This is a genomic window from Streptomyces populi, from assembly GCF_002911015.1.
Classification (GTDB): Bacteria; Actinomycetota; Actinomycetes; order Streptomycetales; family Streptomycetaceae; genus Streptomyces; species Streptomyces populi.
This window is the reverse complement of sequence record NZ_KZ626848.1, coordinates 1-57671: the sequence shown is the minus strand read 5'-3', so window position 1 is coordinate 57671 and position 57671 is coordinate 1. Positions and strand designations below refer to the sequence as shown.

The following is a 57671-nucleotide window of genomic DNA, read 5'->3' as shown; positions in this document are numbered from 1 at the left end:
CGGCTTGCGGCCCTCGGGCTCGGTCCTCACCGTACGGTCGACGTCGGTGCCGACCAGCTTGAGCAGTTCCTCGCGGAGCAGGCCGCGCAGCTCCGCCGGGGTACGGGTGCCGAGCACCTTCACCCGTCCGCGCAGACTGTCGACCAGTTCCTGGGTGGGCTGCACACCGACGTCGGCGACGAGCAGCGTGTCCTCGATCTCCTCCCAGGTCTCGTCGTCGAGGTGCTCGCGCGAGAGCAGCGTGAGCAGTCCCTTGCCGAGCGCGTTCTGCGAGCGGGAGAGCCGGGTGCGCAGGCGCACCAGACGGCCGGCGGTCGGTTCCGGGATCTCGATCTGGGGAGCGGCCGGGGGTTCCTCGACGACGACCGACGGGCCGGCCGAGCCGTCGGGGAGGTCCACCTCCTCCAGAGTGCGGCGCGGTTCTTCGCGCGGCGTCTCGGCCTCGTCGCCGACGTGCGGTTCGGCCGGGGGGGCGGTGATGTCGGGGGCGGCGGGGGGCGGCGGGGGCAGCTGCTTCCGCTTGCGACTGCCGACGACGAGCCCACCGAGCGCGGCGATCACCACTACGGCGATGACTACAGCAAGGATGATGGTTTCCATAACGGGTCCAGTATGCGTGACCTCACGTCTGGCCAGCCGCTGTCCGCGCGAGGGCCGCGCGCCCCGTCGGCCGGGCCGGTCCGGCACTCGGCCGGCCGCCGGCAGGAAGCCTCGGGGCGGAGCCGCGGCACCTCTCAGGACCGCCCCCGCGGGCAGGACTGAGCGGGCGCGCGTGGTGTCATCCCGCACCCGTACGGCCGGGTGCCGCCGAGCGCGCGGCACCATCCGGCCGTACGGGTGCGGGGGGCCTCCGGGTGGGGCGCCACTCGGCCGTACGGGTGCGGAGGGACCTCCGGGGGCGGGCACCACCCGGCCGTACGGGAAGCAGGGCACCTCCGAGGGCGGGCGCCGCCCGGCGCGGGTCACGGTCCGCGCGGCGGACCGGGGCACGGTTGCCGTCACCGTCGTCCCCGCGCCGCTCCGGCCCTGCGCCGCCCCTGTCGCGCGTGTGCGGTGCGGATGCCGCACGCACGTGGTGTCCGGGCCCGTCGTGGCGCGGCCGGCGCGCCCCCGCGAAGGGCCCGCGCCCCTGACCCGGCCCCGCGGAAGGGGACCGTCCCGTGCCGCGGCTTCGCGGTGGTCCCGCACCTATGGCCGTCTGACGCTCCGTCAGCTACCGTCCTCCTCCACACACGAAGGGGGGCTCCCCATGCCCGTGACGGTCGTGCGCTTCAACCTCGTCGAACCCGACGCCACCCCCGCCTCGCTCGGCGCCCGCTACCGAGCCGCCGTCGAGATGGCCGCGTACGCCGACGACCGCGGAATCACCACGGTGCAGACCGAGGAACACCACGGGGTGGCGAACAACTGGCTGCCCTCGCCCTTCGCCTTCGCGGCCGCCGTCTTCGGGGCGACCCGGCGCATCGCGGTCACCGTCTCCGCGGTCATCGGCCCGCTGCACGACCCGCTGCGTCTCGCCGAGGACATCGCCGTGCTCGACCTGCTCAGCGGCGGCCGGCTGGTGACCGTGGCCGGCATCGGCTACCGGCCCGAGGAGTACGCGCAGTTCGACGTCGACTGGAAACGGCGCGGCAAGCTCCAGGACGAGCTCCTGGAGACGGTGCTGAAGGCGTGGACCGGCGAGGAGTTCACCTACCGGGGCCGCACGGTACGGGTCACCCCTCGTCCGTTCTCGGACCCGCACCCCCTGCTGCTGGTGGGCGGCTCCTCCAGGGCCGCGGCCCGGCGCGCCGCCCGGCTCGGGCTGCCGTTCTTCCCGAGCGCGCACCTGCCGGAGCTGGAGGCCTATTACAAGGAGCGGCTCATCGAGTACGGCACCGAGGGCTGGACCATGATGCCCGGCGCCGAGACGCCGCTGCTGCACATCGCCGAGGACCCGGACCGGGCGTGGGCCGAGTACGGCCGCCACTTCCTGCACGAGGCGCGGACGTACGCCTCCTGGCAGTCCGGCGAGATCCGCTCGGCGGTGCGGTCGGCGGCCACGACGGTCGAGGAGCTGCGCGCCGAGGGCGTCTACCGCGTCCTCACGCCCGACCAGTGCGTGGAGCAGGGCCTGGACAACCTCGTCCTGCATCCGCTGGCCGGCGGGATGCCCGTGGACGAGGGCCGGCGGAGCCTACAGCTGTTCTGCGAGAGCGTGCTGCCCCGGCTCGCGTGACCTGACGGCCCGGGCCGGGGCGGCACACCCTCTTCACCAGTACGGGGAGAAGGGCAGCGGGGACTTGGCCCTTCTCCCCGGGTCGGGGGAGTCACCGGCGGCCGTGGGGGGACGCCGGTGACGTGGCGGCCGCGGGAAGCCGCCGGCGACACGGGCGGCCGTGGGGAGCCGCCGGTGACACGGATGGTCAGCCCATCTCCTCCAGGGCCTTGCCCTTCGTCTCCTTGACGAACTTCAGGACGAAGGGGATGGAGAGCACGGCGAAGCACGTGTAGATCACGTAGGTGGCCGAGAGGTTCCAGTCGGCCAGCGACGGGAAGCTCGCGGTGATGGCCCAGTTGGCGATCCACTGCGCGGAGGCGGCGACGCCGAGCGCGGCGGCGCGGATCCGGTTGGGGAACATCTCGCCGAGGAACACCCAGACCACGACACCCCAGGAGAGGGCGAAGAAGAGGACGAAGACGTGGGCGGCGATCAGGGCGACCCAGCCCTGGGTGGCCGGCAGCTTGCCGTCGACCAGGTCGTAGGAGAAGGCCCAGGCCTCCAGGCCGAGACCGATGGCCATACCCACCGAGCCGATGAGGGCGAGCGGCTTGCGGCCGATGCGGTCCACGAAGATCATGGCGATCACGGTGCCGATGATGTTGATGATCGACGTGGTGAACGAGTAGAAGAACGAGTCCGTCGGGTCGACACCGACCGACTGCCACAGCGTCGAGGAGTAGTAGAACGCGACGTTGATGCCGACGAACTGCTGGAAGACCGAGAGCCCGATGCCGATCCAGACGATCGGCAGGAAGAGGAAGCTGCCGCCGAGCAGGTCCTTGAAGGTGGACTTGGTCTCGCGCCTCATGGCCGCCTCGATCTCGGCGACCCGGGCGTCCAGGTCGATCTTGTCGCCCTCGACCTCCTCGAGCACCTCCCGCGCGCGGTCCCTGCGGCCCACCTCGAGCAGGAAGCGCGGGGACTCGGGGATGACGAAGGAGAGCAGCCCGTACAGGACGGCCGGGATGACCATGACGCCGAGCATGACCTGCCAGGCCTCCACGCCCAGCAGCTGACCGCGCTGGTCGCCGTCGGCGGCGTTCAGGATGGCGTAGTTGACGAGCTGCGAGATGGCGATGCCGACGACGATCGCGGCCTGCTGGAACGAACCGAGCCGTCCGCGGTACGCGGGCGGGGAGACCTCGGCGATGTAGGCGGGGCCGATGACGGAGGCCATGCCGATGGCGAATCCGCCGATGATCCGCCAGAAGGCGAGGTCCCACAGCGCGAAGGGCAGCGCCGAGCCGATCGCGCTGACGGTGAAGAGGGTCGCGGAGATCTGCATGCAGCGGATGCGCCCGATGCGGTCGGCCATGCGGCCGGCGGCCGCCGCGCCGACGGCGCAGCCGATCAGGGCGATGGCGATGACCTGGGCCAGCGCCGCGGAGCCGATGTCGTACCGGTCCCGGATGGCCTCGACCGCGCCATTGATCACGGCGCTGTCGTAGCCGAACAGGAAGCCGCCCATCGCGGCCGCCGCCGCGATGAAGATGACATGCCCGAGGTGCTCGGGATGAGCCGGCGTGGCTCCTGGCACAGGTGCCTGTGATGCGCTGGTCACGTAAGACTCCTCGGGCCACCGGCCTCGCTGCCGGGGGTGGGGGGCGAAAGCCTTCGCTGGTGGTTACCAGTGGCGCACAGGTTCATGCGGGCCACCACCTGAAGGTAAAAACAACGTCGGAGAGAATATGCCTTCAAGTTTCGAAGTCAAACTCGAGGCAGTCCTGAACTTCAGGCGACGATCCAGCGTCATTGCGTTCAATAATTGAACATCAAGTACCCGGATGGTTCAGCAGAGCCCCCATGGCACACCCGGCTACCCCTCGTCCCACCGGGGAAACCCGGCCCCGTTCACGTTGCCCATGAGGGACCGAGCGACGAGGATCCGGGCATGCCGCACACCACGGTCGTCAATCTCAAGGGTCACCGCGACGATCCCGCGTACGCCGATGTGGTGTACGTCGGCCGCGCCATGCACCGGGGCGGCTGGCACCTGACCGGCTCCCCGCTGGCGAGCCCGTTCCGCCCGGGCCACGACGGCACCCGGGAGGAGGTCGTCGAGCTGTACCGCGCCTATCTGCTGGCACGGCCGGACCTGCTGGCACGGCTCCCCGCCCTGCGCGGCCACCGCCTCGGCTGCTGGTGCGTCCCCGAGCGCTGCCACGCGGAGGTGCTCGCCGAACTTGCCGACGAGGGCGTGGGCGAGGACCTTCCGGAGCCGGACGGGCAGCCGTAGGCGCCGGCCCGGCCGTCGGCCGGCGGGCTCCCGGACCGGACGTGCCGTGAGGATCAGCGCAGCCGCTGGCTGATGACCTTCGAGACGCCGTCACCCTGCATGGAGACGCCGTACAGCGCGTCGGCGACCTCCATCGTGCGCTTCTGGTGCGTGATCACGATGAGCTGGGAGGCCTCCTGGAGCTCCTGCATGATCCTGATCAGCCGCTGGAGGTTGGTGTCGTCCAGTGCCGCCTCGACCTCGTCCATCACGTAGAACGGGCTGGGGCGCGCCTTGAAGATCGACACCAGGAGCGCGACGGCGGTCAGCGACCGCTCGCCGCCGGAGAGGAGGCTGAGCCGCTTGACCTTCTTGCCCGGCGGCCGGGCCTCCACGTCGACACCCGTGGTGAGCATGTTGTCGGGATCGGTCAGGATCAGCCGCCCGTCCCCGCCCGGGAACAGCCGGCTGAAGACGCCCTCGAACTCCCGGGCGGTGTCCCGGTAGGCCTCGGTGAAGACCTGCTCGACGCGCTCGTCGACCTCCTTCACCACCTGCAGGAGGTCGGCGCGCGTCTTCTTGAGGTCCTCCAGCTGCTCGCTGAGGAACTTGTGGCGCTCCTCCAGCGCCGCGAACTCCTCCAGGGCCAGCGGATTGATCTTGCCGAGCTGCTGGTACGCCCGTTCGGCCGACTTGAGCCGCTTCTCCTGCTCGGCGCGGTGGAACGGCCGGGGCTGGTTGCGCGGGTGCTCGGGGTCCTCGGGCAGTTCCTCGCCCTCGGCGGGCAGTGACGGGGGTACGAGCTGGTCGGGACCGTAGTCCGCGACGAGCCCCGCCGGCTCGACGCCGAGTTCGTCCAGCGCCTTCGCCTCCAGCTGCTCCATGCGCATCCGCTTCTCGGCGCCGAGCACCTCGCCCCGGTGCACCGAGTCGGTGAGCTTGTCGAGCTCCGCCTTGAGATCACGGCCCTGGCCCCGCGCGGCCACGAGCTCCTGCTCGCGGCGGGCCTTCGCGCCGTCGGCGGCGTCCCGCTCCTCCTCGGCACGGGCGAGCGAGACCTCGACGTGCGCGAGCAGCTGCCGCGCTCCGGAGGCGACGGCCCCGGCGACGGACGCCTCGTGGCGCAGCCGCGCACGGCGCTGTTCGGCACGCGCGCGTGCCTCGCGTTCGGCGCGGGCGGCCCGGTCCAGCGAGTCGGCCCGGCCGGCGAGTCCCTTGACCCGCTCCTCGTGCGTACGCACCTGGAGCCGGGCCTCCATCTCCGTCTGCCGGGCGTTGGCACCGTCCGCGGCGAGCCGGTCCCGTACCGAGGTGTCGGGTTCCTCCTCGACCGGCATCTCCTCGGCCACGGCGAGCCGTTCGGCCAGTTCCTCCGCCTCGGCCACGGCCCGGTCGAGCGCCTCCTGAGCGCGGGCGGCCGCGGCGGTGCCGCGCTCCGCCTCGCCCGCGGCACCCCGTGCCTGCCCCGCGAGCCGTCCGAGCTGCTGCGCGACGGCCGACTTCTCCCGTTCGGCGGCCCGCCGCCGCTCCCCCAACTCCTCGACGAGTGCGGCTCGCCGCCCTCGCAGCTCGGTCGCCAGGCGCTGCTCCTCGGTCAGTTCCTCGCAGCGCACGGCCAGTTCCTCGATCTCGGCCGTCGCCTCGTCCACGGAGGCCTGCACCTCGAGCAGGCTGGGCGCCCCGGCGGACCCGCCGTGCGCGAAGTGCGTCCCGAGCAGATCGCCCTCGGCGGTCACCGCGGTGAGCCCGGGCAGCGCGTGGACCAGTTCCTCGGCCTCCTCCAGGGTCCCGACGACGACGATCCCGCGCAGCAGCCTCCGCACGGCGGGCATCAGCTCGGCGGGGCCCCGGACGAGGTCGGCGGCGTACGGCGGCCCGTCGCCCCGTTCCCCGCCCTCGTCCTGGTCCTGGTCCTGGTCCTGGCCCTGGAGGAGTACGCCCGTGGGGGCGCCGTTCGCCGGTGCGGTGCCGACGTGGGGTTCCCCGGGGGCTCCGGCGAGCAGCAGGGCCGCGCGGCCCGCGTCCTGCTTGCGCAGCAGACGGATGGCCTCCGCCGCCGAGGCGGGGGTGGTGACCGCGACGGCGTCGGCCGCCGCGCCGAAGGCGGCGGCGAGCGCGACCTCGAAACCGGGGGTGACCGACAGCAGTCCGGCGGCAGGGCCGAGCACCCCGGTGAGCCGGTCGGTGGCGCCGAGCAGCACCCCCGTGCCGTCCTTGCGCCGCAGGCCGAGGGCGAGGGCGTCACGGCGGGCCCGGGTGGCGGCCCGCTCGCGTTCGGCCGCCGTGGCGGACTCGCGGGCCACGCTCAGCGCGGCCTCCGCGTCGGACAGGTCCCGCCTGGCCGCCTCGTGCCGCTCGGCGAGGTCGGCGTCGCCCGCGTCGAGACCGTCGACCTCGGCCTTCAGCTGCTCGTACTCCTCCTGGGCCGTGACCGCGCGCTCCTGGGCCTCGTCGCGCGCGGCGGCGAGCCGGTCGATCTCGGCCTGCGCGGAGGCGGCGCGCGAACGGGCGGCGTTGACCTGGCCGCCCAGGCGGGCGAGGCCCTCGCGGCGGTCGGCGATGGCCCGGGCCACGTCCTTGAGGCGGCGCTCCTCGACCGTCAGTTCCCGCTCCAGCTCGGCGCGGTGCGCGACGGTGTCCTCCAGCGCCCGCTCGGCCGCCTCCAGGGCCGCTTCGAGCTCGGCCTCCTGCTCGCGGACGCGGACGGCCTCGCGCTCCATGTCGTCCGGGTCGCGCCCGCGCCGCTCCTCCGTGGGCGCCGAGGTGGCGCTCTTCACCCGCGCGTCGGCCAGCGAGACGGTGCCGCGCACCCGCTCCGCGAGCTGGGAGAGTTCGTACCAGGTCTGCTGCGCGCGCTGGAGACGCGGCGTCAGCTGCCGCACCTCGTCCTCCAGCAGCGCCTCCCGCTGGAGCGCCTTCCTGAGTTCGGTCTCGGCGGACTCCTTGCGCTGCTTGAGCGCGGCCTCGTCGGCGATCTCGGACTGGAGCGCCCCCCGCAGCCGTACGAGGTCGTCGGCGAGCAGGCGCAGCCGGGCGTCGCGCAGGTCGGCCTGGATGACGGCGGCGCGGCGGGCGACGGCCGCCTGCCGGCCGAGCGGCTTCAACTGGCGCCGCAGTTCGTCGGTGAGGTCCTGGACACGGGCCAGGTTCGCCTTCATGGCGTCCAGTTTCCGCAGCGCCTTCTCCTTGCGCTTGCGGTGCTTGAGAACGCCCGCCGCCTCCTCGATGAAGGCGCGGCGGCCCATCGGGTCGGCGTGCAGGACGGAGTCGAGCTGGCCCTGTCCGACGATGACGTGCATCTCGCGGCCGATGCCGGAGTCGGACAACAGCTCCTGGATGTCCAGCAGTCGGCAGGTGTCGCCGTTGATCTGGTACTCGCTGCCGCCGTTGCGGAACATGATCCGCGTGATGGTGACCTCGGCGTACTCGATGGGCAGCGCCCCGTCGGAGTTGTCGATGGTCAGGGAGACCTCGGCGCGGCCGAGCGGGGGACGCCCGGTGGTGCCGGCGAAGATGACGTCCTCCATCTTGCCGCCGCGCAGGGACTTGGCCCCCTGCTCGCCCATGACCCAGCTGAGCGCGTCCACGACGTTGGACTTGCCGGAGCCGTTGGGGCCCACGACGCAGGTGATGCCCGGCTCGAACCGCAACGTGGTCGCGGAGGCGAACGACTTGAACCCTCGCAGGGTCAGGGCCTTGAGGTGCACGCCGCCGGACTCTACCTTTCGGGCCGGTCTCACTCCATGAACACGCGGTTTCACCCGTGAACGCGCAGGGCAGACCAGACGTTAAAGAGGGGGAACGATGCTCGGGGGAAAGAAAGAAGGGACGCCGGACGGCGTCCCTTGCAAATCTGACAACTTAGCGGTTGATTCGGGCTGCCCAACCACTGCTGTCATGGTGCAGTGCAGTGGTCAGGTGAGCGCAGGCTCCGCCTGGGGTACGTCGATGCTCTCGAGAAGCGAGTCGTGAGAAGCGGCAGCCGCGAGCGCGTCGTTCTCGGCCTGGATCCGTACGAGCTCGGATTCGAGGTCCTGGACGCGCTGCTGGAGCCGTCGCATCTCGGCAATGAGTCGCGGGTCGGAACCGCCGACGTAACCGAGAAGCGCCTTTGCCATGATGGATGGTCCTCCACACTGAGTGACCGACCGAAGCGGTGTGGGTCGTGAGGGAATCGCACCCGCGATGCTTGACACTGCTGATGTCGTGCTGCCGTTCCACATGCCAAACAGCTAAGGTGCGCGGGGCTTTCAGCGTCTCACCAAAAAGTTTGACGGTCAACACGATCACGCCCCGCATCGGCGGGCAACCCACTGTCGCGCGGCTTCTGGAACGGCGGCGCGACGACTCCGGCGGGGCCCCAGGGCGTCTGGATCATCGTTACCTCGGGAGCCTGCCACTTCGAGGCGTTCTTGGCAACCACCAGGCCGTTTCCACTACTGAGGGGTGCCGGTGGCATACGCCACGCCACCTCCGCGGGGGCCTCGGGGCCGTCCCCGTCACCGGATGGCGAAGCCGTCGTAGACCCCCCGGGGCGTGTCCCAGATCTCAGTGACTCCGTCCACCCGGCCGGGCGTGTCGTCCCCCTGGAGCCAGTCGAGCAGGCTCTGGCAGCCGGCCCGAGGGCCCTCCGCGACCACCTGGACGCGTCCGTCGTCGAGATTGAGAGCAAAACCACTCAGCCCGCCGATCTCCAGCGCCCTGGCCCGCGTGAACCAGCGGAAACCCACACCTTGGACCCGTCCGCGGACCCAGACCACCAGCCGTGAAACCTCGTTCATGGCTGCACGCTAACCGGACAATGTCCCCTGGAGCACATCCTTCCCTTGCGCCATGCGGTACCGTCCCGACCCAATGAGTCTCACTAGAAACTCACTCTTTGGGGTGAGGTTCGGGTGGGGATCGCTGACTCAAGATCGAGGAAGGCCCAAAGGATGGGACGCCACCGACGCTCCGACGCCGGCCGCGCCGCCACAGGGCGCGCCACCGGAGTCACGGATACGAGCGGGACCTCCACGGAGAGCTACGGCCCGGAGAACCTCTACGGCTACGCGGCCATCGCCGATCTCCCGTCGGCCTCCGCCGCCCGCTCGCACCGCAAGCGGAAGGGTCCGAGCCCGGTCAAGACCGGACTGCTCGGCGTCTCGGCAGCCGTGGCCCTCGGCACCGTGGCCGTCGCGGCCGGTGTCGTGCCCGGCGCCGACAACTACGCGCTCGGCGGTGGCAGCACCAACTCCGACAGCGTCCAGGCCGCGGGCTCGCCCTCCAACGTGGACGCCCCGCAGGGCGGCACCTCGGGCAGCGCGGACGCCCGCGAGGGCACGTCGGCGAGCCGTGGCTCCGGACGCGCGACCCCGACCGCCCCCTCGACCACCGCCCCCTCGGCCTCCGCGACGCCGTCGGCCCCGCCGACCACGACGGAGCCGTCGAAGGAGAAGGACAACCAGGGCAAGGGGGCCGGAGCCTCCAAGGAGAAGGAGAAGGAGACGAAGGAGCCCAAGGCTCCGGCGGAACCTTCCAAGAAGGAGACCAAGGCGCCGGTCGCCAAGTCCCCGGTGAACGTGTCCGCGGAGGCCGCCGCCGAGGCCGAGGTGCTCAAGCTCGTCAACGACGAGCGCGCCAAGGTCGGTTGCAGCCCGGTGGCCGCGAACAGCTCCCTGACGGACCTGGCCCAGGCCTTCAGCGAGGACATGGCGGCGCAGGACTTCTTCGACCACACCGACCCGGGCGGGCTCACCCCCTGGGACCGCGCGGCGAAGGCCGGCATAACCAGCCTCGGCGGCGAGAACATAGCCCGCGGCCAGGCCGACGCGGCCGCCGTGATGGAAGCCTGGATGAACAGCCCCGGCCACAAGGCCAACATCCTGAACTGCGACTTCAAGACGCTCGGCGTCGGAGTCCACTTCGCCGAGGGCGGCCCTTGGTGGACGCAGGACTTCGGCTACTGAGCCAACCGCAGGTCAGAGGGCCAAGAACCCTCCTGGACCGTGTCCGGCCGTCGTGCGGGGGATCTTCTCGGCCGAGCTGTCGGAACTGACCCGACGGGCCGACGCCCTCTCACGGACGTGACGGGGACACAACTGGCCCGACGGGCCGACGCCCTTGTACGGGCGTGACGGGACACCTGGGGGTTCGGCCTGCCCGGCACGTGACCGGCATCGGCCGAAGAGGTCGCCTCGGCCCGGCCAGGCGGCCTCTTCCACTTTCCCTACGGGGCCGGCGTCCGCAGAGGGCGCGCGCCGGAAGGGGTGCGGGAAGCCCGGCGGGACGCCGCCCTCCTCGACTCTCCGGCGAGAGGGGAAGGGACGCTCTCCAGAGGGGCGCGGTACGCATGACCGCCCCCGGCCCGAAGAGCCCTGGCGAGCCGCACGGAGCCGGGGGGACCGGCAACGTCCGCCCCTCCTCGGAAGGCCCCGGGACGGCAAGAGGAGCACCCGCCCGAGAGGGGATCTCTCGCGGCGTCCGCGGTCGGCCGGGCAGCCCGTACGACGCGGAAGGCCTTGCCGTTGACCACTTGCGCGTCGACAGGGAAGCGTCCGCGCCGGTCACCGCAGTCACGCGGTGACGGTGAGCGGAACCGGCACGGTGCCGCCGACGCCGAGCCGCACCGGCTCGCCACCGTTGACGACGATGTGCCTCATGCCCGTGACGGGCGTGGCGTGAGCCGTCCGGGCGCCGAGGACGGACAGGGCCGAATTCCCGAGAACGCACCGCGGACGACGCGCGTGCGCACGTGCGCATGAACCCTCCCGGGGCAGCCCGGCCCATCACGTGACAGGGACTCGACCAGCGCGACGACCCCGCCCCGGATGTGAAGAAGGCGTGAACACCCTTCACGATTCCTTGATCACATCTGCCCTCCACGGGGCCCTCGCGCACCCGTCGAGCCACGGCGCCACCCGCGGGGCGGCCCCACGGTGGACGACGCGGAAGACATGACCGCAGGTCAGACGCAAGCCGTCCGCCCCGCGAGCGCGGCACTCTTCGCCGGTGCGGCACCTCCGTCTTGATCTTGGAGTCGGTTCGGTGATACACACACTGATCACGTGATCTTCACAGATGACACACGCCACTTGGAGTGCGCATGAAGCTCCGCGCCGTCTCGGCCGGATCGCCGGTCGGGGCCCAACCCGGGGGCCCCCCCCCCCCCCCCCGCGGGCGCGCCCCGACCGGGACTGACGTAGCCGACGGCATCCATCCCGTCCCGTGCGTCCGCGGGCCGGCCTCCGGCAGCACGTGCCGCGGCGCGCTCGGAATCAGCGCCGCTCCGCCAGTCGACTCATGCCTGTTCGAACTCCGCAGTGTGGCGGTCCCCTCCGTCACGACCTCTCGCAAGGAGCCCGATGCACAAGCGTCGCCCCCTCGGCACGGCCGCGATCACCGCGGCCGCCGCGGTCCTCCCGATAACCCTGGCCGCCCCCGCCGGTGCCGCCACCTACAAGACCGTCACGGCCAAGGCGTACAGCTGCACTTCCGGGAGCTACACCCCCAAGAAGGGCTTCTCCTGCACTTATCGCTACTACAAGACCGTCACCGCACGCGTCTACACCAGCGGGTCGGTGTACATGAAGAACACCGCCGGAAAATGGGTCGCGGCCAACTACCGCTACAGCGCCACCTCCAAGGCCCTGTACATGAAGGCCCCCACCCCCACCAAGGCCGCGACCACCAACACGGGCCGCGCGACCTCCTACGAGTACTTGGCCTCCGGGTCCAACAAGGTCTTCGCCTACTGGGACAAGTGCACCCCGATCACCTGGAAGGTCGACTTCACCGCCCTGAACAAGCGCAGCGGCAAGGCGACCACCGAGCTGACCCGCCTCAAGTCGGCGTTCACGGCCCTGTCGGCCGCGAGCGGCTACCGGTTCACCTACAAGGGCACCACCGTCGCCTCGAACGGAGAGGACAAGAACGGCTCCCCCGCAGGCAACGGCCCGTCCCGCATGTTCAAGGCCCCGACCGGAGCGGACATCACCGTCTCCTACTCCTCGACCCACGTGACCGGCTACAACTGGAGGGAGACGGCCAACACCTACGCGATCGGCCTCGGCGGCAACTCCTGGATCGGGCCGTACTCCACCGTCACCGACGATCGCTTCGCTTTCAGGCACTTCGACGGCTTCGCGCTCTTCGACGCCGACTTCGTGCACGCCAACGAGGTCGCGCCCGACCCGTTCCGGTCCAAGGGCGTCGACCAGATCAAGGCCACCTACCTGCACGAACTCGGTCACGCCCTCGGCCTGGGCCACACCACCGACCGCTACCAGATCATGTATCCCAGCGTGCAGAGGGACGTGCCGACGCGTTTCGGAGCCGGCGACATCGCCGGGCTGAAGAAGCTCGCCGCCCAACCGTGCTTCGCCCCGGACAGCGACGAGGGCCCGGCCGCACAGCCTCTTCGTGCGACCCGCCCGACCGACACCGCCCCGGTGCCGGGCCCCGGGAAGGAGCGGAGCCTCCCTCGCACCGGCTCGCTCCGGTGATCGAGCCGTACATGCCGGCCGGACACGGCTCCCGCGGTGACGAAGCGCGCCGAGGGCGATCCGTCTCTCTGCCGGGCTCTGGCGTCAAGGGGCTTCATCCGTCATGATGTCAGGCGCCCTCCGGACCGTCCGAAGGTGCTCGACGACGACCGACGTCGGCAGCCGTCGACGGCCGAGTCGCAGGTCGCAGCGTCGATCGGTCGCAGGGGGGCAGGCCAAAGACCCGGCCCCGCACTTCTTCGGCCGCTGACGCAGCCGCGGATCACATGGCCGACCCGCTCGGGGGGTCGGCCATGTGCCGTTTCTCCGGGCGGATCCGGGTCGGCGGCCGGTCCCCCGAGCGGGCGCGGTCCGGCATGCCGGACGGGTGGACGCCGCGCATGAGTACGTCCGCCCGCACCTGCTCGGAAGGGAGGGCCGGGCGCCGGTCCGCCGCACTGACCAGGAGTTAGCGCAATCTGTCGGGTGGCGCTGTGGCTGAGTATGCTGGCGGTATGGAATCGTCCGCGCGGATCACGGAGCGCGCCGGGAGCGACGAGGGCACCGCCGGCGGCAAGGACCTCGCGTACGACGTGTTCGCCCGCGGCTGCCCTTCCCGGGGCACGCTGGAGCACGTCACCGGCCGCTGGGGCTCCCTCACGCTGGGAGCGCTGCACGACGGCACGTTCCGGTTCAACGAACTCCGCCGCCGGGTCGACGGCGTCAGCGAGAAGATGCTCTCCCAGACCCTGCACGCGCTGGAGCGCGACGGTCTGGTGCACCGGGACGCGCGGCCCACGAACCCGCCGCGCGTCGACTACACCCTCACGCCGCTGGGCCGCGAGGTCGCCGAACGCCTGCTGGCCCTCATCGGCTTCGTCGAGGGCCGCATGGACGACGTCCTGGCGGCCCGTGGCCGCTACGACGAGGCCCGCGAGGCCCAGGGGCTCCGGTGAGCCCGGGTGTGCGGGCGGGTCAGACCGTCTGGCGCGGCGCGCGCTGGCAGCGCGGGCAGAAGTAGCTGGAGCGGTTCATCCAGGCGCGTCGGCGCATCGGCGTCCCGCAGCGGTGGCAGGGCTCGCCCTCGCGCCCGTACGCGTCGAGCGAGCGGTCGAAGTAGCCCGACTCGCCGTTGACGTTGACGTACAGGCTGTCGAAGCTGGTGCCGCCGGCGGCGAGGGCGTCGTTCATGACATCGCGGACGTGGCCGAGGAGTTCGGCGGTGCGCGGCCGGGTCATGGTCCCCGCCGGGCGTTCGTAGTGCAGCCTGGAGCGCCACAGCGCCTCGTCCGCGTAGATGTTCCCGACGCCGCTGATCAGTGACTGGTCGAGCAGGGCGCGCTTGAGGGTCGTGCGGCGGGCCCGCAGCGCGGTGTGGAACGCGGCGTCGTCGAAGAGGGGATCGAGGGGGTCGCGGGCGATGTGCGCGATGACGTCGGGGAGGCCGTCCGGGGTGTTCTCGTGCAGCGACAGCCCGCCGAAGGTGCGCTGGTCGACGAAGCGCAGCTCGGTGCCCCGGTCGTCCTCGAAGCGGACGCGGATGCGCAGGTGCTTCTCCTCCGCGGCGTCCTCCGGCTGCACGAGGAGCTGACCGCTCATGCCGAGGTGCGCGAGCACGGAGTACGGCGAGTCGTCGAGCGGCAGCCACAGGTACTTGCCGCGGCGCATCGCCCCGCCCACCCGGTGCCCGGCGAGCGCCTTCGCGAAGCCGTCGGCTCCCGCCAGGTGCCGCCGCACGGCCCGCGGATGGCGGACGTCCACCGAGCTCACGACCCGTCCGGTGACCCAGCGCTCCAAGCCCCGCCGCACGACTTCGACCTCGGGCAGCTCGGGCACGGGAATCCTCCTGGAAGGCGGGCTGGGCGGGTGATGCCGGAAGGGTACATCGCGACGGGCGGCGGCCGTCGGGGGGCGGTCCGCCGCGGCCCCGCGGCACGCGGCCGCCCACGACACGGAGCCTGCCCCGGCCGCCGGGGCCCTGGGAAGGCCCGTCCGCCCCGGCCGGAGCCGTCCCGGGAGCCGGGGCTGTCCGCGGGCCGGTCAGCGGTTCCGTGTGCGGGGCGCGCGGTTCGGGGCCCGGGCCGAGCCCGGACGGCCGCCGAGGAGCACGCGGACGGATCCGTGGGCGGCGAGGGCCTCGGCGGGCGTCCCGCCCTCCCCCGTCCCGCCCGCGCCTTCCCGGCCCGCTCATGACCCTCGGCCCGGCGACGCGCGGACCCCGCCGCGGCGCGGGTGCGCTGCGGCGGGGTCCGGTGGTGCGGGTCCCGTGCGAGTGCCGCGGTCACCGCGGTACTCGCGTCGGATGATGAAGGATTCAGGCCGTGGCCGTGCCGGTCGTGGACGTCGAGGAGGCGTCGGCGGTCCCCTCGGCCTCCTGGGCCGCCTGCTGGGCGTCACGAGCCACCTGTTCGGCGGCCTGCGCCGATTTCGCGCGCTCGTCCGCCGCGGAGTGGATGGCACGCCACGCGGACTCCGCGGCCTGCTGCTCCGCCTCCTTCTTGCTGCGGCCGGTGCCGGTGCCGTACGAGACGCCTCCGACGCGGGCGGCAGCAGTGAAGACCTTCTCGTGGTCCGGGCCGGTCTCCGTGACCAGGTACTCGGGGACTCCGAGCCCCTCGGTCGCGGTGAGCTCCTGGAGACTGGTCTTCCAGTCCAGGCCGGCACCGAGATTCGAGGACTTCTCGATCAGCGGGTCGAAGAGCCGGTGGACGAGTTCGCCCGCCGCCTCCAGCCCCTGGTCGAGATAGACCGCGCCGATCACCGCTTCGAGGGTGTCGGCGAGGATGGACGCCTTGTCCCGGCCTCCCGTGCCTTCCTCGCCCCGGCCGAGCCGGATGAAGGAGCCGAGTTCGAGGCCGCGGCCCACCTCCGCCAGCGCACGAGAATTGACCACCGCGGCCCGCAGCTTGGCCAACTGGCCCTCGGGCAGGTCGGGGTGGGTGCGGTACAGCGTGTCCGTGACCACGAGGCCCAGCACGGAGTCCCCGAGGAACTCCAGGCGCTCGTTGGTCGGCAGACCGCCGTTCTCGTACGCGTAGGAACGGTGGGTCAGCGCACGCACCAGAAGGGCGGACTCGAGCTTGTAGCCGAGCCGCCCTTCCAGAAGCGTGTGGGACGAGGCTGTGTTGTCCGCCTTTTTCTTGGCGTTTGAATCCGCCTTGGCGTCAGACATCAGACCTCTCACCAGCCGCTCAGACCTCGAGGACCTGGCGCTTGTTGTAGGTGCCACAGGCCGGGCACGCGATGTGCTGCAGCTTGGGCTCGTGGCAGCGCTCGCACGCAACCAGGGTGGGGACCGCAGCCTTCCACTGCGACCGGCGGTGGCGCGTGTTGCTGCGCGACATCTTCCGCTTCGGAACAGCCACGGCTACTTCTCCTGCTTCTCGTCGACGTGCGCTGAAGGAAGCGCGCCGCCGCTCATCTCGTCCTTCTCGCCATCTTCGAGTGAACCGGCGAGTCCCTGCAGTGCCGCCCAACGGATGTCGACGGCGTCATGGTGGTGGTCCGGGTCGTCCGCCAGCCGGGCTCCGCATTCGGAGCACAGGCCGGGGCAGTCGTCCTGGCACACCGGCTGCATCGGCAGTGCGAGCACCACCGCATCACGCAGCACGGGTTCGAGGTCGAACAAGCCGTCCTCGAGGAAGAGCATGTCCTCGTCTTCCTCGGCGTCGTCGACCGGCTCCGCCTTGGGGCGGCCCCGGTCATCGGCGTCAGGGTACGAGAACATCTCCTGGAAGTCCGCTTCGAGCACCTGCTCAAGCGGCTCCAGACACCTTACGCACTCCCCTTCGGCCGATGCACGGGCGGTGCCTGTGACAAGCACCCCTTCCATGACCGACTCCAGACGGAGTTCGAGCTCCACCGGGGCGCCTTCCGGCACTCCGATGACACCCTGGATCCCGAGATCCCTGGGAGCGTCGATCGTGCGGGTCAGGCGCTGCAGCGCGCCAGGACGCCGCCCCAGCTCGTGCGTGTCGAACACGAGAGGATCGCGGTGGTCGAGGCGGGCGTTCAGAACCATTCCTGCTTTCGATCTTCGAACTCTGGGAACGCCGCCCTCGGTGTCCCTCGGGCAGCGCTGATCGCGGACGTACGCGCGACCGAAGAGCCAGGATACTGGACCTTTCGCTCTCGGCCCAATCCGCTGCGTGCCCGCGCCCCGGACGCCGGTGCGCGCCCCTCCTGACCGCCCGGTCAGTGGCCGCCGCGCCCCTGCTCGTACGCCCTCAGCTGGTCCGCGCTGATCATGCTGGTGTCGAAGAGGCTGACCTCGTCGAGGGGATGGTTCTGCTGGTCCATGGCATGGGCCTGCTGGCCGTAGACCTGCCCGCCCTGGTCGTAGCCCTGCTGGTCGTAGCCCTGCTGCTGGTAGGCGGCGTACGGGTCGGCCTGCTGGTAGCCGTACGCGTCCTGCTGCTGGGCGTACTGCTGCTGGTAGCCGTAGGGGTCGTCCTGCTGCTGGTAGGCGTACGCCTCCTGCTGCCCGTAGGACGGCTGGGCGGCCGGCTCCGGGGTCCTGGGGTCCTGCTCGGGCTCGTCCGCGAGCTCCGCGAGGCCGGCCAGGTAGTCGGCGTCGCTGGTGTGCGCCCCGGGCGTTCCGTCCTCCCCGAAGGCCGCGAGCGCGCCGAGGTCGTCGGTGGCGATACGGCCCTGGAGCTTCTCCCGGCCGCGGCCGACGGCCTCCAGGGTCTTGGCGAGGACGGCCTCGAAGGCGCCGAGCTTGGCGTCGACGTACGCGTCGGCGTCGCGGCGCAGGGTCTCCGGGTCGTAGCTGCGCTCGGGGGCGTCCTCGTCCTCGTAACCGTCCTCGTCGAGGCCCGGACCGGTGCCGAGGAGCTTCTCGCGGCCGCGGCCGACGGAGCCGAGGGTCTTGGTGAGGACGACCTCGAAGTTGGCGAGCTGGGAGTCGACGTAGTCGTCGGCCTCCGCGCGGATCTCCTCCGCCTCCTTGCGGGACTCGCCCAGGATGCGGTCCGCCTCGTTCTGCGAACGGCGGGCGACCTCGGTGTCGGAGATCAGGGAACCGCGCTCGGCGTGCGCGGTCTCGATGATCCGCTCGGCCTCCTGGCGGGCCCGCTCGACCATCTCCTCGCGGCCGCCGATCAGCTCCTGCGCCTGGGCGAGGGAGCCGGGCAGCGCCTGGCGCACCTCCTCCAGCATCGAGAGCAGTTCGGCGCGGTTGACCACGCACGATGCCGACATGGGCATGGAACGGGCACCGCTGACCGCCGCGACGATCTCATCGAGCTTCTTCTGTACGTCCACCGTGTGCTCGCCACTCTCTACAGCCGTGTTGGAGACGGACGGGACGACTGTACGACCACTCCCGCGCCCTCCGACACCGGGTGACGGGCTGTCAGTCGCTCAGTCCCGGCCGAGCCGCTCCTTGAGCGCCTCCAGGACCACCGGCGGCACCAGGTGGGAGATGTCGCCGCCCCAGTTCGCGACCTCCTTGACCAGCGAGGAGGACAGGAAGCTGTAGGTGGGGCTGGTCGGGATGAACAGGGTCTCGACGCCCGAGAGGCCGTTGTTCATCTGGGCCATCTGGAGTTCGTAGTCGAAGTCGCTGACCGCTCGCAGGCCCTTGACGATGGCCGGGATGTCCCGCTGCTTGCAGTAGTCGACGAGGAGGCCGTGGTAGGCCTCGACCTGGACGTTGCCGAACTCGGCCGTGACCTCGCGGATCAGCTCGATCCGCTCGTCGACCGTGAACAGGCCCTTCTTGGACTGATTGATCATCACGACGACGTGCACGACGTCGTACAGCGCGGAGGCGCGGGCGATGATGTCGAGATGTCCGTTGGTGATGGGGTCGAATGACCCCGGACAGACGGCGCGGCGCAACAGTGGTCCCTCGCTCTCCGGTCCGGTCATCGTGCTTCTTCGCACGTAGAGGCGGCGCGACCGTACCAAAACGTGCCCTCGCCGTAGCGACGGGCCCTGATGGGCTCGAAACCCTCGGGCCAGCCGAATTCACCGCCTCTGGTGCTGCGCTCCACGGTGACGAGCGCATCCTCCGCGAGCCAGCCCCCGGTGCGGAGTGTGAGCAGAATCTCCCGAAGATCGTCGTCCGAAACGACGTACGGAGGGTCGAGGAAGACCAGGTCGTACGGCTCCCCGGGAGGGGCAGCCTTGACGATCTGCTCCGCTTTGCCCGCCCTGACCTCGGCGCCCGGCAGGCCCAGCGTCCTCACGTTGTCGCGGACGACCTTGGCCGCGCGGGCGTCCGCCTCCACGAGCAGGGTGTGTCCGGCGCCGCGGCTGAGGGCCTCCAGGCCGACGGCGCCCGAGCCCGCGTACAGGTCGAGCACGCGCTCGCCCTCCAGCGGGCCGCCGAGCAGGGACTGCCAGGTGGAGAAGAGGCCCTCGCGCGCCCGGTCGGAGGTGGGGCGGGTGCCGGTGCCCGGCGGGACGGCCAGACGGCGTCCGCCGGCCCGGCCAGCGATCACGCGGGTCATGAGGGTCCTTTGCGCTGGGGGTGGTCGGTTCCTCCCAGTCTCTCAGCCGCCGGCCCCTCGCCGCCGCTCAGCCCTTGTCCAGGTACTGCTCCCGTTCCTCGTCCAGCAGGGCGTCCAGGGCGACGCGCAGGCCGGGCAGGTCCGCGAGTTCCGGGTCCGCCGCGACGACCGCGGTGGCCTCCTCGCGGGCCTCCGCGATGATCTCCTCGTCGTCGATGACGGCGAGCATGCGCAGCGAGGAGCGGGCGCCGGACTGGGCCTGGCCGAGGACGTCGCCCTCGCGGCGCTGTTCGAGGTCGATGCGGGAGAGCTCGAAGCCGTCCAGGGTCGAGGCCACGGCGTTCAGCCGCTGACGGGCCGGGCTCGCCTCCGGCATCTCGGAGACCAGCAGGCACAGCCCCGCCGCCGAACCGCGGCCGACCCGGCCGCGGAGCTGATGGAGCTGGGAGACGCCGAAGCGGTCGGCGTCCATGATCACCATGGCGGTGGCGTTCGGCACGTTCACCCCGACCTCGATGACGGTCGTGGCGACCAGGACGTGCGTCTCGCCCGCGGCGAAGCGGCGCATGACGGCGTCCTTGTCGTCGGGGTGCATCCTGCCGTGCAGGACCTCGACCCGCAGGCCCTGGAGGGGGCCCTTGGCGAGCTGGTCGGCGACCTCCAGGACGGCCAGCGGCGGGCGCTTCTCCGCCTCGTCCTCGGGGGACTTCTTCCGGGCGCCCTTCTTCGGGTCGTCCTCCTCGTCACCGATGCGGGGGCAGACGACGTACGCCTGATGGCCGTTCTCCACCTCCTCGCGCACGCGCTCCCACGCGCGCGTGAGGAAGTGCGGCTTGTCCGCGGCCGGGACGACGTGGCTTGCGATCGGCGAGCGGCCGGCGGGGAGCTGGTCGAGCACGGAGGTCTCCAGGTCGCCGAAGACCGTCATCGCGACCGTGCGCGGGATGGGCGTGGCGGTCATGACCAGGAGGTGCGGGGGCTGCTTGCCCTTGCCGCGCAGGGCGTCGCGCTGTTCCACGCCGAAGCGGTGCTGTTCGTCGACCACGACCAGGCCCAGGTCGTGGAACTGGACCTTGTCCTCGATCAGCGCGTGGGTGCCGATCACGATCCCGGCCTCGCCGGTGACCAGGTCGAGCAGCGCCTGCCTGCGGGCGGCCGCCCCCATGGAGCCGGTGAGCAGCACGACCTTCGTAGCGTGCTCGGCCCCGCCGAGCATGCCGCCCTCGGCCAGCTCGCCCATCATCTCGGTGACCGACCGGTGGTGCTGCTGGGCGAGCACCTCGGTGGGCGCGAGCATCGCGGCCTGCCCGCCCGCGTCGACGACGGCGAGCATGGCGCGCAGGGCCACCATGGTGTTGTGGGTGACAGTGAAGTTGTCAGTGACGTAGGCGTGACTCGGGTGAGCGACGCTGATGCACTGGACCGGTTTGCGGCCCACGTACTCCACAGCCCGAATGCCTCGTCGGAATGTGTTGTATTTCGGGCGAGGACAGACCCGATCGGCCTTACGGGACAGCCTGAAGGGCGCGTATTCGGCAGGAAGCGCCACCGAGACGTTGAAGGCGGCCTTCGTGGGCAGCACCCGAGCCCGTCCGCCCAGGGAACGCACGAGCCACGCGACATCATCCGCGAGCCTGAGCGAGGCGGAGCAGAGGGAGATGCTCATTCCGTCCTTGTGCACCGTGCCGTCCGTGTCCAGCAGCCCCTGGAGGAGAGCGAGACGGTTCTTGACGGACGTGTTCTTGAACTCTTGTGGGATGAATTTGCCGTGGGACGTCTTGCCCCAAAGGTCGAGGTTCCGCAGCGCCTGGATGACTGGGTTCCGGACACCACCGGAACGCTGCTTCAACTGGATCGTGTAGTCGCAGCGTGATCCCGGCACCGGAACCAGCCGGCAGTCCGGTGCAACAGCACTCGCCGCGGCGTCGCGGATCTCTTCGTCGATCGTCGAAAGACGAAGATTGTGCCGGAATGAACCGTCACCCAACAGCAGCCCGAAGAGGTAGGGATCGAGCGGCAACTCGACGTCCGGTCCGAGGTCGACCGGAGCTGCGGGAGGGATGTACCACTTCGACGATCCGTTCGCCTTGAACGTGTCGAGACGGATCTCCCTGGTGGTCATCGTCTTGGGCACCTGACCGCGATGCCATGCGCAGCTCGTTCCGACGATCCAGAGGTGCTCGTCGTCGCACTCCACGGAACTTCCGTCGGAGAGGACCAAGCGCCAGACGTCACGCTCTCCCTGAGGAAAAACCCCATCGATCACAGCGATCTCGCCATCGGGTACGACCACTTCGTCGCCCTCCCGCAGGTCCCCCATCCGCCGGAAACCCGTGGGTGTCAGCACCGTCGAGTCGAGGGGCTGAGCCTTTCCGGAACCCACCTCTCCCTGGAGCAGCCGGTGCATCGGGTGTTCGGTGGCGAGGCCGTCGAAGATCTCCTTGGAGACCTTCTGCTGGCCCTCGGTGAGGGTGAAGGGCAGCCGGGCGTCGAAGGCGGTCAGCAGGCCGTCGGGCAGGGGGGTGCGGGCGACGGCCGGGAGCTGGGCGTCGGCGTGGCGGCGGCGGGCCAGGGCGACCTGGAGGACGAAGGCCTCGTCCCACTTGAGGCGGGCGCGGGCGTCGTGGATGTCGGCCTTGGTGCCCGGGCGGTGGATCTTGAGGAGGGCCTCGGGGAGGCCGACCAGGCCGCGGCCGTCGCGCAGCGGGTCCGGGAGGGGGTCGACCGCCCGCTGGGCGCTCGGCAGCACCGTCTGCACGGACTTGGCGATCTTCCAGGACTCCAGTTTGGCGGTGGCCGGGTAGATCGGGATGAGGGCGCCCGCCCAGCTGTCGACGCTCTCCACCGCCTCGTCGCCCTCGCCGCGCAGCAGCTCGTAGGCCGGGTGGGCGAGCTGGAGGCGGCGGTTGAAGACGGAGACCTTGCCGGAGAACATCGCGCGGGTGCCGGGCAGCAGGTCCTTGTGGGGCTTGTGCACGCCGTTGCCGAAGAAGACGAGCTGGACGCGGCCGCTGCCGTCCGTGATGGTCACCTCCAGGCGCTGGCCCTTGCCGCGGGGCGCCTTGGACGAGGCGAAGGTGTGCAGGCGGGCGTCGGCGACCTGGGCGACCACCGTCACGTGCTCGTCCATCGGCAGGTCGGCGAGGTGGGTGAGCTGCCCGCGCTCCTCGTATCTGCGGGGGTAGTGGTGCAGCAGGTCGCCGACGGTGTGCAGGCCGAGGTGCTCGGCCATCACCTTCGCGGTGGCGGGACCGAGCGCCTTCTTCAGTGGTTCTTCGAGCACGGGCACGAGATCCATTGCACACCACGGCACTGACATTGCCGTATACGTCCTGGAAATCCGCTGGTCAGACGGCTGGTTCCGGGCCTAGGATGACGCGCTCCGGCCCTCTTCGCGGTCACCGCCCCCGGGACCGCCCGACCCCGCGCCGTCGCCCGTCCCCCCACCGACCGGCGCAGCGACGATGGACTCCCAGACCTCACAGCCGTCCCAGGCCTCCCCGTCACCCCATACGTTCCAGGTCGACCTGCGCGGTCTGGTCGACCTCCTCTCCCATCACCTCTACTCCAGTCCCAAGGTCTACCTGCGCGAGCTGCTGCAGAACGCCGTCGACGCGATCACCGCGCGGCGCGCGGAGCAGCCGGACGCCCCGGCCACGGTGCGGCTGTACGCCGAAGGCGGGACCCTGCGGGTGGAGGACTCCGGGATCGGGCTCACCGAGTCCGACGTGCACAGTCTGCTGGCGACCATCGGCCGCAGCTCCAAGCGGAACGACGGCCTGGAGTCGGCCCGTTCGGACTTCCTCGGCCAGTTCGGCATCGGGCTGCTGGCGTGTTTCGTCGTCGCCGAGCGGATCCGGGTGGTCAGCCGCAGCGCCCGGACGCCCGACGCGGCACCGGTCGAGTGGACCGCGGCCGACGACGGCTCGTACACGGTGCGCACCCTGCCGCAGGAGGCGCGCGCCGAGCCGGGCACGACCGTGCACCTGGTGGCGCGGGCCGGGGCCGGCGAGTGGCTGGACCGGGATCGGGTCCTGTCGCTGGCGCGCGACTTCGGGGCCCTGCTGCCGTACGACGTGCGGGTCGGCGACGAGGCGGTCGCGGACCTCCCCGCGCCCTGGGACCGGCCCTACCCGAGCCCCTCCGGCCGGCGGGTCGCCCTGGCCCGGCACTGCCGGGAGCTGTTCGGGTTCACCCCGCTGGACTCGATCGGCCTGGACGTGCCGCTCGCCGGTGTCCGGGGCGTGGCCTACGTCCTGCCCACGGCGGTCTCTCCCGCCCAGCGCGCGAGCCACCGGGTGCACCTGAAGGGCATGCTGCTCACCGAGCGGGCCGAACAGCTGCTGCCCGACTGGGCGTTCTTCGTGCGCTGCGTCCTCGACACGGACAGCCTGCGGCCCACCGCGTCCCGCGAGTCGCTGTACGAGGACGAGACCCTCGCCGCCGTGCGGGAGGCGCTGGGCGAGCGCATCCGGTCCTGGCTGACCGGACTCGCGGCGAACGACCCGGAGCGGCTGGCCGCCTTCCTGTCCGTGCACCACCTGGGCGTGAAGTCGCTGGCGCGGCACGACACGGAGATGCTGCGCACGATGCTGCCGTGGCTGCCCTTCGAGACGACCGACGGACGGCTGTCCCTGGAGGAGTTCGCGCAGCGGCACCCGGTGGTGCACTTCACGCGGACCGTGGAGGAGTACCGGCAGGTCGCGCCGATCGCCTCCGCGCAGGGGGTCGGGGTCGTCAACGGCGGCTACACGTACGACAGCGAGCTGATCGAGGCCCTGCCGGCCGTACGGCCGGGCACGGCCGTCTCGGAGCTGGACGCGGACACCGTGACGGCCCACCTGGACACGGTCGACCCGGCCGAGGAGCTGGCGCTGTCGGGCTTCCTCGCGGCCGCGCGGGCCCGGCTCGACCCGCTCGACTGCGACGTGGTGCTGCGCGCCTTCCACCCCCTGTCGACGCCCGCCCTGCACCTGGACGACCGGGCGGCCCGCCACGAGCAGGCCCGCGCGGAGGCCGAGGAGCAGGCCGACGACCTGTGGGCGGGCATCCTCGGCTCGCTGCGCGGCAGCGCCCCGCGCGCGCGTCTGGTCCTCAACCACCTCAACCCGCTGATCCGCAGGATCGGTTCGCTCGGTGACCCGGACCTGATCGGCACCGCCACGGAGTCGCTGTACGGGCAGGCGCTGCTGATGGCCCAGCGCCCGCTGCGGCCCGCGGACTCGGCGCTCCTCAACCGCGCCTTCATCGGCCTGCTGGAGTGGGCCACCCACACCGATCCCGGAAAGGACGACCGCCGATGAGCCCGGCCATGGACTTCGACACGCTGCGGCGGGCGATGGCGGACAACTACGAGCAGCCCGAGGGACCCGGCCGCAACGCGCGCGCGGAGCAACTGCTCGTGGAGGCCGAGAAGCTGGACGTCCCGCTCGCCGTCGTCGAGGCGCTCGGACACCAGTTGAAGGTCTACAACTACAGCTCCGAGAAGGACAAGATGTTCGTCCCCTTCGCGCGTCTGCTGCGCATGTGGGACGAACACCCCGAGCACTTCGACGAGTTCGAGATCCACTCCCTGCACTGGGTCTTCAAGTGGATGTCGGCGGGCATGCTCGACCAGCCGCACGTCCCGCTCGCCTCCATAGAGAAGTGGCTCGGCGAGATGGAACGGCGCTACCGTCTCGCCGGTCACTCCGAACGAGCCGTGCGCAGCGCCGAGTTCAGCGTCGCCGCCCATCTGGGCGACCTGGAGCGCGCCGAACGGGCGTACACCGCCTGGATGGCGGCGGACCGTGACTCCATGGCCGACTGCCACGCGTGCGAGCTGCACGGGCAGGGGTGGTGGCGGACGGTGCGCGGCGCGGACGAGGAGGCGCTGGAGCTGTGGGCGCCGGTGCTCGGGGGCGAGTACACCTGCGCCCACGAGCCGCACACCGCCCTCGCCTCCTCCCTGCTGCCGCTGCTGCGGCTGGGACGTCCGGAGGAGGCGCGCGCCCACCATCTGCGGGGCTTCCGGCTGGTGCGGTCCATGGAGAGCATGCGGGGCGCGTTCGCGGACCACGTGGAGTTCTGCGCCCTGACCGGCAACGAGGCGCGCGCCCTGGAACTGCTCGCGGAGCGCCCGGCCTACTTCACGGACTCCGGGGACCCGCGCAGCAAGCTGGACTTCCTGTCGGTCGTGGCGCTCACGATGGACCGGCTGACCGCCCTCGGGCTCGGCGGACAGCCGGTTCCGGGGCCCACGGGGCGGGAGTGGACGGCGGCGGAACTGGCCGTCCACGCGCGCGAGGAGGCGCTGGCCCTGGCGGCCCGGTTCGACGAGCGCAACGGCACGCCGTACATCGGCGAGCGGGCCCGCGCGCGCATGGACCAGCCGGTGCTCGTCGACCGGCTGCCGCTGGGCGTGCGCTCCACGGGTCCGGCGCGCGCCGGTTCCCCCCGGCCGGTGCCGGTGTCCGCGTCGGCTGTCGTGGCGGAGGCCGCCGAACCGGGCCTGGACGCGCTGCTCGCCGAGGCCCGGCGGCTCTCGGCGCTGCGGGACCCGGACGCGGTCGAGGCGTGGGCGGCGGTCTCGCGCGCCGCCGAGGGCCGGGAGCTGGCGGTCCGCGACCGCGCGGAGATCGCCGATCACGAGGCGATGGGCCGCGGGCCGCGGGGCGCCGCTCTCTTCCTCCGGGCCGCCGAGCTGTACGCCGAGGCGGGCGACCCCGGTGAGGCGCTGGCGGCCCGTTCCCGCGCCGCGTACGTCCAGGCGCTGTCGGGCGGGTCCGCGCAGGCCCTGGAGGCCGTCGCGGAGCTGCGCGAACAGGTGCTCGCCCTGTTCACCGAGGGCGGGACGGGGGCCTCGCAGACGGCGTCCGTGCTGATCGGCCGGGCGCGGACGCTGATGCACCGGGTGGACGAGCTGGAGAGCGCCGCGGTGGACGGGCGGCCGCTCGCCGGCGGCGACACCGGCTCCGGCTCCGGCTCCGGCTCCGGCTCCGGCTCCGGCTCCGGCTCCGAGGGCGATGTCATGGCCGCCGCGGAGGAGGCCGCGCGGGAACTGCTGGCCCTGGCGGAGCCGCGTGCCGGGGACGACGTGGCGCTCGCGTCGCGGGCCGCCGAGGCGTACGCGATGCTCGGGGAGCTCGCCGCCCGCGCCGACGACGCCGAGGGGGCCGCCGGATTCCTCCGGCGCGCCGTCGACGGGTTCGTGGCGGCGGGGCTGCCGTGGTTCGCCGTCGAGTACGACTCCCGGCTCGCCGGGATCGCGACGCACCTCGGCGACATGGAGGCCGCGGAGCGGGCGACGCGCGACGCGCTGGAGCACGGAGGGTCCCATCTGGAGCCGGCCGGCCATGCCCAGCTGCATCTCCGGCTCGCCGAGACGCTCGCCGCCACCGGGCGGTTCGGCCCCGCCTCGGAGCACGCCCTGGAGGCCGCGCACTGGGCCGACGAGGCGGGCGAGGCCGCCACGTTCGGTGCCTGGGCGCGCCACCACCTCGGCGGGTTCCTGCTCCGCCAGGGGCGGTGGGCGGAGGCTGCGGAGATCCTGGAGTCGGCTCTGCCCGACCTGACCGCCGAGATGCACGGCGAGGGCTCGATCGTGCAGACGCGCTGGTGGCTCGGCGACTGTCTCACCGAGCTCGGCGAACACCGCGGGGCCGCCGAGCACTGGCTGCGCGCCGCCGACGTCGCCCGGCACTGGCCCGAGCAGCACGACCACGCGATGCTCGCGAACCTCGCGGCCGAGGCGCTGCTGCACGCCGGGATGACCGCCGAGGCGGATCAGGCGTACGCCCGCGCGTGCGACCTGTGGCGCGAGCTGGGCGACGCCCACGGGCTGGTCCGGGCGCTCCGGGCCCGCGCGTGGGGCGCGGCCCGGCGGGACGGAGGGCTCGGCGAGGCGCGCGAGCTGATGGCGGAGGCGGTCCGGGAGTGCGAGTCGGCGGTGGGGCGCCGGGCGGAGGCACCCGGTGCCGGTGCCGGTCCTGAGAACGAGGACGCGGACGCGGACGCCGGGCGTCGTGTCGTCGCCGAACTCGGGCACACCCACCGCCAGTTCGGTGATCTGGTGGCCCGTTCCGTGCCCGACGACGTGGAAGAGGCCGACGCGCGGGACGCGTGCGAGGAGGCCCTCGGGCACATGACGCGGGCGGTCTCCGTGTTCGCCTCCCTCGGTGACGCCCTGCTCGGCGCCCGAACGGGTTGCGAGCTGGCGGCGGGCCGGCTGGAGGCCGACCTGGGCCGGTACGAGGCCGCCTCGGCACGCGCGCGCACGGTCCTCGCCCTGTGCGACCGGCTGGACGGGGAGACCGCCGGGGCCCTGCGGGCCGAGGCCGAGAAGATGCTCGCGCTCCTGGAGGGAGCCGGCCGGGCCTGACCGGGACCGAGGCGCGGAACCGTCCGCGCCTCGGTACGAGGCCACCACACCCGCCTCACCGGAACCCCTGCCCCGCCCCGGCCCACCACGCACCGACGGCAGACCCCCGCCACGAGCACCGGATCCGCGTCGCGCGGCTCAAGTCGCCGCGTCCGGGCGTCGGTTCCCCGCTCCTGCCCGCAGGTCTCCGGGCGCGGGCTTCACGGTGTCGTCGGGATCCCCGTCGCCGCTCGTCTCACGAGGGGGCGGAGCCGGGATCCGGGGCGTCTTCGGTGCGGATCGACTCGGCCGCACGGCGCAGTTCGTCGAGCACCGTCCGTACGGCCCTGCGGGCCGCGCGTTCGGGACGGTGGAGCACGTCGATGCGGCGCACGGCGTGGACCCCGGCCAGGGGCCTGAGGACCAGCGCGGGATGCGGGCGCGTGGTCCAGCGGGGCATCAGGGCGACCCCGCCGCCCGCGGCGACGAGCTCGGCGACCACGGTGAACTCGTTGACGCGGTGGACGATGTCCGGCCGCCGGTTCGCGGCGGTCGCGACGGCGTCGACGGTGGCCATCAGCGGGAAGCCGTCGTGCACGGTGATCCAGGGCAGCACCGCGACGTCGGCCGGGGTCAGGCTCTCCCGCCGGGCCAGCGGGTGGCCGGCCGGCAGGGCGACGTCGAGGGGCTCGCTGAGCAGCGTGGTGGCGGTGACCGTGCGCGGCCAGGGCGGTGTGTGCGCGAGGTGGTGGGCGACGACGAGGTCGTAGTCACGGGTCAGCCGGGGAAAGTGGTCCTGCGCCACGTCCTCGTCGGCGAGCGAGAGCCGCGGGGCCGTGCGGGCCCGGCCGCGCAGCAGGACCGGGAAGAACGTGGCGGCCGCGCTGTGGAAGGCGGCCACCGACACGTCCCCGGCCGGCTCGTCGACGAAGTCGTCCACGCAGTGCCGTGCCCGGGCGAGGGCGCTCTCCACCTCGATCGCCGCACCGGCCAGCACCCGCCCGGCGTCCGTCAGCACCAGCCGCCGTCCGTCGCGTTCGGTGAGCGGGACCGGGATCGAGCGCTGTAGCAACCGCAGTTGCTGCGAGATCGCCGAGGGGGTCATCAGCAGCGCCTCCGCCACGGCGGTGACGCTGCCCAGCTCACCGAGTTCACGCAGGATCCGCAGCTGCCGCTCGTTCACCCACTCATTGTAGTGATGCTTAAAAGACACTGAAGAACTTCGCTCTGGGCTTCAGGGTCGGGGTGCGGGAGCGTGTGGGGCGTGTCCCGAGTCCGCAGCACCGACGCGGTGCTTCTCCTTGTCGCCGCCGTCTGGGGTTCCAGTTATCTGGCCGCCAAGACCGCCACTTCGGCGCTCCCCGTCCTGCTCGTCCTGTTCGTGCGGTACGGCATCTCGGCCGCCGCCTGCGCCGCGCTCGTCGCCGCCCGGCGCCGGACGAGGCGCTGCACGCGCGACGAGCTGCGCGTCGGGGCGGTGCTGGGGGTCACCCAGGCGGCGGTCCTGGCCCTGGAGACGTACGGCGTCGCGCACACCAGCGCGGCCAACGCGGGCCTGCTGATCAGCCTCACCATCGTGCTCACCCCGCTGCTGGACCGCCGGTCCGGGACGGCGGGGCTGCCGCCGCGCTACTTCGCCGCCACCGGCCTGTGTCTGCTCGCCGTCGCTCTCCTGGTGTCCGGCAGCGGCTTCCACCAGCCTCGTAGCGGTGACCTGCTGATCCTCGCCGCCGCGCTGGTCCGCGCGGCCCATGTGGCGCTCGTGGGGCGGCTCACCGCCCGTCGCCGGGTACGGCCGCTGCACGTCACGACCGTCCAGACGGTCGTCGGCACCGTCTTGTTCGCGGTGCCCGCCGCCGGCTCCCTGTCCGCTCTCGGCGGCGTCGACGCGGCGGGCTGGGCCCAGCTCCTCCACCTCGCCCTGCTCTGCAGCGTGTTCGCGTTCCTGGCGCAGACCTGGGCGGTGCAGCGCAGTTCCGCGAGCCGGGCCAGTCTGCTGCTGGGCACCGAGCCGGTGTGGGCCGTCGCGGTCGGCATCGGTCTCGGCGGCGAACACCTCACGGTCCTCACCGCCCTCGGCGCCGTGCTGATGGTCGCCGGGACCTACTGGGGACAGGCCGTCGAACGCGCCCACCGGACGGCCGGCACCGAGGAGACCCGTCGTCCCGCGGTTCCGGCGAACGCCTGACCGCCGGAACACACGCGTCCCCGGCCGCTACTCGACCCCGATCAGCAGCAGCGCGCCCTGGCGCCCGCCCCGGTACACCACGGTGTCCACCGCGAGGTACGACTCCCGTACGCGTGCCTCCAGATGGGCGGCGATGGACTCGGGGGCCTCGTCGCCGAGGACGAGGGTGACCATCTCCCCGCCCGCCGCGAGCATGCGGTCGAGGACCGTCTCCGCCGTGGCGGTGACATCGGTGCCGATGACGGCGACATCACCGTCGACGAGGCCGAGCACGTCTCCGGCCTGGCAGATGCCGGCCATGGTCCAGGACTGCCGCTCGGCGACGGTGACCTCGGCGTAGCGGGTGGCTCCCGCCGCCGAGGTCATGGCGACGACGTCCTCGTCGAAGCGGCGCTCCGGTTCGTGCACGGCCAGCGCGGCGATGCCCTGCACCGCGGAGCGGGTCGGGATCAGGGCGACCCGGACCCCCTCGGCACGGGCCTGTTCGGCGGCCGCCGCCGCGGTGTGCCGCAGGTCGGCGTCGTTGGGCAGCAGCACCACCTCGCGCGCGTGGGCCCGTCGTACGGCCTCCACGAGCTCCCCGCTGGCGGGCGGTTCGTCCGGCCGCGCGAGCACGGTCGTCGCCCCGGCCTCGGTGTAGAGCCCGGCCAGGCCCTCGCCCGGCACGACGGCCACGACGGCCCGCTGCGCCCGCTCCCGGGGCGCGCGCGCCGCCCCGGCTCCGGTGTGCGCGTCGCCGAGCCCGAAGTGGGTGATCCGGATGCGGTACGGGCGCCCGGCCTCGACGCCCGCCTCGACGGCCGCGCCCGCGTCGTCCACATGCACGTGGACGTTCCACAGGCCGTCGCCGCCGACCACGACGAGGGAGTCGCCGAGGGCGTCGAGCCGGTTCCGCAGACGGTCCACGGCCGCGTCCTCCGCCTCCAGGAGGTAGATCACCTCGAAGGCGGGATGGCCGTCCTCCGCGTCCCCGTCCCCGCAGGCGCCCGCCGCGCCGGTCCCGTGGCCGTGCCCCGCGCCGGCTCCGGCGGTCGCGGGAGCGGCGGCGTCCGGGGCGTCGGCGGAAACGGTCACGCCCGTGGGGCCGGGGGTGGCCTCCTCCCCCGGCCCGCGCTGTCCGGGCGGGGCCGCGACCGGTCCCGGCGCCTCCCCCGTGAACGTCTCCACCAGCGCCGCGAGCACCGCCACCAGCCCCCGCCCGCCCGCGTCGACCACACCGGCGTGCTCCAGGGCGGCGAGCTGCCCGGTGGTCGCGGTGAGCGCGACGCCCGCGCCCGCGTAGGCCGCGAGGGCGACCGCGCCGCAGTCGCCCTCGGCACCGGAGGCCGCGTCGGCGGCGGCCGAGGCGACGGTGAGGACCGTGCCCTCGACGGGGTGCGCGACGGCCCCGCGGGCGGAATCGGCGGCGTTCCGCAGGGCGAGGCCCAGACCCCGGCCGTCGGTGTGAGCGGTCTCACCGTCGGCGGCGAGCACTTGGGCCATGCCCCGCAGCAACTGCGCGAGGATGGTCCCGGAGTTGCCCCGGGCCCCGATCAGGGCCCCGTGCGCCATCGCCCGTACGGCGGCGGCGAGCGGGACACCGCTCGCCGCGGCGGCCCCGGAGTCCTCGGCCGTCCCGGGCGCTCCGGCCGTCCCGGTCCCGTCGTCGCTCCCGGACGCCCCGGGTGCCGGAGCGGCCACCGCCTCGTACCCCGCGAACACCGCCTCGACCGCCGCCGTCGCCGACTCCACCGTCAGATACAGGTTCGTCCCGGTGTCGCCGTCGGCGACCGGGTAGACGTTGATCGCGTCGATCTCCTCGCGCGCACGGCCCAGGGCCCGGAGCGCGAGCCCGCACCAGGTGCGCACCGCGAGAGCATCGAATGTCTGCGGCACCTGCGGCACCTGTGCCTCCTCGATCTGCTGGACGTGGGACGCAGCGTAGACCCAGAACGGGTTACTGCCGGTAGAGGGCCCCGGGGCCGAGGAGGGCGGAGTGGCAACCGGCAGATCATGGTAGTTTCGTTCTCCGGACGCAGTCGTTGTATGCTGCTCCAGTTGCCCGATCTGATCGGGCCATCCCCCTGGCACCGCCACTCAGATCCTAGATCTCGATCCTCGGCATGCCGGGATCAACCGTAAGTGCATCTGAAGTCTTTGGAGTGACCCGTGGCTGCCAACTGCGACGTCTGCGGCAAGGGGCCGGGCTTCGGCAACAACATCTCGCACTCGCACCGCCGTACACCGCGTCGCTGGAACCCCAACATCCAGCGCGTCCGTACCGTGGTGGGCGGGACGCCGAAGCGCGTGAACGCTTGCACCTCGTGCATCAAGGCCGGCAAGGTCACGCGCTGACAACCGCCAGCGCGCGGCCACTGCTGGTTCGCTTGCACTGAACCCGTCCACCTCACGGTGGGCGGGTTTTTTGCTGCCCTGCGCCCGCTTTGCTGCCCTCGCGCCCGCGGGGCGCCCCGGGCGTCCGGGGTGGGCACCCCGGACGCCGGAAGCCTCAGGACTCGATGTCCCCGAAGTGGTCCCAGCCGCCCTTGCGCGTCCAGGGCGCGCCGTCCACGGTCACCCGGGGCAGGGCCGACGGGTTGAGGACCTCGCCGATCACCTTCCAGCGCGCGGGCAGCTTCACGTCCGGCGGGAAGGTGGCGACGATCGCGTGGTCCTCGCCGCCGGTGAGCACCCACTGGATGGGGTCGACCCCGACGGCCTGGCCGATGTCGTTCATCTGCGAGGGGACGTCGATGTCCCCGGAGCGGATGTCGATGCGCACCTTGCTCGCCTCGGCGATGTGCCCGAGGTCGGCGATCAGGCCGTCGCTGACGTCCGTCATCGAGGTCGCGCCGAGCCCGGCGGCGGCCGGACCCGCGTGGTACGGCGGTTCGGGCCGGCGATGGGCCTCGACGAAGGCGCGCGGCGAACGGAAACCCCGGGAGAGCACCGCGAAGCCCGCGGCGGACCAGCCCAGCCAGCCCGTCACGGCGACGACGTCACCGGGCTGCGCGCCGGCCCGGGTGACCGGCTCGTGGTTGCGCAGATCACCGAGTGCGGTGATCGAGACGGTGATGGTCTCGCCCCGTACGACGTCCCCGCCGACCACGGCCGCGCCCGCGACCTGGCACTCGTCGCGCAGTCCGTCCATCAGCTCGGAGGGCCAGGTGGCCGGGAGTTCGGCGGGCACGACCAGGCCGAGCAGCAGCGCGGTCGGCACGGCGCCCATCGCGGCGATGTCCGCGAGGTTCTGCGCGGCGGCCTTGCGGCCGACGTCGTACGCCGTGGACCAGTCGCGGCGGAAGTGACGTCCTTCGAGGAGGATGTCGGTGCTCGCCACGACCCTGCGGTCCGGCGCTGCCACCACCGCGGCGTCGTCGCCGGGGCCGACCCGGACCGCCGGGGTGGTGGTGAGGCGCGAGGTGAGCTCTCGGATGAGCCCGAACTCCCCCAACTCGCCCACGGTGCCCTTCATGATCGTCGTGCTCCCTTAGTCGCTGCTCGTGCCCGGTCGCGAGCCGTCTGAGTACTCGGTACGGTCGAGTTGACCGTCAACTTGCGCAGGCCCTCCACCCCGGCGCGCGAGCCCCAGTCCCCGCGGGTCTCCCCGCGGCGAGCGGCAACGCGATACCGTGGCGTTCCTTTTCCCCACATGATCCTCGTGGCCGCCCTGGAGGTTCCGTGGTACAGGCGTACATCCTGATCCAGACGGAGGTCGGCAAAGCGTCGACCGTCGCCGAGACGATCAGCAAGATCCCGGGGGTGATCCAGGCCGAGGACGTGACAGGACCGTACGACGTGATCGTGCGTGCCCAGGCCGACACCGTCGACGCACTCGGCCGCATGGTGGTGGCCAAGGTCCAGCAGGTGGACGGCATCACCCGCACCCTGACCTGTCCGGTCGTGCACCTGTAGCCCCCGTCTACCCTTGGCCGGTGAACTTCTTCCGTCACCGGCACACCGCTTCCCTCGGGCTGCCCGCTCTCGCGGCGCTGATCGCGATCGCGGGCTGCTCCTCAGCAGACGACAGCGCGTCCGTCGCGGTTCCGAGCCCGGACACGAAGGTCACCGAGCTGTGCCAGAACCTGGACAAGGCGCTGCCGCGGACCGTGGACGGCCGTCGCCGTCAGGACCCGGAGCCCCGGTCCGCGCTGACCGCGGGCTGGGGAAGCCCGGCGATCATACTGCGCTGCGGTGTCGAACGGCCGCCGAAGATGACCGACCCGAAGGTGGCCACGGGCGACGACCCGAAGGCGGTCGGCGGCGGGGTGAACGGTGTCGACTGGCTGATGGAGAAGCAGGACGACGGGACGACCCGCCTCACCACCGCGTCGCGTCTGGCGTACGTCCAGGTCGTCGCGCCCCGGGGCGCCGACGTCTCCGGCGTGCTCGTCGACCTGGCCGCCTCCGTCAAGAAGGCGATCCCCGAGGGGATCGCCGACTGACGTGCTGGTCGCGCGCGGTGCTCAGCGCAGTCCGGTGGACCGACGCAGCGCCGCCTGGATGAGCCGGTCGACGAGCTCCGCGTAGCCGACGCCCGTCTCCCGCCACATCCGCGGGTACATGGAGATCGGCGTGAAGCCCGGCATCGTGTTGATCTCGTTGATCACGAACTCGCCGTCCTCGGTGAGGAAGAAGTCCGCGCGGACCAGTCCCTCGCAGGAGGCCGCCTCGAAGGCCTCGACGGCCAGACGGCGGACCTCGGCGGTCTGCTCCTCGGTGAGCGGCGCCGGCACGATCCCGTCGGCCGCGTCGATGTACTTGGCCTCGAAGTCGTAGAACGCGTGCGACTGCACGGGCGGGATCTCCGCGGGGACCGAGGCGCGCGGCCCGTCCTCGAACTCCAGGACGCCGCACTCGATCTCGCGGCCGCGCAGCAGCGCCTCCACGATGATCTTCGGGTCGTGCCGCTGGGCCTCCTCGATCGCCTCGTCGAGGCCCGAGAGGTCGTCGACCTTCGTGATGCCGAACGACGAACCCGCGCGCGCGGGCTTCACGAAGAGCGGCCAGCCGTGCTCACCGGCGAAGTCGACGATCTTCTTGCGGGCGGCGGCCTGGTCCTGCTGCCACTCGCGCGGCCGGATCACCACGTACGGGCCCACCTTCAGGCCGAACGAGGTGAACACCCGCTTCATGTAGTCCTTGTCCTGGCCGACGGCCGAGGCGAGGACGCCCGAGCCGACGTAGGGGACGCCGGAGAGCTCCAGGAGGCCCTGGAGGGTGCCGTCCTCGCCGTAAGGGCCGTGCAGCATCGGGAAGACGACGTCGACCTCGCCGAGCGCCTTGGGGACCGACCCGGGCTCGTTGTAGACGACTTCGCGGTTGGCGGGGTCGACGGGGAGCACCACGCCGCCCTCGCCGGACTCGGCGAGCTGCTCGACGCTGGGCTGCCTGCGGTCGACGATCGCCATGCGTTCCGGCTCGTCCGCGGTGAGCGCCCAGCGGCCGTCCTGGGTGATGCCGATCGGCAGTACGTCGTACTTCGTACGGTCGATGGCGCTCAGGACGGCGCCGGCGGTGACCACGGAGATCCCGTGTTCGGAGCTGCGGCCGCCGAAGACGACGGCCACGCGCGGCTTGCGAGGCGGCTGCTCAGGGCTCTGGAGGAGGTTCTCGGTGCTCATATCGCGTCGAGAGTACCCCGCGGTACGGCGGTGAGTCAGCGCCCCACGGCCGCCGTTGCTCAGCGTCGTGCCCACCGTCGCTGAGCGTCGCCCACCTGGCGGTTCGGCGGGCCTAGCGGCGCTCGGGCTTCGCGCTGCGCCCCATCAGCTCCTTGAGGGCGACCACCGGGGGCTTGCCCTCGTGGACGATGCTGACGACCGTCTCCGTGATCGGCATGTCGACGCCGTGCCGACGGGCCAGATCCAGCACCGACTCGCAGGACTTGACGCCCTCGGCGGTCTGCCGGGTGACCGCGATGGTCTCCTGGAGGGTCATGCCCCGGCCGAGGTTGATGCCGAAGGTGTGGTTGCGGGAGAGCGGCGAGGAGCAGGTCGCGGCGAGGTCGCCGAGACCCGCGAGGCCGGAGAACGTCATCGGGTCCGCGCCCATGACGAGTCCGAGCCGGGTGGTCTCGGCCAGGCCGCGGGTGATCAGCGAGCCCTTGGCGTTGTCGCCCAGACCCATGCCGTCGGCGATGCCGACGGCGAGACCGATCACGTTCTTGACGGCTCCGCCGAGTTCGCAGCCCACCACGTCGGTGTTCGTGTACGGACGGAAGTACGGCGTGTGGCAGGCGGTCTGGATGCGCCGGGCCACCGCCTCGTCGCGGCAGGCGACGACGCCGGCCGCGGGCATCCGCTGGGCGACCTCCTTGGCGAGGTTGGGCCCCGTGACGACGGCGACACGGTCGGCGGAGACCTTGGCGACCTCTTCGATGACCTCGCTCATCCGCTTCACGGTGCCGAGTTCGACGCCCTTCATGAGCGAGACGAGCACGGTGCCGGGGGCCAGCAGCGGCACCCACTCCGCGAGATTGCCGCGCAGGGTCTGGGAGGGGACGGCGAGCACGGTGAAGTCTGCGTCGCGCGCGGCCTCGGCGGGGTCGGCGGTGGCCCGCAGGTTCTCGGGGAGTTCGATCCCCGGGAGGTAGTCCGGGTTCATCCGCGTGGAGTTGACCGCGTCGGCGAGTTCGGGACGGCGCGCCCACAGGGTGACGTCGCACCCGGCGTCGGCGAGCACCATGCCGAAGGCCGTACCCCATGATCCGGTCCCGAAGACGGCCGCCCTGACCGGCTTGCTCACGTGCCCTGCCCCTCTTCCTGCTGTGCCTTCGACTTGGCCGCGGCCTTGCGGCGCTGCGCGATGCGCACCTCGCGCGGGTCGTACACGTTCTCGGGCGCCTTCTCGCCGCGGATCAGCTCCAGCTGCGCGGTGATGGCCGCCATGATGACCTCGGTGACCTCCCGCAGGAGGTCCGGGTTCATCTCCCGGTCGTAGTAGCGCGAGAGGTCCACCGGCGGGCCCGCGAGCACGTGGTGGGTCTTGCGCGGGAGGACGGCGGGCTTCTTGGCGTACGGGGGCAGCAGTTCGTTGGCGCCCCACTGGGCGACCGGGATCACCGGGCACCTGGTCTGCAGGGCGACCCTCGCCGCGCCGGTCTTGCCGGTCATCGGCCAGCCGTCGGGGTCACGGGTGAGCGTGCCCTCGGGGTAGAACGCCACGCACTCACCGCGTTCGACGGCGTCGATCGCGGCCCGGAAGGCGCTCAGGGCGTCCGTGCTCTCGCGGTAGACGGGAATCTGTCCGGTGCCGCGCATCGCGGCTCCGACGAATCCCTTCTTGAAAAGTCCGGCCTTCGCCAGGAAGCGCGGAACACGCCCGGTGTTGTACTGGTAGTGCGCATACGCGAACGGGTCCACATGGGAATTGTGGTTCACCGCGGTGATAAATCCACCCTCGGCCGGAATGTTCTCCATCCCACGCCAGTCCCGCTTGAGCAGAACCACGAGCGGCGGTTTGACGAGAACCGCTGCGAAGCGGTACCAGAAGCCGATTCTGCGGCGGGCCACGCGGACACCTTCCTCTAGAGCCTGGGGGGCCGCACAAGTGTCGCTCCAGGCCGCCTGTCTGTCGAGGACACCGTACGCCCCGACACCCTGGGCGCCAGGGTGGCCAGGTCACAATAAGGCGTGACTGGAGAGGGCGGAGCGTTCGTGCGGTGGACCTTGGTCATACCCCTCAAACCCCTGACGCGGGCCAAGAGCAGGCTGGCGGACACCGCTTCCGACGCGCTGCGCCCCGGCCTCGCCCTCGCGTTCGCGCAGGACACCGTGGCGGCGGCGCTGGCCTGCGCCGCCGTCCGGGGTGTGGCGGTCGTCACGGGCGACGCCCTGGCCGGGAGGGAGCTGGCCGCGCTGGGCGCGCGCATCGTCGCGGACGAGCCGGCGGGGGGCCTCAACGCGGCACTGGCACACGGAGCGGAGGCCGTACGGGCCCGGGATCCCGATGGCGCCGTCGCGGCCCTGAACGCCGACCTGCCCGCTCTGCGGCCTTCGGAATTGGCCCGGGTACTGGCCGCCGCCGGCGAATTCCCCCGCGCTTTTCTGGCCGATGCCGCCGCAATCGGCACCACTCTCCTGGCCGCTTCCCCCGGTCGGGAATTGCTCCCCGCTTTCGGCGGTGATTCCCGGGCCCGCCATCGCGCCTCGGGGGCCGCGGAACTCCGTCTCGACGCGGTGGATTCCGTACGCCGGGACGTGGACACCCGGGAGGATCTGCGGGCGGCGCTGGCGCTCGGCGTGGGGCCGCGCACGGCCGCCGCGGCGGCGCGGCTGCTGATTCCCGGACAGTAGGCGGCGGGCCCGTTCACTCTCGGCGGGCGGTTTTCCCGCCGATTCACCGGTGGCCGCTTCCCCGTCGGCGGGATTCCAGCCGACGGGATTCCGTACGGGTCCGGCGGGGGCCGGACAGACCGTGCGGGCCCGCGCGGGACGGGCCGGGAACGGCGGGAGCCGGGGCCGGGGTCCGCGGGGCCGGGAGATCCCCGCGTCCCGCGCGCGGCGGGATCAGTAGGCTGCCCTCATGCAGGCGACCTCGTACACGTACGACCCCGAGACCCGCAGCGGACAGGTGCTGCTCGACGACGGCACTCCGGTGCCCTTCGACGGTCCGGCGTTCGACGCCGGCGGTCTGCGGCTGCTGCGGCCGGGCCAGCGCGTGCGGATCGAGACCGAGGGCGAGGGGGCGGACCGCCGGATCACCCTGATCACCCTGCAGACGTTCTGACGCAGACATTCTGAACGTGCCGCGGGCCGGGCTCCCGGTGGGAGCCCGGCCCGGCGCGTGAGGTGCCCCTGCGCCCGGCCTCTAGCGGGCGGTGGCCTTCTTGGCGGTGGTCTTGCGGGCCGTCGACTTCTTGGCGGGGGCCTTCTTGGCCGTGGCCTTCTTCGCCGGAGCCTTCTTGGCGGCGGTCGTCTTCGCCGCGGTGGTCTTCGCCGTCGTCTTCTTGGCGGCGGCCGTCTTCGCCGTCGTCTTCTTCGCCGTGGTCTTCTTCGCGGCGGCCGTGGTCTTCTTCGCCGCGGTCTTCTTCGCCGCGGCCGTGGTCTTCTTGACCGCCGCCTTCTTGGCGGTGGTGGCCTTCTTGGCCGCGGCCTTCTTCACCGTCGCGGAAGCTCCGCCGGTGAGGCTGCCCTTCGGGGCCTTCTTGACCGCGACGTCGTTCTTCGGGAGCTTCTTCGAGCCGCTCACCAGGTCCTTGAAGCCCTGACCGGCGCGGAAGCGCGGCACGGAGGTCTTCTTGACCCGAACACGCTCACCTGTCTGCGGGTTGCGGGCGTAACGGGCGGGACGGTCGACCTTCTCGAAGGAACCGAAGCCGGTGACCGAGACCCGGTCTCCGCCGACGACCGCACGGACGATGGCGTCCAGTACCGCGTCGACCGCGTCGGCGGCCTGCTGACGCCCGCCGACCTTGTCGGCAATCGCTTCTACGAGCTGCGCCTTGTTCACGTCTTCCCCTTCGGAGACATTGCCCGAACGAATGCGTTCAAGCTTTTTCGCACGTTAGGCAGATATATACCGCAAATCAAACACGAAACGGGCTAATCACCCTTGTGCCGCAACGAACTCGGGTCGTAGCGGAGTTCGTCAGCGATCCCCTTCGAGGAATCGGCCCTCGTCGAGGTCGTCGGTGAACCGCTCCAGCCGCCTTGCCGCGTCGGCGAGATCGTGCTTGGCCGCGGCCGTAATGACCAGCAGCTTCCGGGTCAGCGCCATCCGTACGCCCTCCGGGACTTGCAGTGCGCGCACTGTTGTGTGCGCTTCCTTGAGTTGGGCCGCGACCGCCGCGTAGAGCTCGAGTTGGCTGTCACGTTCCATGCACAGATTGTGCCATCTGGGGCGAGTTGTCGCCTGCGCAGGGGGCAACTGCCGTGCCCCGGAAGCCTCCTTACCCCCCCTGGCCGGAAGTCGCCCATGGAGGCGCGTACCCAGGCAACCTCCTTTGTAACTAAGGGAGTTGGCTGAGCATGCGAGAGCTCCCGGAAGCCCTCCGGGGGCAGATACAGCTGTACCCCCAACCGTCCACGATTGGGGGTACAGAGGGGTGTTGCGGTGGCTGAAACCAGTCTCGCCCGGCCGCGGTCCGGCCGGCGTCAGACCTGGAGCGTCCTCGGCTTGTGCGAGGGGCGCCCGGCCTCGTAGGCCGCGATGTCACCCTCGTTCTGCAGGGTGATGGAGATGTCGTCCAGCCCGTTCAGCAGCCGCCAGCGGGCGTTCTCGTCGAGCTCGAAGGCGGCGGTGACGCCCTCGGCGCGCACCTCGCGGGCCTGGAGGTCGACCGTGATCTCCGCCTGCGGGTCCTTCTCCGACAGCTCCTGGAGCGCGTCCACGATCTTCTGGTCCAGAACCACCGTGAGCAGGCCGTTCTTGAGCGAGTTGCCGCGGAAGATGTCGGCGAACCGGGACGAGATCACGGCCTTGAAGCCGTAGTTCTGCAGCGCCCAGACGGCGTGCTCGCGGGAGGAGCCCGTACCGAAGTCGGGGCCCGCGACCAGAACCGTGGCGCCCTCGCGCTCGGGCTGGTTGAGGACGAAGGACGGGTCCTTGCGCCAGGCCTCGAAGAGACCGTCCTCGAAGCCGTCCCTGGTCACCTTCTTGAGCCAGTGGGCGGGGATGATCTGGTCGGTGTCGACGTTGCTGCGGCGCAGCGGGACGGCCCGGCCGGTGTGCGTGGTGAATGCTTCCATGACTCTCAGACTCCAGCGGGCGCGGGGGCGTCGGACAGGTCGGCCGGGGAGGCCAGGTGGCCGAGGACCGCCGAGGCGGCGGCGACCTGCGGCGAGACCAGGTGCGTACGGCCGCCCTTGCCCTGCCTGCCCTCGAAGTTGCGGTTGGAGGTGGACGCGGAGCGCTCACCGGGGGCCAGCTGGTCGGGGTTCATGCCCAGACACATCGAGCAGCCCGCGTGCCGCCATTCGGCGCCGGCCTCCTTGAAGACCACGTCCAGACCCTCGGAGACGGCCTGGAGTCCGACCCGCGCGGAGCCGGGGACGACCAGCATCCGTACGCCGTCGGCGACTTTGCGGCCCCCGACGACCGCGGCGGCCGCGCGCAGGTCCTCGATGCGGCCGTTGGTGCACGAACCTACGAAGACGGTGTCGACCTTGATGTCGCGCAGCGGCTGTCCGGCGGTCAACCCCATGTACTCCAGGGCCTTTTCGGCGGCCAGGCGCTCCGAAGCGTCTTCGTACGAAGCCGGGTCGGGGACGTTCGCCGAAAGCGGCGCTCCCTGGCCGGGGTTGGTGCCCCAGGTGACGAAGGGCGACAGGGAGGTGGCGTCGATGACGACCTCCGTGTCGAATTCGGCGTCGTCGTCGGACTTCAGCGTCTTCCAGTACGCGACGGCGGCGTCCCAGTCCTCGCCCTCGGGGGCGTGCGCGCGGCCCTTGAGGTATTCGAAGGTGGTCTCGTCGGGGGCGATCATGCCCGCGCGGGCGCCGGCCTCGATCGACATGTTGCAGATGGTCATCCGGGCCTCCATCGAGAGCTTCTCGATGGCGGAACCGCGGTATTCCAGGATGTAGCCCTGGCCGCCGCCCGTACCGATCTTGGCGATGATCGCCAGGATCAGGTCCTTGGCGGTGACGCCGGCGGGCAGCTCTCCCTCGACGGTGATGGCCATGGTCTTGGGGCGGGCCAGCGGCAGCGTCTGGGTGGCCAGCACGTGCTCCACCTGGGAGGTGCCGATGCCGAACGCCAGGGCGCCGAAGGCACCGTGCGTGGAGGTGTGCGAGTCGCCGCAGACCACCGTGGTGCCCGGCTGGGTCAGACCCAGCTGCGGGCCGACGACGTGCACCACGCCCTGCTCGACGTCGCCCAGCGAGTGCAGCCGGACGCCGAACTCGGCGGCGTTCTTGCGCAGCGTCTCCAGCTGGACCCGGGAGACCGGGTCGGCGATGGGCTTGTCGATGTCGAGGGTCGGGGTGTTGTGATCCTCGGTAGCGATGGTGAGGTCGAGGCGCCGCACCTTGCGGCCCGCCTGGCGCAGGCCGTCGAAGGCCTGCGGGCTGGTCACCTCGTGCAGCAGGTGCAGATCGATGAAGAGGAGGTCGGGCTCGCCCTCGGCGCGCCGGACGACGTGGTCGTCCCAGACCTTCTCCGCGAGTGTCCTACCCATCGCTTTCCCTCCGACCGGCTCGTGTGGCGCCGGCCCAACTAGAGATTTCCGGGGCGGTGGACGTCCGCACCCCTCGTGCCGGACGTCGTCCGCCGGGCCCGTTGGTCCGCGGGCCGCTGTGCCTACCAGGGTGGCGCGTTTCACCGGAAATTGAACTTGCGTTTCACAGAGTGAGACGCGAGTATCGTTTCATGGACAACAGTAGCGGCGTCGGCGTTCTGGACAAGGCAGCCCTTGTCCTGAGCGCCCTGGAGTCCGGTCCGGCCACCCTCGCAGGCTTGGTCGCGGCCACCGGACTGGCACGACCCACGGCACATCGCCTCGCCGTGGCACTTGAACACCACCGCATGGTGGCGCGCGACATGCAGGGCCGTTTCATCCTCGGCCCCCGGCTCGCCGAACTGGCCGCGGCCGCCGGCGAGGACCGCCTCCTCGCGACGGCGGGTCCGGTGCTGACGCACCTGCGGGACATCACGGGCGAGAGCGCGCAGCTCTACCGCCGCCAGGGCGACATGCGCATCTGCGTCGCCGCGGCCGAGCGGCTGTCCGGTCTGCGGGACACGGTCCCGGTGGGCTCCACCCTCACCATGAAGGCCGGCTCCTCGGCCCAGATCCTGATGGCCTGGGAAGAGCCGGAGCGGCTGCACCGGGGTCTCCAGGGCGCCCGCTTCACCGCCACCGCGCTGTCGGGGGTACGGCGCCGGGGCTGGGCCCAGTCGATCGGCGAGCGCGAGCCGGGCGTGGCGTCCGTCTCCGCGCCGGTCCGCGGCCCCTCGAACCGCGTCGTGGCCGCCGTCTCGGTCTCCGGGCCGATCGAGCGCCTGACCCGTCACCCGGGCCGCATGCACGCCCAGGCGGTCATCGACGCCGCCGGCCGCCTCTCCGAGGCCCTGCGCCGTACGGGCTGACCTCCGCTCCGCTCCCCCGTGACGGGAGGTCCGGCCCCAACGCCGCGGCAGGCCCTCCCGAAGCACACCGTCCCGCACGCGGGGCGCACCGGCCCCGGTGCGCCCCGCGCCCCGTTTCCGGCGTGACCCGACCCACGGCCGCGCGCGACGAGCCGGTCCGGCACTCGGCGGTTCCGTGAGGAAGCCGCGAGTCCGTGAGGAAGGTCCTCGCGAGGAAGAGCCGCACAGGGAAGGGCCGGGAACGCCGAAAGGGCCCCCACCTCAGTGGAGACCCTTTCGGACCGTGTACCCCCGACCGGATTCGAACCGGCGCTACCGCCTTGAGAGGGCGGCGTGCTAGGCCGCTACACAACGGGGGCCTGAATCTTGCGTTTCCGCAGATCCGGGGCTGGGCTACCAGGACTCGAACCTAGAATGACGGTACCAGAAACCGTAGTGTTGCCAATTACACCATAGCCCATGGTGGTTTAGACCAGTACCCCCGACCGGATTCGAACCGGCGCTACCGCCTTGAGAGGGCGGCGTGCTAGGCCGCTACACAACGGGGGCCCTAGCGATCCTGCATGAGGGGCAGCGGGTGCGACCCGGACTGCCTCCCTGGGAAGGATCTGTACCCCCGACCGGATTCGAACCGGCGCTACTGCCGTGAGAGGGCAGCGTGCTAGGCCGCTACACAACGGGGGCTTTGCGGATCTGGATCTCCGCGGTGCAGATGAGCTCTGCGAGCTGGCCTACCTGGACTCGAACCAAGACTAACGGAACCAGAAACCGTCGTGCTGCCAATTACACCATAGGCCACTGAAACTCAACCCCGCGAGGAGGTTTTGTTTTAGCTAGCGCCTCCGAGCTCCGGCCTTTCGGCCCGCTCCCGGCGGCGCAGAAAGAACATTACCCGAAGGTGGACGGCGCTCCAAAACGGGTATCCGCGCCGAGGATCACGGGCAACTCGGCGAGCGATCCGATGCGGTGCGGACCCGTCCGCCCGACGGCGCCGACGGCCGGGGCCACGGCGGTGGCCGGGGCGCCCGCACGGTCGATCCAGACCGACAGCAGACCGGCGTCGGCGGCGCCCCGTCCGTCGATCTCCGGATGGTCCCCGACGTAGGCGACCCGGTGCGGCGGCAGTCCCAGGGCCTCGCAGGCCGCGTGGAAGGCCGCCGCGGCGGGTTTGGAGACGCCGAGCTCGGCGGCGCACAGGATCACCTCGAAGCGGTCGTGCACACCGAGGACGCGCAGCTTGCGGTCCTGCACGAGGAGGCTGGAGTTGGACAGCACCGCGTGCCGGTGGCTGGCGACGAGCGCGTCCAGGACGGGCAGGACGTCCGGGAAGAGCGCCCAGGCGCCCTCGTAGTGCGCGACGTACCGGTCGAACCACGCGTCGGCCTCGGTGTCGCTCAGCGACCGGCCCAGGAACACCCGGACGCGGTCCCGGCGCTGGCCCTGCCAGTCGGTCTCGCCGGCCGCGTACCTCGCCCACTGGGCGTCGGTGATCTCCCGCCAGCGCGCGAGGGCCTGCTCGACGGTCGTACCGCCGTCGAGCAGGCCCTCGGCCGCGAGATGCTCCCTCATGCCCGCCCGGTCCGCGGCCGTGTAGTCGAAGAGCGTGTCGTCGATGTCCCAGACCACGGCGTCGATGCTCATGCGCCGACGGTATCCCCGGGCGCGGGCGGTTGTCCCCGGTGCGGCGACGTCACCCGCGGGCGGGGAGGAGGGAACGCCCGCCGTGACGCCCGCCACTCGGCACCGGCCCGCGCGGCCGTCGCACCCGCCGGTCCGCGTGATGTCCGACACCAGACACGAATTCGCGTGACGGTCGCCACCCGACGCCGGTCCGCGTGACGGTCGTCACCCGGCGCCGGTCCACGTGGCCGTCGCCACCCGGCGCGGTCCGGCCTGACGACCACACCCCGATGCCGGTCCACGTGGCCGTCGCCGCCCGGTGGCCGGTACGTGAGATGCGTGACGTGGCCGGTCCGCGCACGCGTGAGGGGCGGTGTCCGGTCCGGACACCGCCCCTCATCCACGTCTGCCGACCAGGGCTACGCGGCGAGCCGCTCCAGCGCGGCGTCGACGCGCGCCAGCGTCGTCTCCTTGCCCAGGATCTCCAGGGACTCGAAGAGCGGCAGGCCGACCGTGCGGCCGGTGACGGCGACGCGGACCGGGGCCTGCGCCTTGCCGAGCTTGAGGCCGTGCTCCTCACCGGCGGCCAGGACGGCCTCCTTGAGGGACTCCGCGGAGGACCAGTCGGCCGCCTCCAGCTTCTCGCGGGCCGTGCGGAGCAGGGCGTCGCTGCCCTCCTTCATGGCCTTCGCCCAGGACGCCTCGTCGACGGCCGGCTCCGGCAGGAACAGGAAGTCGACGTTGTCCGTGATCTCGGAGAGGACCTTCATCCGCGACTGGGCGTGCGGGGCGATCGCCTGCCACTTCGCCTCGTCGAAGTCCTCCGGCGCCCAGGGCGCGAAGGGGGCGCGCAGCCAGGGAGCGCAGCGCTCGGTGAAGTCCTTCACGTCGAGCATGCGGATGTGGTCGGCGTTGATCGCCTCGCACTTCTTCAGGTCGAAGCGGGCCGGGTTCGGGTTGACGTCCGTGACGTCGAACGCGGCGACCATCTCGTCGATCGAGAAGATGTCGCGGTCGGCGGCGAGCGACCAGCCGAGCAGGGAGAGGTAGTTCAGCAGTCCCTCGGGCAGGAAGCCGCGCTCGCGGTAGAGGTTGAGCGACGACTCCGGGTCGCGCTTGGAGAGCTTCTTGTTGCCCTCGCCCATCACGTACGGGAGGTGACCGAAGGCCGGGGTCTCCTTGGCGATGCCCAGCTCGGTCAGCGCCTTGTAGAGGGCGATCTGCCGGGGGGTGGAGGAGAGCAGGTCCTCGCCGCGCAGGACGTGGGTGATCTCCATCAGGGCGTCGTCGACGGGGTTGACGAGCGTGTACAGCGGCGCGCCGTTCGCACGGACGATGCCGTAGTCCGGGACGTTCTCCGGGAGGTACGTGATCTCGCCGCGGACCAGGTCCTCGAAGGTGATCGCCTCGTCGGGCATCCGGAAGCGGACGATGGGCTCGCGGCCCTCGGCCTCGTAGGCGGCCTTCTGCCCGTCGGTCAGGTCGCGGCAGTGGCCGTCGTAGCCGGAGGGCTTGCCGGCGGCGCGGGCCGCGTCACGGCGGGTGTCCAGCTCCTCGGTCGAGCAGTAGCAGTGGTACGCGCGGCCCGCGTCCAGCAGCTTGGCGGCGACGTCCGCGTAGATGTCCATGCGCTGCGACTGGCGGTACGGCGCGTGCGGGCCGCCGATCTCGGGGCCCTCGTCCCAGTCGAAGCCCAGCCAGCGCATCGAGTCGAGCAGCTGCTCGTACGACTCCTCGGAGTCGCGCGCCGCGTCGGTGTCCTCGATGCGGAAGACCAGGGTGCCCTCGTTGTGCCGGGCGAACGCCCAGTTGAACAGGGCGGTGCGGACCAGCCCGACGTGGGGGTTGCCGGTCGGGGAGGGACAGAAACGTACACGGACGTTAGCCACGCTTGATCACCTTGTTGGTGAGAGTGCCGATGCCTTCGATGGTGACGGCGACCTCGTCGCCGACGTTCAGGGGGCCGACCCCAGCCGGGGTGCCGGTGAGGATCACGTCGCCGGGGAGCAGCGTCATGGCCTCGGTGATGTTGACGATCAGGTCCTCGACGGAGTGGATCATCTCGCTGGTGCGGCCGAGCTGCCGCTGCTGCCCGTTGACCGTGCACTGGATGGTCAGGTCGGCGGGGTCGAGGTCCGTCTCCACCCAGGGGCCGAGCGGGCAGGAGCTGTCGAAGCCCTTGGCGCGGGCCCACTGCTTCTCGCGCCGCTGCACGTCGCGGGCGGTGACGTCGTTGGCGCAGGTGTAGCCGAGGATGACGTCCTTGACGCGCTCGCGCGGGACCTCGCGGCACATGCGGCCGATGACGACCGCGAGCTCGGCCTCGTGGTGGAGCTCGCTGGAGAAGGAGGGGTACTGGATCGGGTCGCCGGGACCGGTCACCGAGGTCGACGGCTTGAAGAAGGCGAACGGGGCCTCGGGCACCTCGTTGCCGAGCTCCTTGGCGTGCTCCGCGTAGTTGCGGCCGAAGGCCACGACCTTGTTCGGGAGCACCGGCGGCAGCAGCCGGACCTTGTTCAGCGGGACCTTCGTGCCGGAGAGCTCGAAGTCCGCGAACGGGATGCCCTTGATGATGTCGAGGACGAGCTCGTCCGGCCTGTCGCCCTCGACCGCGCCGAAAGCGACGTTGCCGTCGATGGAGAATCTGGCGATGCGCACGGGATCCTTGCGCCCCTCACTGAGCTGGCTGGAGTCTGACGCTCCAGGCTAACGCGGCAAGGGCTGCGGGCTTCGCGTTATATCCGCCGGGGTGGTGAGCGGCGGGGCACCCGCACGGGCGGCGGGCGACCGTGTCCTCGTGCGGGGCGGTGGGGGACGCCTTCCTCCCGGAGGGGCGTCCGTGACCGGCGGGGCCGCGCGCCGGGCGCGCCCTCCACCGGTCACCGCGTTCACTCCGCGACGGCGACCGTGACCGGGGTGTCCATCAGGACGGTGCGGCGGGGGTTGGCCGTCTGGAGGGGGAGGTCGACCGAGTGCTCCGGCAGCTCCGGCGTCCGCAGGGCGTCGGCGTCCTGGAGGTGCGCCAGCGTCGTGCGCCGCGGGTTGGCAATGTTGCGGAACATCATCGTCGTCTTCACCGTTTTGCTCGACCTTGTCGTCCTGGGCGCCGGTCGGGGCCAAAGAGCCCCACATGGGCGCGGGTTGTCGGATTCGCCATCCCTATAAAGCGTCAGGCTAAACATTCAATTGCCTGGCGATGTCGTGAAGAGGCCATGATCGCCGTGTGAGTTTGCTCACTCACCAAGGGGCAAACCGGTCAATCGTGGCCCCCAAAACAGGGGGATCAAACGGACATTACTCCACTGAACCAGTCATTCCGCTCCTGATCATCGCGACTGGGACAGGGCGGGTACGCCAACGGCTCGTAGGCCTATGCCCGGTATGTACGAGCATCCCTACACGCCTCGTGACCTCTCCCTCACATGCTGTCACGGAGGTCACAGCCTGGTACACGGGCCTTGTTGGAGATCCGGCACTGTGCTGGAATTCCTCGGACCGCCGCGGATTCACGATCCGGCGCGCAGGGGCGCTACTCAGCGCCGAGTGGCGGCGGGAAGGGGGAACCTGCGCCGGTCACTCAGACCACATACACACGACGCATCTGCGTCTGTGTAAAACGCCGACACCGTCCCGCCGTTCCAGCGGAGGGGCGCCTGGTCCAGAGGTTGCGACGCTAGTGCAGGGACGTTTCAAGAGGGATGGCAGCGCTTCGGCGGAGCCGGAGCCGCGCGGCGGGACCGACCGCGGTTCGTCGCCCCAGCACGCCCAGAACCCGGGACCGGCAGAGGGCGGCGCCAGCGGTGAACACTCCGCTCGCGCCGGCACGAAGCCCAAGGCTCCCACCCCCACGCCGGACGCCACGCCGACGAGCGAGCCGAGCTACGGCTCGCGCGTAGCGCTGCGGAACTGGCGCATCTCGACGCGACTGGTCTCGCTGCTCGCACTCCCCGTGGTCGCGGCGACCTCGCTGGGTGCGCTGCGCATCAACGAGTCGCTGGACAACATCCAGCAGCTCGACAACATGCGCCTGCTGACCGAGATGACCAAGCAGGCCACCGAGCTCGCCGCCGCGCTCCAGCAGGAGCGCGACCAGTCGGCCGGTCCGCTGGCCCACGGTGTGCTGGCCAGCGACTACCAGGTCAAGTCGGTGCGCGACGACACGGACGTGGCCAGGAAGAACTTCCTCGAGGGCACGCAGCAGGTCGACGACGCGACCTCCAAGGGCCAGCTGTCCGGCGTGCACGACAGCCTCGTCGGTGTCGTGGCCGAGCTGTACAAGCTCAACAAGATCCGCGGCGACGCCTACACCGACCCGCAGAACTCGACCACGACGGTGGACGCCTACCACCGCCTGATCACCGAGCTCCTCGCGCTCTCGCAGGACATGGCCGAGGCGACCAGCAACCCGGAGATGATCCAGCGCACCCGTGCGCTGGCGGCCTTCTCCTCCGCCAAGGAGTACGCCTCCGTCCAGCGCGCCGTCATCGCCGCCGCGCTCCCCACGCAGCCGAAGACCTTCGGAACGCTCTCCAAGAACGACCAGCAGTACGCACTCTCGGCACAGCAGAGCCAGGAGTCCGAGAACCAGGCGTTCAAGAACATCTACGGCTCCGGCAGCACCGACCTGCTTCAGGCGATCGAGGGCGACAACCCGACGATCAAGTCCGCCGACAAGTTCGCCCAGCGCGTGCTGGGCACCCAGGACGGTCTGAAGACGCAGGACAAGCGGTCGTACAAGGACTGGGTCGACGCGGACTCCGCCAAGATCGACCAGATGAAGAAGATCGAGACCACGCTGCTCGGCGAGATGGAGCAGAAGGCTCGTGAGCTGCGCAACGAGGCGCAGACCGAAGCGATCATCTCCGGTATCCTGATCCTGCTCGTCCTCGGTGTCTCGCTCGTCGGCGCCTTCGTCGTGGCCCGGTCCATGATCCGCTCGCTGCGCCGCCTCCAGGACACCGCGACCAGGGTCGCCCAGGACCGCCTGCCCGAGCTGGTCAAGCAGCTCTCGGAGTCGGACCCGCAGGACGTCGACACCTCCGTGGAGTCGGTCGGTGTGCACTCCCGGGACGAGATCGGCCAGGTGGCCGCGGCCTTCGACGACGTGCACCGCGAGGCCGTCCGCCTCGCCGCCGAGCAGGCCCTTCTGCGAGGCAACGTCAACGCGATGTTCACCAACCTCTCGCGCCGTTCGCAGGGTCTTATCCAGCGCCAGCTCTCGCTCATCTCCGAGCTGGAGTCCCGCGAGGCCGACCCCGACCAGCTCTCCTCGCTGTTCAAGCTCGACCACCTCGCGACCCGCATGCGCCGTAACGGTGAGAACCTCCTCGTCCTCGCCGGTGAAGAGCCCGGCCGCCGCTGGACCCGTCCGGTCCCGCTGGTCGACGTGCTCCGCGCCGCCGCCTCCGAGGTGGAGCAGTACGAGCGCATCGAACTCGCCTCGGTGCCGGGCACCGAGGTCGCCGGCCGGGTCGTCAACGACCTCGTCCACCTGCTCGCAGAGCTGCTGGAGAACGCCACCTCGTTCTCCTCCCCGCAGACCAAGGTCAAGGTCACCGGTCACGCCCTGCCCGACGGCCGGGTGCTGATCGAGATCCACGACACCGGTATCGGTCTGTCCCCCGAGGACCTGGCCGCGATCAACGAGCGGCTCGCCGCTCCGCCCACGGTGGACGTCTCCGTCTCCCGACGCATGGGTCTGTTCGTGGTCGGTCGTCTGTCACAGCGTCACGGCATCCGCATCCAGCTGCGTCCGTCCGACTCCGGCGGTACGACCGCGCTGGTCATGCTCCCCGTGGACGTCGCCCAGGGCGGCAAGAAGCCCATGCCGAACAAGCCGGGCCAGGGTGCCCCCGGCGGCGGCCCCGCCGCCGCGCAGGCCTCTGCCGGTGTCGCCGCGGCCCGTCGCTCGGGCGGTCCCTCGCTCGGCGCCGGATCCCCCTCCGCCCCCGGCGGTCCCCTCGGGGCCCCGCCGCAGCGCGGCCAGGTCGGCGCGGGCCAGGGTGCCCGTGCCGCGCTGCCCGGCAGCAACCAGGGCGGTCGCCCGGGTGCCCCCGGCGGTGCGCGTGGTCCGCAGGGCCAGGGCGGCGGTCAGCAGGGCAGGCAGGCTCCCGCCGGTGCGAACGCCTTCGGGCAGAGCCCGCAGCAGGGCTTCCCCGCCCAGCAGAACGGCTCGCAGCAGGGCTTCGGTGACGGGCAGGGTTCCCAGAACGCCTTCGGCGACACCTCCGGCGGCCGCAAGAACTCGTTCGGCAACGGCAACGGCAACGGCGCGGGCCAGAACGCCTTCGGCGACGGCAACGCGGCTCCCGCCGCGCCCGCGCAGGCCCCCGCCAAGGGCAAGAGCGGCCGTCGCCGGCCGCAGCTCCCGGGACGCGGTGGCGCACGCGCCGAGCTGCCCGGTGGCAACGCCGACTCCCGCACGCCGAGCTGGAGCGACAGCAACGCGCAGCCGCCGGTTCCGCGCACGTCCGCCGACACCCCGCGCGGCCACGAGGACCACGACGCCACGTCCCGCATGCCGCGGATCGACGACCGGCAGAACCCCGCCTCCACCGCGGAGTTCGCCCGCCCCGACTTCGACGCCCCGCGCCCCGGCGCGAGCGCGCCGCAGAACAACGGCCGGAACAACGGTCAGAACAACGGCAACGGCCAGTACGGCTACGCCTCCGGCAACCAGCCCTCCAACGGCCACAACCCGGCCGCCACGGGACAGTTCGCCACCCAGGGTTACGGTGCCGGCCAGGCTCCGTCGTCCACCGGCCAGTTCGCCCAGCCGGGCTACGCGCCTGCCCAGGACCCCGCGTCCACGGGTCAGTTCGCGGCCCCCGGATACGGCAACGGGCAGGGCTCGTCGTCCACCGGGCAGTACGAGCGGCCGGCCTCCCCACAGCCGCCCGCCCGTCCGCAGACCCCCGAGGCGCTTCCCCCGGCCCCGAACCCCGGTGACGGCCGTACCCCGCTGTACGACACGCTGGAGACCAACTGGTTCCACGGTCAGGCGAACGGATCGGACGGCGCGCCCGCGAACGGCACGCCCGCCAACGGCACCGCCCAGCAGAACGGTTCCCAGGGATACGCACAGGCCGCCCCCCAGCAGCCGCAGACTCCCCCGGCTCCGCAGCGGCCGGCCGCCGCACCGGCCGCACCCGCCACCACCACGTGGCGCAGCTCTCCGAACGACGACCTCGTCAAGCAGGCAGAGCGCTCCCGCAAGCCGTCGGCAGGCGGGGTCACCACCTCGGGTCTGCCGCGTCGCGTCCCGCGAGCCAACCTCGTCGCGGGCACGGCACAGCAGCAACAGCACCAAAGCGGTCCGCAGGTCTCGCGTGCGCCTGATGACGTACGCGGCCGGCTGACCAATCTCCGTCGGGGCATCCAGCAGGGTCGACAGGCCGGCAACGGCCAGACCGGCAGCTTCCCCAGCCCCACTCACCAGCAGGAGCGTTAGTTGAGCCCGATGAGCCAGGCGGCACAGAACCTCAACTGGTTGATCACCAACTTCGTGGACAACACCCCCGGGGTGTCCCACACCGTCGTCGTGTCCGCCGACGGACTCCTTCTGGCGATGTCCGAAGGCTTTCCCCGTGACCGCGCCGACCAACTGGCGGCCGTCGCCTCCGGACTCACTTCGCTGACCGCCGGAGCTTCCCGGATCTTCGAAGGCGGCTCGGTGGCCCAGACGGTCGTGGAGATGGAACGCGGTTTCCTCTTCCTGATGTCGGTTTCGGACGGATCGTCCCTCGCGGTCCTCTCCCACCCGGAGTGCGACATCGGCCTCGTCGGCTACGAGATGGCGCTGCTCGTCGACCGTGCGGGCGCCGTCCTCACGCCGGACCTGCGTGCCGAGCTTCAAGGCAGTCTGCTTCACTGACCGCCGCCGGATCCAGACACCGCACGAAATCACCGTCCGGCCGCCACAATCCCCCCACCGGCCCCAACAGACGGCACGACTGACCGACTTGCTGTCCCGCCCGGAGGATTCATGACCCCGCCCCCCGCCTCTCATGATCCGTACGCCGAGTCGTACGGGGACGAGGGCGACCAGCCGCTGGTACGCCCCTATGCGATGACCGGCGGCCGGACACGGCCGCGGTACCAACTGGCCATAGAGGCTCTGATCAGCACCACGGCCGATCCGGCCCAGCTGATGGGACTGCTCCCCGAACACCAGCGCATCTGCCATCTGTGCCGGGAAGTGAAGTCGGTGGCCGAGGTGTCGGCCCTCCTGGGCATGCCGCTCGGCGTGGCCAGGATCCTTGTCGCGGACCTCGCCGAGGCCGGACTTGTCGCCATTCACCAGCCTGGCGGCGATGAGAACAACGGCGGCGCGCCGGACGTGACACTGCTCGAAAGGGTGCTCAGTGGACTTCGCAAGCTCTGACGGAGGCCGGGCGACCACCTCCGCGAAGATCGTCGTAGCGGGTGGCTTCGGTGTCGGCAAGACCACGTTCGTGGGAGCCGTCTCCGAGATCAACCCGCTGCGCACCGAGGCCGTCATGACGTCCGCTTCGGCGGGCATCGACGACCTCACGCACACCGGAGGCAAGACCACCACCACGGTGGCCATGGACTTCGGCCGTATCACCCTCGACCAGGACCTGATCCTGTACCTCTTCGGTACGCCGGGCCAGGACCGCTTCTGGTTCATGTGGGACGACCTGGTCCGCGGCGCCATCGGCGCCGTGGTCCTGGTGGACACCCGGCGTCTCGCCGACTGCTTCCCCGCGGTCGACTACTTCGAGAACAGCGGCCTGCCGTTCGTCATCGCCCTCAACGGCTTCGACGGTCACCAGCCGTACAACCCGGAGGAGGTCCGCGAGGCCCTCCAGATCGGACCGGACGCCCCGATCATCACGACGGACGCCCGCCACCGTGCGGATGCGAAGAGCGCTCTGATCACGCTGGTCGAGCACGCCCTCATGGCCCGACTGCGTTGATGATCAAGTAGACGGTCCTGTATGGAAGTTGTCGTAGTCACATGGGAGCCGGCTGTGTCATTTGACACGGCCGGCCTCGGTGTTCATAACGTTTCGACAGAGAATTTCGCTGGCCCTGACACGCATAGCGGTCGCCCGGTGCCGCTGCGTTCATGAAAGCCCCGCCTTTTGGCGGGGCTCGCTCTTTATGACCGTTTTATTCGTGGTCAGCGCCACTCGGAATCATCCGTTCCGAGTGTTTGGAATGGCGCTGCTTGGCGTGCTGGAATGCGCTGAACTGCCCAGTAGTCAAGGGCGCTGGTAGATACGGCGGCACACAGTAGGTGCCGACGCCGAGAGGTTGTTGGTCGAGTGAGGCGAAGCATGAACGGCCCCGAGCCGTCGGCACGGGGCAACTTCACCCCGCCGGCGCGCGGAGCGGCGCCCGCACAAGTGCCCGGCCCGGAGCCCACGCCGGCGCCCGCGCCGAGCGGGGGCCGTTTCTCCCCGCGCAACTGGCGGGTGCCGACCAGGCTGAACGCGATCCTGCTCATACCCGTGGTGGTCGGCCTCGTCATGGGCGGCTTCCAGGTGAAGAGCTCGATCGACACCTGGCAGCAGGCCGAGGACGCCGAGAAGACGGCGCGCCTGGTGCAGGCGGCACTGACGTACGGCGACAAGCTGTTCGTCGAGCGCGACCTCAGCGCCGCCCCGCTACTGGCCGGCAACAAGGGCGACAAGGACCCCACGGTCGTCAAGGTCCGCCGGGACACCGACCTGGCCGCCGACGCCTTCGACAAGGCCGCCCAGGACATGCCCAAGACCGAGGGCCTGGAGCGCCGCCTGTCGGTCTTCCGCAACGTGGAGCCCGGTCTCCAGAAGCTGCGTGAAGAGGCGTACACCACCAAGCGTCCCGGTGTGACGACCGAAGAGGGCTACCTCCAGATCCAGCACCCGCTGATGGAGTTCGCCAACGAGCTCGGTCTGGGCACCGGAAACATCACCAGCTACGGCCGTACGGTCTACGCGATCTCGCTGTCCAAGGCCGCGCTGTCGCTGGAGCGGTCCATCGGCATGCACATGCTGATCAAGCCGGGCCCCGGCAACAGCAGCCTCAGCAGCCAGCGCGTCGCCCTCTCCTCGTACGCCTACCTCGAAGGCATCGCGATCGAGGAGTACATCGGTGGTGGTACCGAGGAGGACGCGGACAAGCTCACCGCGGCGACGGCGAACATCAAGTCCGAGCTGACGAAGGCCGCGGAGGACGCCGCGGCCGACAACCCGAACTACGTGCCGCCGCCGACGAACCCGACCGAGATGGTCACGGGGCTCGCGAAGCTGCAGTCCACGCTGGAGAGCGACCGGGCCGCGCTCGCCACCAACGGCATCACCGCGCAGAACTGGATGGCGGTCAACACCGCCAAGTACAACGCGTACCGCAAGATCGAGTCGGAGCTCGCCGACAAGGCCGTGGCCGAGGCCGCGGACATCTCCGACACGGCCAAGACCGACGCCTTCATCACCGGCGCCGCCGTCGTCGTCGCCCTGCTCGCCGCGTTCATCCTGGCCGGCATGGTGGCCCGCCAGATGAGCCGCTCGATGCGCCAGCTGCGCAGCGCGGCCTTCAACGTCGCCGAGCAGCGCCTGCCGATGCTGGTCGACCAGCTCTCGCGCACCGACCCCGGCCGGGTCGACACCCGCGTGCAGCCGATCCCGATCACCAGCACGGACGAGATCGGCGAAGTCGCCCGCGCCTTCGACCAGGTCCACCGCGAGGCCGTGCGACTGGCCGCCGAGCAGGCCCTCCTGCGAGGCAACATCAACGCGATCTTCACGAACCTCTCGCGCCGCAACCAGTCGCTGATCGAGGGCCAGCTGACCCTGATCACCGACCTGGAGAACAACGAGGCCGACCCGGACCAGCTGGAGAACCTCTTCCGCCTGGACCACCTCGCGACCCGTATGCGCCGCAACGGCGAGAACCTCCTCGTCCTCGCCGGCGAGGAGCCCGGCCGCCGCTGGGACCAGCCGGTCCCGCTGGTCGACGTCCTGCGCGCCGCCTCCTCCGAGGTGGAGCAGTACGAGCGCATCGAGCTCTCCGGCGTCCCGGAGGCCGAGATCCACGGCCGCGCCGTGACCGACCTCGTGCACCTGCTCGCCGAGCTGCTGGAGAACGCGACCACGTTCTCCTCCCCGCAGACCAAGGTCCGCGTCACCGCGACCCGTCTCCCCGACGGCCGCGTCATGGTCGAGATCCACGACAAGGGCATCGGCCTCACCGCCGAGGACTTCGCGGACATCAACCACAAGCTGGCCAACCCGCCGACCGTGGACGCCGCGATCTCGCAGCGCATGGGCCTCTTCGTGGTCGGCCGGCTGTCCGACCGCCACGGCATCCGCGTCCAGCTGCGTCCCTCGGGCGAGCAGGCCGGCACCACCTCGCTGGTCATGCTCCCCGACGCCATCACCCACGGTGGCGGTGGCGAACAGCAGCCGATGCGCGACGAGTTCACCGTGTCCCAGATCATTCCCGAGCAGCAGCAGTCGTTCCCCGGTGAGAGCTTCGGCCAGCAGCAGCCCGTGCTGACCGCCGCGGACCTCGGTTTCGACGACAGCCGCTACGAGGTCCCGGACGACGCCCGCGACCTGGACCCCGTGGGCCGCTCCCTGATGCGCGAGGAGCGTCGTGCGGCCCTGGGAGCCCAGGCGCAGGGTCCGGAGGCCATCGAGGCCCCCCAGGACTACGCCGACGGCTTCGACCAGCCCGCCCCCGCGTACGACAACGGGCAGGCCGCCTTCGACGGCGCCCCGGCGTACGACGGCGCCCAGGGCGTGCACGAGGAGCAGCAGACCACGTACGACCAGCAGACGTCGTACGAGGAGCAGCAGCAGGCTGCGTACGACGAGGCGTACTTCCCGTCCAACGGCGGCTACCCTGAACCCTCCTACACGGAGCCGGTCCAGCAGGAGCACGTCGGAATGGGCGGCTCCGCCCAGGACGCGATGTCCGGCTTCGGTGAGCCGTCCTACCAGGACGACTGGCCGCAGCAGGACGCGTACCAGGGCGGGTACCAGCCCGACTACGCTCCGCAAGCGGAATCTCCGCAGGTCGCTGACGCGGGCGAGCGGGACAGCGTAGGCTTTAATCGTCCGGGACCGGCCACTTCGGCCCCCCGCACGATGACCGACGCGGGACTCCCCCGTCGCGGACCCGCTCCGGCCGGCAACGCCCGGCGCCCCGCGGAACCGCCGAGGGAACAGGCGGCGCCCATGTCCTCCGGGAACGCGGGCGGCGAATGGCGGTCGTCCAACGACGATCGGTGGCAGCGCGCCGAGCAGCTGAAGAAGCCCAAGGCGGGCGGGGTCACCTCGTCCGGTCTGCCGCGGCGGGTGCCCAAGGCCAACCTGGTCGAGGGAACCGCGGAATCGACCCCCCAGGGAGGCCCCCAGGTCTCCCGCGCTCCTGAGGACGTCCGGGGCAGGCTGAGCAACCTGCGTCGCGGCGTGGAGCGGGGACGCAGTGCAGGTAGTGAGACGAACGGCCAGGGCCTCGGTCCTGACAGCACCTACAACCAGGAGCGTTAGTTGTGAGCCCGATGAGCCAGGCGGCACAGAACCTGAACTGGTTGATCACCAATTTCGTGGACAACACCCCCGGGGTGTCGCACACGGTGGTGGTCTCCGCCGACGGACTCCTTCTGGCTATGTCCGAAGGCTTTCCCCGTGACCGCGCCGACCAGTTGGCGGCCGTCGCGTCCGGTCTGACCTCTTTGACCGCGGGCGCGTCCCGTATCTTCGAGGGCGGCCATGTGAACCAGACCGTTGTGGAGATGGAGCGGGGATTCCTCTTCCTCATGTCCATCTCGGACGGTTCTTCACTCGCAGTACTCGCACACCCTGAGGCGGACATCGGTCTCATTGGGTACGAGATGGCGCTTCTGGTGGACCGTGCGGGCACGGTCCTCACTCCGGATCTTCGTGCGGAGCTCCAGGGCAGCCTTCTCAACTAATAGACAGACGGTGCGAATTGTCGTCCCGGGGCCGTAAGGTTTCGGGACGCGGTCCCAGCGTTGGGTGCCCGGCACAGTCGGAGGAGGAGAGAGAGTGGTAACACCCCCAGGCGGTTCGTCTTCGGGCAATTGGTCGTACGGCCCCGGCCAGGGGCAGGGCGACGGTTCAGGCGACCCGAACCGGTACAACT

47 protein-coding genes, 5 tRNA genes and 1 pseudogene (1 of these 53 running past the window's edge) are annotated in these 57671 nt (G+C 71.4%); 21 read left to right on the top strand and 32 right to left on the bottom strand.

From position 1 onward, the window contains the following. Nucleotides 1-600 carry the start of a signal recognition particle-docking protein FtsY gene (ftsY, locus tag CW362_RS07430; protein WP_103548569.1) on the bottom strand. The gene continues 603 nt to the left of window position 1, outside the view, so the window shows 600 of its 1203 coding nt (coding positions 1-600); it begins with the start codon at nucleotides 598-600; its stop codon lies off the left edge, out of view. Between the two features lie 649 nt (nucleotides 601-1249). On the opposite strand from ftsY, the gene CW362_RS07425 reads away from it, so the two are divergent. Further along, the gene (locus CW362_RS07425) at nucleotides 1250-2218 is read left to right on the top strand and encodes an LLM class flavin-dependent oxidoreductase (RefSeq protein WP_103548568.1); all 969 of its coding nucleotides are present in this window, start codon (nucleotides 1250-1252) and stop codon (nucleotides 2216-2218) included. 187 nt (nucleotides 2219-2405) lie between these two features. Here CW362_RS07425 and CW362_RS07420 read toward each other — a convergent pair whose 3' ends face one another. Then, on the bottom strand, nucleotides 2406-3824 hold the full coding sequence (locus CW362_RS07420; RefSeq protein ID WP_103548567.1) for a sugar porter family MFS transporter: 1419 nt from the start codon (nucleotides 3822-3824) through the stop codon (nucleotides 2406-2408). A gap of 330 nt (nucleotides 3825-4154) precedes the next feature. Between CW362_RS07420 and CW362_RS07415 the strand changes: the two genes are divergently transcribed. Continuing rightward, a complete protein-coding gene (locus tag CW362_RS07415; RefSeq protein ID WP_103548566.1) occupies nucleotides 4155-4499 on the top strand; it encodes a DUF4326 domain-containing protein in 345 nt (114 codons plus the stop codon). Between the two features lie 53 nt (nucleotides 4500-4552). On the opposite strand, the gene smc is transcribed toward CW362_RS07415, so the two are convergent. The 3 genes from smc to CW362_RS07400 form a co-directional block, all read right to left on the bottom strand. Further along, entirely contained in the window at nucleotides 4553-8185 is a 3633-nt protein-coding gene (gene smc / locus CW362_RS07410) for a chromosome segregation protein SMC (protein ID WP_103548565.1), read from the bottom strand. 207 nt (nucleotides 8186-8392) lie between these two features. Beyond that, nucleotides 8393-8596, bottom strand: a complete 204-nt coding sequence (locus CW362_RS07405; protein ID WP_028802434.1) for a hypothetical protein — start codon at nucleotides 8594-8596, stop codon at nucleotides 8393-8395. A gap of 381 nt (nucleotides 8597-8977) precedes the next feature. Then, nucleotides 8978-9259: an acylphosphatase gene (locus CW362_RS07400; RefSeq protein ID WP_103548564.1), complete on the bottom strand. Its 282-nt coding sequence runs from the start codon at nucleotides 9257-9259 to the stop codon at nucleotides 8978-8980. A gap of 153 nt (nucleotides 9260-9412) precedes the next feature. Here CW362_RS07400 and CW362_RS07395 point away from each other — a divergent pair, with 153 nt between their 5' ends. From CW362_RS07395 to CW362_RS07385, 3 genes are all read left to right on the top strand, one after another. Beyond that, nucleotides 9413-10426, top strand: coding sequence for a CAP domain-containing protein (locus CW362_RS07395; RefSeq protein ID WP_103548563.1), 1014 nt, complete (start codon nucleotides 9413-9415; stop codon nucleotides 10424-10426). A gap of 1395 nt (nucleotides 10427-11821) precedes the next feature. Beyond that, on the top strand, nucleotides 11822-12961 hold the full coding sequence (locus tag CW362_RS07390; RefSeq protein ID WP_103548562.1) for a matrixin family metalloprotease: 1140 nt from the start codon (nucleotides 11822-11824) through the stop codon (nucleotides 12959-12961). Nucleotides 12962-13455: 494 nt separating this feature from the next. Beyond that, entirely contained in the window at nucleotides 13456-13896 is a 441-nt protein-coding gene (locus CW362_RS07385; protein ID WP_103548561.1) for a winged helix-turn-helix transcriptional regulator, read from the top strand. Nucleotides 13897-13915: 19 nt separating this feature from the next. Here CW362_RS07385 and mutM read toward each other — a convergent pair whose 3' ends face one another. The 8 genes from mutM to CW362_RS07345 all read right to left on the bottom strand — a co-directional run bounded on the left by mutM (nucleotide 13916) and on the right by CW362_RS07345 (nucleotide 22696). Then, nucleotides 13916-14776 carry a bifunctional DNA-formamidopyrimidine glycosylase/DNA-(apurinic or apyrimidinic site) lyase gene (gene mutM / locus CW362_RS07380; protein ID WP_103548560.1) on the bottom strand — a complete coding sequence of 287 codons (861 nt, stop codon included), beginning with the start codon at nucleotides 14774-14776 and terminating at the stop codon, nucleotides 13916-13918. 478 nt (nucleotides 14777-15254) lie between these two features. Further along, entirely contained in the window at nucleotides 15255-16112 is an 858-nt protein-coding gene (rnc, locus tag CW362_RS07375; protein ID WP_103548559.1) for a ribonuclease III, read from the bottom strand. Nucleotides 16113-16131: 19 nt separating this feature from the next. Beyond that, nucleotides 16132-16305, bottom strand: coding sequence for a 50S ribosomal protein L32 (gene rpmF / locus CW362_RS07370; RefSeq protein WP_006139588.1), 174 nt, complete (start codon nucleotides 16303-16305; stop codon nucleotides 16132-16134). A gap of 2 nt (nucleotides 16306-16307) precedes the next feature. Beyond that, a complete protein-coding gene (locus CW362_RS07365; protein ID WP_103548558.1) occupies nucleotides 16308-16961 on the bottom strand; it encodes a YceD family protein in 654 nt (217 codons plus the stop codon). A 173-nt stretch (nucleotides 16962-17134) separates the two neighbouring features. Further along, on the bottom strand, nucleotides 17135-18205 hold the full coding sequence (locus tag CW362_RS07360) for a cell division initiation protein (RefSeq protein WP_103548557.1): 1071 nt from the start codon (nucleotides 18203-18205) through the stop codon (nucleotides 17135-17137). 99 nt (nucleotides 18206-18304) lie between these two features. Then, nucleotides 18305-18784 (bottom strand): pantetheine-phosphate adenylyltransferase, encoded by a 480-nt coding sequence (gene coaD, locus CW362_RS07355; RefSeq protein WP_206300890.1) that lies wholly within the window; start codon nucleotides 18782-18784, stop codon nucleotides 18305-18307. A 26-nt stretch (nucleotides 18785-18810) separates the two neighbouring features. After that, nucleotides 18811-19398 (bottom strand): 16S rRNA (guanine(966)-N(2))-methyltransferase RsmD, encoded by a 588-nt coding sequence (rsmD, locus tag CW362_RS07350; protein ID WP_103548555.1) that lies wholly within the window; start codon nucleotides 19396-19398, stop codon nucleotides 18811-18813. A 67-nt stretch (nucleotides 19399-19465) separates the two neighbouring features. Further along, a complete protein-coding gene (locus CW362_RS07345; protein ID WP_103548554.1) occupies nucleotides 19466-22696 on the bottom strand; it encodes a helicase-related protein in 3231 nt (1076 codons plus the stop codon). 166 nt (nucleotides 22697-22862) lie between these two features. Between CW362_RS07345 and CW362_RS07340 the strand changes: the two genes are divergently transcribed. Continuing rightward, a complete protein-coding gene (locus CW362_RS07340) occupies nucleotides 22863-24701 on the top strand; it encodes an HSP90 family protein (RefSeq protein WP_103548553.1) in 1839 nt (612 codons plus the stop codon). Next, the gene (locus CW362_RS07335; RefSeq protein WP_206300886.1) at nucleotides 24698-27757 is read left to right on the top strand and encodes a tetratricopeptide repeat protein; all 3060 of its coding nucleotides are present in this window, start codon (nucleotides 24698-24700) and stop codon (nucleotides 27755-27757) included. Before CW362_RS07340 ends, CW362_RS07335 begins: the two co-directional genes overlap by 4 nt. A 235-nt stretch (nucleotides 27758-27992) precedes the next feature. Here the strand turns inward: CW362_RS07335 and CW362_RS07330 are convergent, their stop codons facing one another. Further along, nucleotides 27993-28919 carry a LysR family transcriptional regulator gene (locus CW362_RS07330; RefSeq protein ID WP_103548552.1) on the bottom strand — a complete coding sequence of 309 codons (927 nt, stop codon included), beginning with the start codon at nucleotides 28917-28919 and terminating at the stop codon, nucleotides 27993-27995. Between the two features lie 81 nt (nucleotides 28920-29000). On the opposite strand from CW362_RS07330, the gene CW362_RS07325 reads away from it, so the two are divergent. Further along, a complete protein-coding gene (locus CW362_RS07325) occupies nucleotides 29001-29924 on the top strand; it encodes a DMT family transporter (protein ID WP_103548551.1) in 924 nt (307 codons plus the stop codon). Nucleotides 29925-29951: 27 nt separating this feature from the next. Here the strand turns inward: CW362_RS07325 and CW362_RS07320 are convergent, their stop codons facing one another. Then, nucleotides 29952-31808: a DAK2 domain-containing protein gene (locus CW362_RS07320; protein ID WP_103548550.1), complete on the bottom strand. Its 1857-nt coding sequence runs from the start codon at nucleotides 31806-31808 to the stop codon at nucleotides 29952-29954. A gap of 264 nt (nucleotides 31809-32072) precedes the next feature. On the opposite strand from CW362_RS07320, the gene rpmB reads away from it, so the two are divergent. Continuing rightward, entirely contained in the window at nucleotides 32073-32258 is a 186-nt protein-coding gene (rpmB, locus tag CW362_RS07315; RefSeq protein WP_037625034.1) for a 50S ribosomal protein L28, read from the top strand. A 154-nt stretch (nucleotides 32259-32412) separates the two neighbouring features. Here the strand turns inward: rpmB and CW362_RS07310 are convergent, their stop codons facing one another. Next, entirely contained in the window at nucleotides 32413-33378 is a 966-nt protein-coding gene (locus CW362_RS07310) for a thiamine-phosphate kinase (protein ID WP_103548549.1), read from the bottom strand. 206 nt (nucleotides 33379-33584) lie between these two features. Between CW362_RS07310 and CW362_RS07305 the strand changes: the two genes are divergently transcribed. Then, complete coding sequence (locus CW362_RS07305) at nucleotides 33585-33818, top strand: Lrp/AsnC family transcriptional regulator (protein WP_103548548.1); 234 nt, start codon at nucleotides 33585-33587, stop codon at nucleotides 33816-33818. A gap of 20 nt (nucleotides 33819-33838) precedes the next feature. Continuing rightward, on the top strand, nucleotides 33839-34348 hold the full coding sequence (locus CW362_RS07300; RefSeq protein ID WP_103548547.1) for a DUF3515 domain-containing protein: 510 nt from the start codon (nucleotides 33839-33841) through the stop codon (nucleotides 34346-34348). 21 nt (nucleotides 34349-34369) lie between these two features. On the opposite strand, the gene CW362_RS07295 is transcribed toward CW362_RS07300, so the two are convergent. From CW362_RS07295 to CW362_RS07285, 3 genes are all read right to left on the bottom strand, one after another. Then, nucleotides 34370-35527, bottom strand: a complete 1158-nt coding sequence (locus CW362_RS07295; RefSeq protein WP_103548546.1) for a D-alanine--D-alanine ligase family protein — start codon at nucleotides 35525-35527, stop codon at nucleotides 34370-34372. Between the two features lie 112 nt (nucleotides 35528-35639). Beyond that, complete coding sequence (locus CW362_RS07290; RefSeq protein WP_103548545.1) at nucleotides 35640-36650, bottom strand: NAD(P)H-dependent glycerol-3-phosphate dehydrogenase; 1011 nt, start codon at nucleotides 36648-36650, stop codon at nucleotides 35640-35642. After that, the gene (locus tag CW362_RS07285; RefSeq protein WP_103548544.1) at nucleotides 36647-37417 is read right to left on the bottom strand and encodes a lysophospholipid acyltransferase family protein; all 771 of its coding nucleotides are present in this window, start codon (nucleotides 37415-37417) and stop codon (nucleotides 36647-36649) included. The genes CW362_RS07290 and CW362_RS07285 overlap by 4 nt, the downstream gene beginning before the upstream one ends. 144 nt (nucleotides 37418-37561) lie before the next feature. Between CW362_RS07285 and cofC the strand changes: the two genes are divergently transcribed. Then, nucleotides 37562-38200 carry a 2-phospho-L-lactate guanylyltransferase gene (cofC, locus tag CW362_RS07280; protein ID WP_103548543.1) on the top strand — a complete coding sequence of 213 codons (639 nt, stop codon included), beginning with the start codon at nucleotides 37562-37564 and terminating at the stop codon, nucleotides 38198-38200. A gap of 229 nt (nucleotides 38201-38429) precedes the next feature. After that, nucleotides 38430-38633, top strand: a complete 204-nt coding sequence (locus CW362_RS07275) for a hypothetical protein (protein ID WP_103548542.1) — start codon at nucleotides 38430-38432, stop codon at nucleotides 38631-38633. Nucleotides 38634-38714: 81 nt separating this feature from the next. Here CW362_RS07275 and CW362_RS07270 read toward each other — a convergent pair whose 3' ends face one another. The 4 genes from CW362_RS07270 to leuC all read right to left on the bottom strand — a co-directional run bounded on the left by CW362_RS07270 (nucleotide 38715) and on the right by leuC (nucleotide 42024). Continuing rightward, a complete protein-coding gene (locus CW362_RS07270) occupies nucleotides 38715-39356 on the bottom strand; it encodes an HU family DNA-binding protein (RefSeq protein WP_103548541.1) in 642 nt (213 codons plus the stop codon). A gap of 138 nt (nucleotides 39357-39494) precedes the next feature. Next, nucleotides 39495-39725: an SCO5555 family protein gene (locus CW362_RS07265; protein WP_103548540.1), complete on the bottom strand. Its 231-nt coding sequence runs from the start codon at nucleotides 39723-39725 to the stop codon at nucleotides 39495-39497. Between the two features lie 275 nt (nucleotides 39726-40000). Next, nucleotides 40001-40594 (bottom strand): 3-isopropylmalate dehydratase small subunit, encoded by a 594-nt coding sequence (gene leuD, locus CW362_RS07260; protein ID WP_103548539.1) that lies wholly within the window; start codon nucleotides 40592-40594, stop codon nucleotides 40001-40003. A gap of 5 nt (nucleotides 40595-40599) precedes the next feature. Then, complete coding sequence (gene leuC / locus CW362_RS07255) at nucleotides 40600-42024, bottom strand: 3-isopropylmalate dehydratase large subunit (RefSeq protein ID WP_103548538.1); 1425 nt, start codon at nucleotides 42022-42024, stop codon at nucleotides 40600-40602. Between the two features lie 191 nt (nucleotides 42025-42215). On the opposite strand from leuC, the gene ndgR reads away from it, so the two are divergent. Then, nucleotides 42216-42932 (top strand): IclR family transcriptional regulator NdgR, encoded by a 717-nt coding sequence (gene ndgR, locus CW362_RS07250; RefSeq protein WP_028806673.1) that lies wholly within the window; start codon nucleotides 42216-42218, stop codon nucleotides 42930-42932. Between the two features lie 286 nt (nucleotides 42933-43218). On the opposite strand, the gene CW362_RS07245 is transcribed toward ndgR, so the two are convergent. From CW362_RS07245 to CW362_RS07205, 9 genes are all read right to left on the bottom strand, one after another. Beyond that, nucleotides 43219-43291, bottom strand: a tRNA-Glu gene (locus CW362_RS07245). 29 nt (nucleotides 43292-43320) lie between these two features. Continuing rightward, nucleotides 43321-43392, bottom strand: a tRNA-Gln gene (locus tag CW362_RS07240). A gap of 16 nt (nucleotides 43393-43408) precedes the next feature. Then, nucleotides 43409-43481: transfer RNA gene (locus CW362_RS07235), tRNA-Glu, on the bottom strand. A 62-nt stretch (nucleotides 43482-43543) separates the two neighbouring features. Then, nucleotides 43544-43616 (bottom strand) — tRNA-Glu (locus tag CW362_RS07230). A gap of 42 nt (nucleotides 43617-43658) precedes the next feature. Beyond that, nucleotides 43659-43730 (bottom strand) — tRNA-Gln (locus tag CW362_RS07225). Nucleotides 43731-43820: 90 nt separating this feature from the next. Then, on the bottom strand, nucleotides 43821-44573 hold the full coding sequence (locus CW362_RS07220; RefSeq protein ID WP_103548537.1) for an HAD family hydrolase: 753 nt from the start codon (nucleotides 44571-44573) through the stop codon (nucleotides 43821-43823). 398 nt (nucleotides 44574-44971) lie between these two features. Continuing rightward, complete coding sequence (gene gltX / locus CW362_RS07215) at nucleotides 44972-46441, bottom strand: glutamate--tRNA ligase (RefSeq protein WP_103548536.1); 1470 nt, start codon at nucleotides 46439-46441, stop codon at nucleotides 44972-44974. Next, nucleotides 46434-47210, bottom strand: a complete 777-nt coding sequence (locus CW362_RS07210; RefSeq protein ID WP_103548535.1) for a fumarylacetoacetate hydrolase family protein — start codon at nucleotides 47208-47210, stop codon at nucleotides 46434-46436. The genes gltX and CW362_RS07210 overlap by 8 nt, the downstream gene beginning before the upstream one ends. A 230-nt stretch (nucleotides 47211-47440) precedes the next feature. Next, the gene (locus tag CW362_RS07205; RefSeq protein WP_162683991.1) at nucleotides 47441-47629 is read right to left on the bottom strand and encodes a hypothetical protein; all 189 of its coding nucleotides are present in this window, start codon (nucleotides 47627-47629) and stop codon (nucleotides 47441-47443) included. A gap of 599 nt (nucleotides 47630-48228) precedes the next feature. Between CW362_RS07205 and CW362_RS07200 the strand changes: the two genes are divergently transcribed. The 7 genes and pseudogenes from CW362_RS07200 to CW362_RS44345 form a co-directional block, all read left to right on the top strand. Further along, entirely contained in the window at nucleotides 48229-52002 is a 3774-nt protein-coding gene (locus CW362_RS07200) for a sensor histidine kinase (protein WP_103548534.1), read from the top strand. Between the two features lie 9 nt (nucleotides 52003-52011). Beyond that, complete coding sequence (locus CW362_RS07195; protein WP_037624995.1) at nucleotides 52012-52425, top strand: roadblock/LC7 domain-containing protein; 414 nt, start codon at nucleotides 52012-52014, stop codon at nucleotides 52423-52425. 111 nt (nucleotides 52426-52536) lie between these two features. After that, entirely contained in the window at nucleotides 52537-52935 is a 399-nt protein-coding gene (locus CW362_RS07190; RefSeq protein ID WP_103548533.1) for a DUF742 domain-containing protein, read from the top strand. Further along, the gene (locus CW362_RS07185) at nucleotides 52916-53491 is read left to right on the top strand and encodes a GTP-binding protein (protein WP_103548532.1); all 576 of its coding nucleotides are present in this window, start codon (nucleotides 52916-52918) and stop codon (nucleotides 53489-53491) included. The genes CW362_RS07190 and CW362_RS07185 overlap by 20 nt, the downstream gene beginning before the upstream one ends. 351 nt (nucleotides 53492-53842) lie before the next feature. Next, nucleotides 53843-57055, top strand: coding sequence for a sensor histidine kinase (locus CW362_RS07180; protein WP_162683990.1), 3213 nt, complete (start codon nucleotides 53843-53845; stop codon nucleotides 57053-57055). A gap of 11 nt (nucleotides 57056-57066) precedes the next feature. Continuing rightward, the gene (locus CW362_RS07175) at nucleotides 57067-57480 is read left to right on the top strand and encodes a roadblock/LC7 domain-containing protein (RefSeq protein WP_037625176.1); all 414 of its coding nucleotides are present in this window, start codon (nucleotides 57067-57069) and stop codon (nucleotides 57478-57480) included. 94 nt (nucleotides 57481-57574) lie between these two features. Continuing rightward, nucleotides 57575-57671, top strand: a pseudogene (locus CW362_RS44345) (DUF742 domain-containing protein); the annotation flags it as partial.

Coding starts and splice junctions, on each gene's coding strand:
- CW362_RS07425 (WP_103548568.1), top strand. CDS start 1,250: ATGCCCGTGACGGTCGTGCGCTTCAACCTCGTCGAACCCGACGCCACC.
- CW362_RS07415 (WP_103548566.1), top strand. CDS start 4,155: ATGCCGCACACCACGGTCGTCAATCTCAAGGGTCACCGCGACGATCCC.
- CW362_RS07405 (WP_028802434.1), bottom strand. CDS start 8,596: ATGGCAAAGGCGCTTCTCGGTTACGTCGGCGGTTCCGACCCGCGACTC.
- CW362_RS07400 (WP_103548564.1), bottom strand. CDS start 9,259: ATGAACGAGGTTTCACGGCTGGTGGTCTGGGTCCGCGGACGGGTCCAA.
- CW362_RS07395 (WP_103548563.1), top strand. CDS start 9,413: ATGGGACGCCACCGACGCTCCGACGCCGGCCGCGCCGCCACAGGGCGC.
- CW362_RS07390 (WP_103548562.1), top strand. CDS start 11,822: ATGCACAAGCGTCGCCCCCTCGGCACGGCCGCGATCACCGCGGCCGCC.
- CW362_RS07385 (WP_103548561.1), top strand. CDS start 13,456: ATGGAATCGTCCGCGCGGATCACGGAGCGCGCCGGGAGCGACGAGGGC.
- rnc (WP_103548559.1), bottom strand. CDS start 16,112: ATGTCTGACGCCAAGGCGGATTCAAACGCCAAGAAAAAGGCGGACAAC.
- CW362_RS07365 (WP_103548558.1), bottom strand. CDS start 16,961: ATGGTTCTGAACGCCCGCCTCGACCACCGCGATCCTCTCGTGTTCGAC.
- rsmD (WP_103548555.1), bottom strand. CDS start 19,398: ATGACCCGCGTGATCGCTGGCCGGGCCGGCGGACGCCGTCTGGCCGTC.
- CW362_RS07345 (WP_103548554.1), bottom strand. CDS start 22,696: ATGGATCTCGTGCCCGTGCTCGAAGAACCACTGAAGAAGGCGCTCGGT.
- CW362_RS07340 (WP_103548553.1), top strand. CDS start 22,863: ATGGACTCCCAGACCTCACAGCCGTCCCAGGCCTCCCCGTCACCCCAT.
- CW362_RS07335 (WP_206300886.1), top strand. CDS start 24,698: ATGAGCCCGGCCATGGACTTCGACACGCTGCGGCGGGCGATGGCGGAC.
- CW362_RS07310 (WP_103548549.1), bottom strand. CDS start 33,378: ATGAAGGGCACCGTGGGCGAGTTGGGGGAGTTCGGGCTCATCCGAGAG.
- CW362_RS07295 (WP_103548546.1), bottom strand. CDS start 35,527: ATGAGCACCGAGAACCTCCTCCAGAGCCCTGAGCAGCCGCCTCGCAAG.
- CW362_RS07275 (WP_103548542.1), top strand. CDS start 38,430: ATGCAGGCGACCTCGTACACGTACGACCCCGAGACCCGCAGCGGACAG.
- CW362_RS07265 (WP_103548540.1), bottom strand. CDS start 39,725: ATGGAACGTGACAGCCAACTCGAGCTCTACGCGGCGGTCGCGGCCCAA.
- leuD (WP_103548539.1), bottom strand. CDS start 40,594: ATGGAAGCATTCACCACGCACACCGGCCGGGCCGTCCCGCTGCGCCGC.
- leuC (WP_103548538.1), bottom strand. CDS start 42,024: ATGGGTAGGACACTCGCGGAGAAGGTCTGGGACGACCACGTCGTCCGG.
- ndgR (WP_028806673.1), top strand. CDS start 42,216: ATGGACAACAGTAGCGGCGTCGGCGTTCTGGACAAGGCAGCCCTTGTC.
- CW362_RS07220 (WP_103548537.1), bottom strand. CDS start 44,573: ATGAGCATCGACGCCGTGGTCTGGGACATCGACGACACGCTCTTCGAC.
- CW362_RS07195 (WP_037624995.1), top strand. CDS start 52,012: ATGAGCCAGGCGGCACAGAACCTCAACTGGTTGATCACCAACTTCGTG.
- CW362_RS07190 (WP_103548533.1), top strand. CDS start 52,537: ATGACCCCGCCCCCCGCCTCTCATGATCCGTACGCCGAGTCGTACGGG.
- CW362_RS07175 (WP_037625176.1), top strand. CDS start 57,067: ATGAGCCAGGCGGCACAGAACCTGAACTGGTTGATCACCAATTTCGTG.